Below are 55031 nucleotides of genomic sequence, written 5' to 3' on the forward strand. Positions count from 1 at the left end.
CGCGCCGACGGATCCGGCCGGCACAGCTCGAACAGCAGCTCGACGGCCACCTGGAGTTTGTCCAGCGGGTCGGTCTGGCCGTCGGCGGCGGCGCGCAGCTGGTCGGACGTGCGGCTCAGGGCGTCCTCGAAGAGGGCGAGCAGCAGTTCGTGTTTGCCGTCGAACTGCAGGTAGAAGCTGCGCAGGGACTGCCGTGAGCGGTCCACCACCTCCTGCACCGTGAAGTCCGTGCTGCCCTTCTCGGTGATGATCGCCTGGGCGGCGTCCAGGAACCGCTGCACGCGCTCCTCGGCGCGCAACTTCGCGGTGCGAAGGGAGCGCTCGACGGCGCGCTGCTTCCAGGCCGGTTTCTCGCTCGGGCTGGTCACGGGCGCCTCGGTCCTCGGTCATATGCAGAGAACATGAATGCACTGTATCGGAGAACGGTGTGTCATCGGGTTCTCGAGTCGCCGTGTCCGCCCAGTTGTGAGACTATCCTTTCCTGATACGAGAATAATACTCTCGCAACCGAGTGGCGTACTCGACGCCGCCTGGGTGCGTGCCGCCGAGGACGACGAGGTCGCGGTCATCGTGCTGCGCGGTGCGGGTAAGCACTTCTCCGCAGGGCACGATCTGAAGGACAAATCGTGGCCGGATCCCAGCAAGATCACCCTCGACCGCATCTACGGGCTGGAGTCGCGCCGCTACCTGGAGTATTCGCTGCGCTGGCGCAACGTGCCGAAACCGTCCATCGCCGCCGTCCAGGGCCGGTGCATCGCGGGCGGCCTGCTGCAAATTCAGCAGTTCTCCCCCGATCACCACCGGGATAAGCCATTGCGGGTGGCAGAAATGCGCTTCGCGCGCCCGCTACTTCGCGGCGGTCACGGGCTCGTCAACGCGCGGGACTCGGAGTTCGAGTGTTCAGCTCTCACGCCTTCGAGCCGGGCGCGATCGTTGCGGTCGGCATGAATCGGCGGGAAGCGGGTCATCCGTTGCTCCCACTCGCCGTCGCGTACTTCCATGCGCCAGGTCTTGTTCCAGCCGAATGGCATCATGTGCACGGCGAAGTCATGATCGCGCAGGTGTTCGGCGATCCGGGCGAGCACGGTTCTCGCCGTCGTGGTGTCGCATTCGTGACCGGGCCGGGTGAGATGCGAGAAGCCATTGATGACGATCCAGGTGGTGTCGGTCTTGCGCGCGATGCGGCGGATCGCCTTGGCTGCGGCACGGGCGAACGTCGAGTCTCCGCACTCGACACCGATGAGAAGAAGCAGGCACTCGCCGAATTCGTGCGTCACCCCGCGTATGTCGGGCTCGAGCGGCATCGCGGCGGAACTGGGAGTGGTTACGGCATAGTTGAGTGTTCGACAACGTTGACTCAATATGTTCACGCCGAGTCCTCACCTGGAAACCATCTGATCACCAGCCAACCGTCATCGCCCTTGATGGCCGGCCGCGGTGTGAACTATAAAGGCCGACCATCGCCGCGGCGCCTTCCCTCGGTTGGAGGGCTTGGGCCACCACTCGGACCGAGCACCCGACGGCACGGTCTCCCCGGACCGAATCAGCTGGTCGGATCGGACCGGATCGGATCCTGAGCCCGAGTCGGGGGCGCTTGATTCCCGTACGAGAACTGGCTCTGAACCAGGGTGATGCCTTTGCGATCTCTCCAGCTCGGGGGCTCGCTGCCACAGCGGCGGTACTGTGATCCGCATGTGGGGGTGCATGATCTGCGACAAACACCGTGGGAGCGGACCGCTGGTGGGCCCGGTGGTCCATGCCGATGAACTCGTGCTGGTGACCCACCGGCCTGCCCACGGCGAATGGGCGCGGCCGGGGTACCTGTTCGTCGAGCCTCGCCGCCACGTCGCGGCCCTCGATCTGCTCGACGACGCCGAGACAGTAGCGCTTGCCCGCTCTGTCCGCTCGTCGATCGGCGCCCTGCGCCGGGTCCTCGAACCCGCCCACGTCTTCACCTTCGTCGCCGGCCTGAGCGTGGCCCACGTCCACCAGCACGTCTTCACCCGCCCATCCGACACCGCACGAGATGTGCCGTGGCACAACGCCGATACCCCGGACGCACCTCGGATCCCCGCATCGGAACTCGACGCGCTGTGCGCCGAACTGGCGGCGGCGCTGCCAGGCTGAGGTAGATCAACTCGACCGTCGGTTCGCCAGACTGAACGGCGGGCCGAACGACTCACCATTCTGCGCTCGGTGCTGATTGTGGCTCAGTTGCCGGGATTGGCGTCGCGGTCGTGGCTGGTGGGGTGGCCGTCCTTGTCGTACCACTGGCCGTTCGCGTCGCGGGTCCAGCCTTCGAATTCGGTGCCGATCAAGCTGTCGACTCCCCAACGTTCCCCCAGGCCCAGCGAGGGGGACTGTGCAGGTTCGGGCGGGGCATTGCGGCGTTTCTCCTCGAATGCGGCGAGTAGTTCGTCGGCACGCGCGAGTTCTTCGTCAGACGGGATCAAGCCTCGTGCTTCCGATTCCTCTCGACTGTAGAAAGTGAAGCGACCGACTTTTTCCGAGTTAGATTCAGGCATGGTATTTCTCCTATGGTTCGATGCGTGGGAGAGTAGTGCGACCCGTCGAATCTCCGCGCTCGACACCGACGAGAGGAAACAGGCATTCACCGAATTCGTGCGTCACTCCCAGTACGTCGGGCTCGACTGGTTTCGCAGCGGAACTGGGGGTGGTACGGCATAGTGGAATGTTCGCCACCGTTGACTCGAGGTATTCACGCCGGGTCCTTACCTGGAACCATCTGATCACCAGCCAACCGTCATCGCACTCGATGGCCGGCCGCGGTGTGAACTCTAAAGGCCGACCAGCGCTGCGGCGCCTTCCCTCGGTTGGAGGGCTTGGGCCACCCGGACGGAGGACTCTACCGCAGACGGTCGTGTCGACCACATCGAACACCGTGCGCGCCGACAACGTCGCTGACGCCGATATCTGCGCCCCGGGCCGACATCGCACAGGTCGCCGCTGATCGACCCTGAAGCCGTAGATGAGCCCATGGAGTGTTACGAAATCGGGATGTTCTCGGGCGCTCGATCGTCGGCACTTGCTTCGACCTGCGGATCCCGGAGCCGCCCCCGCGCGGTCCGCCCGTCGGGCGAGGTTCGCCCATCACACTCGGTTTTGGGTCGGAAGATCCGGTGTGAGAGTTTGAGTTTTGGATGGAACCGAATGACTGTCCGGTGCGTCCAACCATTCGAAACCATCCTGTGGGGGGATGAGAGGGCATAGCAGTTGACGTACGACCCTTCCGCCACAACCGCGTTCACCGTGGTTCCTGAAACCGTCTCCGATGCAGGGCGCTATGTGCAACAGACCGCGCAGGCCCTCATCAGCGGGTTGCGTTCGGCCAGTGCCGAAGTCGACGGGCTCATGTCGAGCTGGCGCGGCGCGGCGGCCAGCGCATACGCGGGCGCCTGGGACGAGACCCATAGTGCCGCACTCGAGGTGTTCGAAGCGCTGGCCGACATGGCCGACTTGCTGGGCGTGGTGGTCGACCGCAGCGCGGCCGCCGATACGGAGGCCGCGAACCAGTACAGCTCGTTGAGCTTGCCCCCGATCTGACCGCGATCCAACCGAAACCGCTGGGAGAACCCGTGACCGAGTATCGCGTCGATCTCGCGCACCTGGAATCCGTAACCGCCCGAATAGAGGGCTTGAACGGTTTTGTGGCCGATTCCCTGGTCGAGATAGACGAACGCATAGCCGCTCTGAAAGGAACATGGAACGGTGAAGCCGCCGAAGCTCACGCCCTGGCTCACGCCGAGTGGACCACTGCCGCTGCGAAGATCCGTGACGGGCTCGCGAGGATGAAGTCCGCCGCCGCATCCGCTCGCAAAGAGTACGAAGCTGTCGTGGCGGCCAATCTGGCCGTCCTCGGGCGTGGCGGTAGCGGTGGCGGCGGGGCCCCGCGGTGACCGTGCTCGACGTGTCGGTGCCGGTCTACTACGACACCGCGCAGAAATTAGCCGATGCCGCGTCGCGATTCTGGATGTCCATCGATGACGAGTGGCCGAACATGGCCATGGCTACGAATATGGCGGGTTCGTATTCGGATGCGAAGAAGTGGGGCGAGTCCTACGACAATCGGGCCGCTGCCATTCTGAGCATGGTTTCGAAGATCGCTACCGCCGCGCACGACTACGCCACGATATTGCAGACCCTCGGCTACAACCACGAGCTAGCCGAACACAATGCAACCATCGGTGAGGCAGCGCCACCACCCGCCCAGCCCGCGCCGTTCCTGCCTCCGGTGGTGGTGTGTCGAATTCCGTTGCCCTCGGCCGGCGGTCCCGGAAATGGCTTGGTCGATGAGGGGATCGGGCTCGCCGAGATGATCGGCATCATCGTGCCGGACGGCAACGCCACGACCATCTCCAATGCGGGCGATACGTGGGCGCGGACCGCGGCGGCCGAAGCGGTGGCATCGTTCCCGGCCGCGCTCGAGGCGGCGGCCGTGGCCTTCGATTCGCTCACCGCACCCGAAGTCGCGTTCATCGATGAAGACCTGCGCACGGTCAAGGCTTCCGCCGAATCGGTGATCGCCGCGATGAACGATCTGGCGCAATCCTGCCGCGACCACCGTGTCGCGTTGGATGAGTTACGCGCCAACCTCAAGACCCAACTCGAGGCGATTCGGGATGCGCTGCTGACCGACCTGGCCATCAACGCGGCCATATCGATTGCCTCGAGCTGGATCACCTTCGGTGTGTCCGCAGCTGTCGGTGTAGCCGGTGCCGCTGCGATCTGTGCGCGGTATGCCCGGCCGATCCGGCTCATGATCGAGCAATGGCAGACCGAACGCAGGATCGCGGCCGGGGTGAAGCTGGACGAGGATATCGCCCGGCATGTGCGGGACCTCGAGGCTCTGCCAGGCGGGCGGCTGCCGGTCAAACCCGATCCGGTCGGACCGCCGAAAAAGGACCCGATCGAACTACCCAAGATCGAACATCCCGAAGGCATTCCCAAAGTGGATCTACCGCGGGCGGATATCGACACGATCGGCCGCTACTCCGGCAACAGCGCACCACTCAACACCGCGATCCGATCCGGCGAGCCACTGACAGCAGCACAGATAGCCGAACGCGACGCGATGAACGCTGCATTGGACAAATGCCCTGTCTACGAAGGGCCTGTGACCCGGCGCGTGGACATCTCCCCGGAAGACCTGGCACGATACGAGCCCGGATCAACGGTGACCGAAAAGCCGTTCACCTCGGCGTCCGCCACCTCGGCCGCCGCGAAGGATCTGCCGGTGGAAATGCAAATCTGGTCGGCAGACGGCCGCTACATCGGCCACCATTCCAGCGTTCCCGAAGAGCTGGAAGTCGTGTTCAAGACCGACACCCCGTTTTATGTGGAGAACAAATTTCCCGACCCGGAGACAGGGCGCATCATCGTTCGAATGCGCGAAGTGCCCCGGCCATAGAAAGGACAGAGAACGATGCCGGAAGAGATCAACGGGAAGACGTTTTATGCACCCGGTGAATACCCGCACCCCGTCGACATCTCCGATGAGGAACGGGCGAAGATCGAGGCGGGATGGGCGGCATTCAACGCACGCCGCGACGCTGTACCGGAAAACGAGCGAATCCACTTGCGCGACCGGTTCGGAGACGAAGACAAATTAGGCACCCCGCAGGAAGCCGAGTATCTGGCCGAAGTGGAAGAGCGCAAGAAGCGGGGCGAGTACTGGGGGTAGCCACGGGAGTCCGGTCGGGGCGGATGCTCATCGGGCGGACTGTGATCACCCGACGGCACGGTCTCCCCGGACTTCGTCGCCGGCCTGAGCGTGGCCCACGTCCACCAGCACGTCTTCACCCGCCCATTCGACACCGCACGGGATGTGCCGTGGCACAACGCCGATTCCCCTGACGCGCCTCGGATCCCCGCATCCGAATTCGCGGCCTGGAATGCCCGCCGCGACGCCGTACCACCAGAGAAGCGCAAGCATCTGCGCGACCGGTTCGGCGACGAGGACAAACTGGGCACTGAAGAGGAAGCTGCATACCTGGCCGAAGTGGAAGAGCGGAAAAAGCGCGGCGAGTACTGGGGGTGATCCTGCGAACCCGGTTCGGGGCGTAAACGCGTCGGGTCGCTGGCCTGCTTGTAGGCCGGCGGCCAGGCGCCGCCTCCACATCTGCACCATGTGCGGTCACGTCGTCTACACGCTGCGCGCTTCGCGGACTGCGAGCACCCGACAGCAGGGTCGACGTGAACCGATCAGTTGGTCAGATCAGAGTCGGCGGCTACTTGATGTCGTACGGGAGTGCGACTCAAACCGCGTGACAACAATTTTGGTGCTTTTACTGTCGGCTCGTGGAACTGGCCCTGGCAGGTGCCCGACTGCCGTCTGCCTCTGATCGAATGACGCAACCCTTATGTCGGCTTCGGCACAGAAGGCTGTCTTGAACCGGCCGTCCGGCTCGGAGGCCTACACGAAGACTCCTTCGTGCCACCAGCGATCGGGGTCGCTGAACCAGGGGCCGACCCGGCCCGCGTCGAGGACGCGTAATTCGCTCAGGTCGATATTGTATCGCCGGTAGAGTGCGACGATTTCACACAATCCGCCTTCATCGACGGCTTCGAGATCGATGGTGAGGTACAAGGTACGCACTCGTCCGTAGTACGACTCGACGCAAGCGATCTTGTCGAGCCACCCGAAGAACGCCGCCTCGTCCTCCGGCGAATAGTAGGTGACGCCGGTGGCCTCGATGACCACGGTGCCGGTGTCGCTCACCGTGACTTCCCGTCCGGATACACGTTCGTATAACCACCTTTCTTCACCGTGAACCCTATCGGTGCGACCCGGACATCGTCGAGTTCTGCAACCGAAAGTTTCACCGTGACTTGCTGATCCGGAATACGTGCAGCACGCCGCGCGTTCACCGATGCAGTAGTGCGGACCGCCCCGCGGCGACCACATGCGCCGCACCTACGGCGACGACCTGAAGTCGAAGGGACGGAGTGACCAGCGCGAGATCGACGACGTGGTTCCGATCTTCGAACTGCTGTACATCGACTACACGCAGCGGCGCCGCGCCCACCGGTATATCGGGGGCTTACCGATTGGACTTTCGGAGGGCATCGCCTTCACGATGCTGGAAGCGATTCTCGCCGGACCCGGCTACGACCCCACCTCGGTATACACCCGCAGGTCTACCTGCAAAATGTATTCCCACGCAGCGACGCGTTGAAGTACGAGGCGACGCTTCGCGCAGCATAGGTGCGTCGCCGCGCCGACGGTACATCCGGAGTCGTGCGCGCCCTGGCGGCCCTTCGGCGACTACTCGTCTTGCTCGAACCGATTCCACCGCGCCAGGTGTTGCGTGATCGGGACAGACAGGACTCTCATCCTGCGATATTTCGAATCGCCGCCAGCGCGTCGTTGATCTCGTCTTCGTAAAAGCCGGTTCGGTAGCGCGCTTCCTGGCTGCCCAGAAACTGAAAGGTGAGATCCAACAGGGGTGGCCACACGTCGGCGATGGACGTCGGCAGGTGCCGCACGAAGGCGCCGGTCGAGTCGGCCGCCTCCTCGTCGCCCCCCTCGCCTTCGGAGGCGACCACCCTCACTCGCGTATCCGGGTCCAGTTGGCGGGGCACGGAACGGACGAGTCGCTGCAGGCAGTCCTGGACCCCGGCATCCCAGCCCAAGGGAATCAGGAGGTCTTCCCGAACATTCGATATTTGAAGAGTGAGTTGTCGAACCGCTTCGAACTGTTCGACACTCAGAGGAACCTCTCGTCCAGGCCGAACTGAAGTCATTCCCGGCTCCACTCTGCGTCACTCCAGATCGTCAAAGTACACCTTTCCTTTCCTTGGGAGTGTGTCGCTTCTTGCAGAATGCGGTCACCGCTGATGTGTTCGAGTTGGATGCCGAGCAGGCTGAGGTGCTAAATCAGGTAGTCGTCGGTGACCGGCGCTGTGTCGAGTACGGACTCTCGATTGCCGCGGAGAGGCGTCGGTGAGGTCGTCCTCTGCTGGGCGGGTGAGCAGGTTGCATCGTCACACCGAGTCCGTGAGGTCGCGGACCGGCAGGGCGGAACGGGATCGCGGTGACGATGCTCACCGAGAAGGTGAGCGACCGCGCAGTACTGTGGATCGGTCACCTGCGGTGCGGGTGTCCGGCTGGACGAGAGAACTGACTACCCATGAGCGACGAGCGCCAAATCCTCATACCCGGCGAAACCTGCTGGCAGATCGCACGGGCCGACCGGCTGGCATGCATTGTCGACGCGGCGGACTATTTCCGCTATGCCAAGTCCGCCATGTTGCAGGCCCGTAAACGCATTGTGCTGATCGGCTGGGATTTCGATACCCGGATCAAGTTCGAGCCGCAGGAGAAGACTCTCGAAGGGCCGAATCGGCTGGGTGAATTCCTGTCCTGGCTGCCGAAACAGCGACCGGATCTCGACATCTACCTGCTGAAGTGGAATGTCGGCGCGTTCGCGGCGATCGGCCGTGGGATGACACCGATCTTCGTCGTCAATTGGATGACCGATCGGCGGTTGCACTTGGAAATCGATGGCGCGCACCCGATCGGTTCAGCGCACCATCAGAAGATCGTGGTGATCGACGACGCGCTCGCCTTCTGCGGTGGTATCGACATGACCGTCGATCGCTGGGACACCAGCGACCATCGGGACGATAACCACTACCGAACCGAGCCGAACGGCAACCGGTACGGACCATGGCACGACGCGACCACCGCCGTCGACGGCGACGCGGCGAAAGCGATCGGCGAATTGGCCCGGGCCCGGTGGAAGGCGGCGACGGGAGAGCAGTTGGCGGCGGTCGACGAGATCTCCGGTGACACGCTGTGGCCGGACGGGTTGGAGCCGACGATGCGGTCTGTGGATGTCGGTATCGTGCGGACCTTCCCCGAGCTCGCCGACCGCGCCGAAGTCAGGGAGGTCGAGGCGCTGTATCTGGCGGCGATCGCGGGCGCCACGCGGTCGTTGTACATCGAGAGCCAGTACCTGGCCTCGCGCACTCTCGCCGAGGCGATCGCCGCGCGGCTACGTGAGCCGAATGGTCCGGAGATCGTGCTGGTACTGCCGCGTCACGCCGATGGCTGGCTCGAGCAACAGGCGATGGATGGGGCTCGCCGCCGCTTACTCCATCTGTTATGGAAGGCCGATACCGAAAACCGGTTCGGTGTCTACTACCCCGTCACCGAGGCGGGCGCGCCGATCTACGTCCACGCCAAGGTGCTGGTGGTGGACGATCGGCTGCTGCGGGTGGGATCGTCGAACCTCAACAACCGCTCGATGGGCTTCGACACCGAATGCGACCTGGCCGTCGAGGTCACCCCCGCCACCGAGGAAGGTGACCTGCTGCGGGACACCATCCTCGGTATCCGGCGCCAGCTGATCTGCGAACATCTCGATGCGGAACCCGCGAAGTTCGACGCCACACTCGCCGAGACGTCGTCGCTGCTGCGCACGGTCGAGACCCTGCGCGGCAACGGCCGGACCCTGGTGCGGTTCGAGCCGGGGACCGTCGAGGACGAAGACAGCCCACTGGCGGACAACGAATTGTTGGATCCCGAACGCACGCCACCGCGCCTGCGGGACAACCCGTTGCTGATCCGGGGTATCCGCAGGCTGAAGACAGCGGTGGGTGTGCGCTGACGTACATGGCTTGCCGCAAAGCTGCGTCGGCGGCTCACAACGACCAACCGCGGAACGTCGTTCCAGATGCGGTGACGGCGGTCGGCGGCACGCCTATGACGTTGCGCAGCAATTGAAACCAGCATCGATAGCGTTGGACCGTGAGGTTCAAGCGGTATTCGGCACCAGGAAGGGGAGTGCCCCGATACTTATCGCGAGGGATGGGACGACATGCAGGACGGCGCGATAAAGGCATGGGACGCGCTCACCGACCTGGCCTCGAAGCTCGGCGTCAGTGTGTCGACGCTGCAGAATCAGGACAGCTCCAACGCGGCGCCGATCATATTTTGAACGCACGATAATGCCGATTCCGGGTGATCGGGAGAGTGTGGACGCGATCTCGGCTGCACCGATGATTTTCGGGTGAACCTGTCGTCGATACCTCTGGAGATACCGACAGATAGGAGTCCAGGCATGGGACCGTTTCGGTTGGGCATGACGTCGGTGCGGGCGAACGGTGTGGATCTGGGCATCGAGAGCTTCGGTCGCGAGGACGATCCGCTGGTCCTGCTGGTCGGCGGCACGACGATGTTGTCCTGGCCTGAGGTGCTGTGCGAGCGGCTCGCCTCGGGCGGGCGGCGGGTGGTCCGCTACGACCTGCGTGACTCCGGCGCGTCGACGACCCTCGACCCGGAGAATCCGGCCTACGACCTGCGGGATCTCGCCGCCGACGCGGCCGCGCTGGTCGGGGTGCTCGGCGCCGGGACCGCCCACCTCGGTGGTGTCGGCGTCGGCGGGATGGTCGCTCAGGTCGCCGCGCTGGACCACCCGGACGTGTTCTGCGCACTGACTCTCGTCGGCACCCGGCCGGTGGCGCCGGGCCCGGTCGACGAGGACCTGCCCGACCACGACCGCGCGGTCATCGGCGCGCTGTTCTCGCGCCCACGGCCGGACTGGACCGACCGAGATGCTGTCGCAACGTTCGCCGCCGAGGGCGCCGCGCTGATGGGCAACGATCCGCAGCAGGCGCGGGCGACGGCGGCCCGGATCTGGGATCGGACACCGTCGAGCGATCCCGCGGTGCACCAGGCGAACCAGCTCGGGATGGTGTTCTCCCGGATCGACTGCGCCCCGCGCTGGCGGGAGCGGCTCGGTGAGCTCGACGCGCCCACGCTCGTGGTGCACGGTCGCGCCGACCCGTTCTTCCCGGTCGGCAACGGTGAGGTCCTCGCCGCCGAAATCCCGGGGGCGCGGCTGCTCGTCCTCGACGACATGGGTACCGCTCTGCGCCCAGCGGCGGCCGACCAGGTCGCTGCCGCCATGCTCGCCCTGTAACCCCCCGGCTGGGAGGCATCCTGAGCCAGCGGCACGCACCATTATGCCGCTGATCGAACCGGCCAGGCGTGGCACCTCGGAAGATCAACGAGCAGTAGTGCGTCCGACGCTGGCCGATCGCACCCTCATGCCGAGTACAGGGCGTCCGCAGGAGCGTGTACGCGACCTCGACCGCACCGATGAATTTCGGCGGTGGCTCGCTCGTCGAATGGAGTGTCGAACTCGAGGCGTCGCCTGCTGATGCCGAGCAGAACAAGATGCGCACATGTGGGCTCGCCCTGCGCTCCGGCGCCAGCGTAAGGCGGCGAGTAGCTCGCCTATCCCGTCGGTGCGTGCCATCGCGTCGACAACTGGCATCCCACCGCGAACTCTTCGGCGTCGCGCAGCGCTCTGCCCGCGATGAGGTCCAGTTCGAGCGAGTCGTCGCCGTATCCGGTTGTCGCCGCGATCATCTGGCGGGCGGTGGACCGGATCGCCGACTTGTCGCCGGTCACTGTCCAGCGGTTCACGGCAGGCACGTGGATGAGCCAGCGTGGGCCGCAGCAGTGCACTGTGACGCGGTAGTGGCGCACGGTCACGGCCTTCGCGCGCGGACGGCCCGATGGCGGGTCACTCGGTCCACGACAGCGCTTCGGTGAGGGTCACCGGAGGCGGGGGAGGGGTCGGCACCCCGCCTCCGGGACGTTCGGGTGTGTCGGCCCACTGCCGCAGCGCGTCGGCGTAGCGCTCGAGCACGGGCAGCGGCACGCCCTTGTAGGGGGCGCGAGCCCGTGGGAACGGAACGCGTTGCGGTAGTGCGTTGGTCATGTGTCCTCCCACTGTCCGAGTGGCGGCGAAGGGGGAGTCACGCCGCACCGATCTCGCGGTCAGTGGAGCACCGGATGCGGGCCGTATGGATATTCCCGCGCGAATTCGCGACAGAAAGTGGCGAAAGCCCTGGACACCTTCCAGCGACCCTGCACAATAGCCTCCGGTGGGGCGAAAGACCGCCTTCCACAAGGACTTTCGGAACATTCCAGTCAGTGGGTGTGAATATTCCACGGAAGGGAGCAAACAGCATGGGGGAGAGCGATGCGGGCGCCGGTATTCGGCAGCTCAAAGCCGACATTCGCGGGACGGGAGGCGTTCCACACCGCAGCCTCGGCCGCTGCCTGCGCGGCATGAGGCAGGAGGCGGGATTGTCCATCGAAGTGGCGGCGCGGGCCATCGGGCGCGGAGCGGGGACGCTGCACCGTCTGGAAACCGGTGCGCCGAACGTGGTCGTCCGAGAGGAAGATCTGCGGCGGCTGTGCAGGCTGTATCAGCGGGTGGACATGCTGCCGGTGTTGAAATCGCTCGCTGCACAGGGGAGGACGCCGTCGTGGTTGGACGAGTTTCCCGATCAGGTGAATCCGACGTTCAACGCCTACGTGCAGATGGAGGCGGCAGCGTCTCGTATCACTGTCTATCGCCCCGATATGGTGCCCGGACTGTTTCAGACTCCGGACTACGCGCGGGCGCTGGATCGTGTCTACTTTCCGATGGACACCGCAGAGGAGATCGAGCGTCGCGTCCGAGTGCGGCGTAACAGGCAAGCGTTGATCTGTCGTGACTTCTCGCCGCTGGCAGCTGTGCTCGTGCTGGACGAGGCAGTGGCCAGGCGAGTCGTCGGCAGTCCACGCGTGATGTCGACGCAGCTGCGCCACCTGGCCGGTCTGCCGCCGAATGTTCGCGTGCAGGTGCTTCCTTTCGGGGCAGGCTTCCCGCTGGGAGTCTCGACCGGTCCCTTCACGATCCTGGATTTCGCCGGTGACGGAGGGGGTCGGCCGCTGGAGCCGCCGGTGGTCTATGTCGAGAGCTACACAGGCAACATCTACCTGGAGCGCACCAGCACCGTGCGTCGGTACCGAGCTGGATTCGAGGTAATCCAGCGAGTAGCTTTGGATGTGCCGAATAGCAAACGCCTACTGCGGCAGGTAGCGAAGGAGTTCGACTGTGTCCGTTGATCTATCCGGAGCGCACTGGTTCAAGAGCACCCGTAGTGCTGCTGGAAACGACTGTGTCGAGATCGCGCATCTGGACGGCGGGCGCGTAGGGGTTCGTGACTCGAAGAATCCTCACGGTGGGGCGTTGGTGTTCACGCCCTCGGAGTGGGATGCGTTTCTGTCGGTCGCGCGGGGCGGCGAGTTCGACCGATCTTGAGCTCCGCCTGCTCGATCGCCGGTGTTCATCGAGGACCGCAGTAGGTACGCTTCTGCGGCCAGCAGTACTTCCGAGACCGAGGGCTTCGACGGATATCGTGCGCTACATCGGCTGCGTCGGCGGGTCGGGGGACCTGCCGACCCCCTCGCGCAGCGCACCGCCGATATCAATGATCGACGGTGTCTTCAGCATCGGCACCGCATACATTTCATGACGCGGCGAGACCGAGGAGGCCGATGAGTACACCGATTCCGCCGCGAACGTTGACCGACCTCGAAACCAGTGTCGCCGTGAAGCTGCTGTCGTCGGGCGACCCCGGCGCCTCCGCGTACCAGGCGCAGGTGCCGTATTCGCAGGTCGTCGCCACCTGGGGTATCGGTTCACCCAGCATCGATCTGGCGGTGCGGGCCGGTGCGGTGCGAGCATCCGATTCGCCGGACGGGATCTTCGCCAGCGGAGGGGTCACCGACCGCAACGGATCACCGATCGGCGAGGTCATACTGTGGGTCGAGGACGGCTGGCTCAGCGGAATCGAGTACGCCTGGCATACGGACGAACGCCCCCACGCGCTGCCCGAGCCCGGTCGAATCGAGCTTCTGTAGCGCGAGATGATGATTGGGCCATATTGAGCCGCATGCCGCACACCGAGATCACCGCGGAGTTGGTGCGGGATCTGCTGCGTGACCAGCACCCCGACCTAGCCGACCGCCCTGTGCGGCTCGGCGCGCGTGGCTGGGACAACCAGCTGTGGCGGCTCGGCGACGACCTGGCCGTCCGATTGCCCTGGGCGACAGAGTCCGCCGACGCGTTGCTGCGCAAGGAATACACCTGGCTGCCCGACCTCGCTCCGCGTCTTCCGCTGCCGGTTCCCGTTCCGCAGCGCTTCGGTGAGCCCTCCGAACGGTTTCGGCGGCCGTGGATCATCACGACCTGGGTGCAGGGCGAGCCTGCCGACCGAGCTCCCGTCACCCACGCAGCGGAGTCCGCCACCACCCTGGCCGCCTTCCTGAGGGCACTTCACCAACCTGCCCCCGAGCAGGCGCCCGAAGGCCGCGACCGCGGAGGGTCGCTGGCCGGTTGTTCCGACAGGTTCGCCGAGCAGCTGTCAGCGGTCACCGAGTTGGGGCTGATCGCCGATCCTGATGCCGTCCGCGCGGTCTGGGAAGACGCTGTCGCCGCACCGGATTGGGACGGCCCAGCGCTGTGGCTGCACGGCGATCTGCATCCGGCCAACGTCCTCACCGCGGATGGTGCGATCTGCGGTGTGATCGACTTCGGCGACCTCTTCGCCGGCGATCCGGCTTTCGATCTCGCTGCCGCATGGATTCTGCTGCCCGACGGTGCCACCGACCGCTTTCATCACGCCTATCAGTCGTCCATGGATACGGCGACTCTGCGGCGCGCCCGTGGATGGGCGGTGCTGCGCGCCTTCGCGGGCATCTTCATCGCAGACGCCGGGGTCCACGGCCGCCCTGGCGGCAAGCCGACATGGGGTCCACCCGCCCAGGCCGCACTGCGACGCCTCATCGCTACCCATCGCTGATCGTGCGCGTGCCCCAACGCTTCAGGAGACGGTGACGACCTGCGCAGGGTTCGAAAAGCTACTATCTACCGGTTGTCTCGCCGCTGCGATATCAGTGATGTCCCCGTAGCGGCGGCATGGGCGCCGTTGGCCTATCTATTGAACGCATTGCTTGCTGGCCTTTATGGGGCTTTTGTCCCTAGTACGTGCTCGGTGCGGACAACCGAGCGACATCCGCTCGAAGGTTCACTCGCGACGGTGGGGCCAGTACCGCTTGGATTGAAAGTATTGTGTGGCTTCGGGAGAGTCGTTGTAGTCGAGTAGATTGCCGACCTTCTTGGCCAGTACTCGGCGTACTTCTTCCGGGCTGGCGAAGAAGAACTCCCGGCGGGGGTTCGCGTGGTTCAGTCGCGCCGAAGCGAACTCTTTGTGCAGTTCGCTTTCGAGTGTGACTGCATCGTCGGAGAAGTACACGGCGTGGACGTCGAACGGGAACGGGACGGATGCGCCGCCCAGTTCGCGGACTCGGTCGAGTGGTTCGAGTCGACGAGTCAGCCCGATCTTGACGACGTTGGGGCCGAATGCGCCGATGTTGGAGATGACGTAGACGTAGCCTGCGCGGATGTTCGCTGCACGGTAGTCGTTCTGCGCGATCGCCTCGGTGATGCGGGTGAGCTGATCTTCGATATCCCGAGTGTCTTGTCCGGCGGCAGTGAGCCGTTGCAGTACGGCGCGGTAGTGTGCTTGCTCTTTCTCGAGTCGCTCGCGTTCGGCGGCGAGTTCTTGTTCGACTTTACGTTCCTCCCGCAAGCGCTCGCGTTCCTCGCGGGCGGCTTCTCGTTCTTCCTGCACCTTCATCATGTAGTCGGCGGTGAGTTCAAGTTCTTTTACCCGCAGCGCGTGGTACGCGGTGGAGACGTGCATTTGCATTGCCGCGCCGATTTTTTCGATGTCTTTGGCGGCCTTGTCGAGTCGTCGTTTGGCGGTGTCCAGGTTGCCGGCGCGTATGGTTCGCACGCAGTTTTCCGCCTCTGCGTTGTATGCCCGCAACATGAGCTTGGAAAGGTCAGCGGTCAACCGGCGCCCCTCGGCGAGGGAGTTGTTGAAGCTGAACTTCTTGGCCACCACGATGGCCTCGCTGGTCTTCACGGCTTCTCGCACGTCGGCGCGCAGCTCGGCGAGGGCTTGTTTGTAGCTGTCGGCGTTCTCCAGGGGGTGGTGGTACTCGTAGATTCCCACCTCTTGAAGCACCAGTGCGTCGTCCACGGTGATGAGCCGGGGATCGTTCAGCGGAGGCGGTGCACCGGCTGTGGTCGGGTGGGCTTGCAGTTGTGCGGTGAGATCTTGGATGCGGTCTTGGAGGTCGGCGGACTCGCGTTCCTTGACGATCAGCATCTTGCGCAGTGCGACGATCGCGGCTTGGGGGTCGTTCATCCGCGTACTCCGTGGTTTGCCATGGGCACCAGCCCGTAGGGGTTCTTCGATACCGCGGCCGCGAGGTGAGTCAGAGTTGCTGTCGACTCCACGCGTGCGAGGTCGATCGGCAGGAAATCTGCCCGGTCGGTGGCCAGACGGACGAGATCGATTCGGGTGTCGTGGCCGGTCGCGGCGTCGACGGTGTCGACAGCGACGGTGAGTGCGATGCTGTCGATGATTTCTTCGCGATCGGCTTCGAACACTTCGTGTGCTGTCCGCAGCGCGGTCTGCGCGATCGCTGATGCGTAGCGACGTTTGACTTCAGCCGCAGGCAGCGCAGTTGCGGTGATTTCATCAGTGGTTTTGTTGTAGCGGAACGCTTTTGTTGTCGGGAACGCGTCAGGGTGCGGAGCCAGGACTGTGACGTGCAACTCGCGGTCGCCAGCGTCGAAGGAGTGCTCGTAGGTCACCTCGAACGTCTCGGGATAGACCGAGTTGGCCAGCACGATGCCGACGTATTCGTCCATGGCGTCGGGTCGACGCTCACGTAGTCCGGCGATCAGCCGATCCAGCCGCGCGTTCGATTCTTCGACCTGTCGGCGGCGCTCGGTGCTTGCTTGCTCGAGCCGGCGCCGAGCATCGCCGAGCTCTGCGACACGCGAGGCTTCCTGCTGCCGCCAACGGGCACGTAGTTCTGCGTTCGCGGCGCAGGTTCGGGCGAATGTCAGCTGCCACTGCTGCACGACGTTCAGGTATTCCCGTTGCGCCGCCTCCAGTTGGGTCGCGTGCCTGCGGTTGCCGCCGAGGGCGCCGCTGAGACCTGTTGGCGGCGCGGGTGGGACGAAGATCGGGTGATCCGGCAGCGCGTGGTAGCGGGGAGACGGTGTTGGAGTGAGCAGTTCGGGACGATTGAACGGGAGGTCTGTGGCGTGTTCGCGCAGCGACTCGAGGTCGACCCAGTCATCGACTTCCAGCGTGGCGTCCAGTAAGTGGTCGATCGCGTCGTAGGTGGCGGCGAGCTGCGCGTTCTTCTCTTCGGCCTCTGCCTCACGGGCCGCGATGTGGGCGAGTTTCGCAGCCTTCTCTGCTGCCGCGCGGTCGGCGGCCGAGGCACGCATGGCCGCGGCCGCGGCTCGTTGCTGCTCCCGCGCGAAGCGTTGCGCCTCCCTGACAGCCGTGTTGTGCGCGCGCATCGCTGCCCGTTGCTGCTGCGCCTGCCGCTGCTGTGCCAGCCTCTGCTGGTGTTGCAGTTCCGCGAAAAACCCCCTGCGCCGCGCCACCCGAGCTACACCCCTCTTCCCGATACTCGACATGAACCGGCCGGACAACCCCGGCCCGCAGTTACTGTCCGCGACAGAACCAATCCCGTTACAGACGCCACACTCTGGCTTTTCCAGCTATCAGCGCTCGAGCTTCGGCTCGTGATCCCTTCGGGTCGATGCTGTATCTGCGGTATATGTTGTGCGGCGTAACGACTAGAGGTTGATCACGGATAAGACGTGCAGCCGGGCCGGTGTTCTCGAACTCCCGGTACCGAGGCCCGGCGGCCGTGCATCCGGGCATGTCGATCAGTGTGCAGACTCAGAGGGGAAAGATCATGCGCTCAGTTACCAAATTGGCCACGACCGCCGCTGCCGCCGTAGTGGCCTGCGCCCCGGCGTTCGTCTTCGCCGGTACCGCCTCGGCCGAGGCGGTCAACCTCCCGGTGCTCTACACCACGGCGACGGAAGCGGGCCTGTGCTACGGCACGATTCGCGGGAACGTGGACCAGGACTCTTCCCAGGGACTTCACCTCACCAGCGCCTTCGAGGGCATCGGCACCTGCGCCACCACCGCCTACGTCTCCTGGCACAACATCGACACCGGCGCGCGGGGGAACACCACGATCAAGCTGGTCGGCTCCTGGTACAACTCCGCCACCATCCCCTCCGGCCCCGGCCACGTCGAGTTGTCCGTCACCACAAAGGAGATCTTCCACTCGCCCGATTCGGTTCAGGTGCAGTACGTCATCCCGGGGTGATCGGTAGTGAAGCCGGGCATCACGGCCGCGGCAAGTCGCATTGGCGGCCTCGGGTTCGGCAGGTAACTTCGAGCAAATGGATGCTGGCGTAGCCTACTTCCCGACCCACGACGGCCTCGGGCCCGCGGAGCTCGCTCGAACCGTCGAGGAGCGCGGCCATCGGTGGCTGATGTGGGCCGAGCACACGCACATCCCGGCGGCGCGGAAGACGCCATGGCGCGGCGAGCAGGGCGCGCCGCCGCTGCCGCGAAAATACGCGCACACCTACGACCCCTTCGTGGCGAGCGCCTACGCGTTGAGCGCCACGAAAGCGCTGCGGGTCGGGACCGGTATCGCGCTCGTGGCCCAGCGCGACCCGATCATCACCGCCAAGGAGGTCGCGTCGCTCGATCATCTGTCCGGCGGGCGATTCGACTTCGGCATCGGCGCAGGCTGGAACCGTGAAGAGATGGCGAATCACGGCACCGATCCACGGACCCGGATGAAGCGCATGGGCGAGTACGTCCGAGCGATGAAGGTGATCTGGACACAGCACGAGGCCTCGTTCGACGGCGAATTCATCTCTTTCGACCGGATCTGGAGCGACCCCAAGCCGATCCAGCGGCCGCACCCGCCGATCCTCGTCGGCGGCAGTGGCCCGACGGTGCTGGATCGCGTGCTCGAATACGGCGACGCGTGGATGCCCAATCACGGCCCCGGGATCATCGAGCGGATCACCGAGCTGCGCGAGCGGGCCGATCGCCCGATCGACGTCGTCGTGATGGGTGCCCCCGTCGACGACCTCGAGGCTCTCGAATCCTATGCGGAAGCGGGAGTCGACCGCGTGCTCTTCTGGTTGCCGTCGGCACGCCGGAGCGTCGTCGAGCGCGAACTCGATCGGGTCGAGGCGACGATGGCCGAGTTGCACGACCGCCCGGTGTGAAGTCGGAGGTGGAGTCGCCCCGGTTTCCTCCCGCACCCTTTGCCGGGACGGCCGCCCGCTCGGGGCTGAGCACGGCCCGACAGCCGGTCCGGAAGCGGAGCGATGGCTCCGCGTTGACTACGCTGACGCGGTGTCCCAATCCGTGCCACTGACGAGACTTCTCGATGACGCGGGCTTGCTGTCGCTCGAGCACCGCCTGCACCTCGAGGAGGTGCTCGGCGCACACGTGTTGGAGGCCGATCTGGACGGACGTCGGCTCGAATTCCTCGGTGACGAAGGCTCCTTCGTGTGCACCGACGTCCACCTGCTCGGAACGGCGGATGCCGACACGTGGCTGTGGGGATGGGTCAACCCCTGGGGCTACCCGCCGTCGCTGCTGCGCGCGGCGGAGACCGTGCGCGAGTTCGGGTCCCGCTACCGTGTCGCCGAATTGTGTTCGGCCGAACTGCCCGTGGTCCTCGGTGGCGCGGCGCCGGAGCCTTATCAGGTGGCCGGCTTGATGGCGGATGCCGCGAAGATCGTCTGCGGGCGCTGGAACTCCTACTGTGGTGTCATCGATGGCGCCTGCGTGGCGTTCCTCATCGACCACCCGGCCTTCGAATTGCCCGCGCCCACCCCCTCCGGCCTCGCTCGCGTGCTGGCGCACGGCTTCGGTGCACTGCCACTGACGGATCACCGGCGTGCCGTGTACAGCTACCTCACCCGGCGGGGACTGAACACCGAATTCCTCGACGACTACCGGTTGCTGGAATTCGGCGACGACGGTCTCGCCGGCGAGGTCGAGTTCGACGCTTCGGGCCGGATCGCGAACCTCGATATCCGGATCGTCATGGACGGGATCGACGCGCCCTTCGAATCGCAGCCCCAGCCGGCGTGATCCGCCCGGTCAGCTCGGCGGGAACTGTTGCTCGAACCAGCCGAGAATCTCGGGGACGGCCATCCGGGCCGTTCCGGCGTGGTCCACGTCGCCCAGGTCCCGCAGCGTGGCGTTGCCGCCGCCGAGAGCTTGCGAGCAGTGCTCGGCATTCGGAAACGGCACGGCGCGGTCGCCGCGGGCAGCGTAGAGGTGAACGGGTACTCGCGGCGTCCAGTCGCAGGTGCCGTCGCTCTCGGCGATAGCCGCCGCGGTGGCGCCGGTCGGCTCGGCGGCGGACCGGACGAACCCGGGGGTCAGCAATTGCCCGGGGGTGGGCGCCAGCGAGGTCACGATGGTGATCTCGGTGTGGAAGCCGTCGAAGAGTTCTTCGACTTTGTCGGCGTAGGGCTGCTGGAAGGCCTCGGTCGGGTCGTCGTAGAGGTGGTGGATCCGATTCATGGAAGTGATCCAGTAGGAGAGGAAGAGCACCGCCGCGCCCGGTAGGACCCTCCCGTCCAGTGCGGCGGGCGCCTGGACGTGCCGTAGGTCGTAGGGTCCGCTGATCGGGGCCAAGGCAGCCACCCCGAAACCCGGGATCGCGCCGGAGGCCAGCGCTTTCCCGAGCGCCATCGCGGCGTGGCCGCCCTGGGAGAAGCCGGTCACCAGCACGTCCGGATCGAGCTCTCGGCGCTGCTGGGCCACGAGGGAAGCGGTCGCGCGCAGCAGGTCGGCCGAAGCGCTGACCTCCGAGGGCGCATGGGTGTAGGGATGCGTCCCCGGACCGTTCCCGAGGCCCAAGTAGTCCGGTGCGGTCGCCGCGTAGCCCGCGGCGGCGAAGGCCACCGTACGCAGCCGATCGGGGAGGTTGCGGGTGTCGACCGACGGCGCGTCGCTCTTCAGCGTCATGGTTCCGTGCTCGTAGCTGACCACCCGCAGCCGCCGGGAGTCCGTGCGCGGCAGCGCCACCAGCCCGCTGGCGGTGGTTTGGTCGCCGTGCGGGGTGATCGTCCGGTACTCGATGCGGAAGGCGTCGACGCCGTTGCGCACCGGAGTGGAGATTCCACCGTTGGTCAACAGCGCGGCGGTCTGCTCGGGCGGCAGACTCAGCAGGGGCGTCGTGGAAACGATTTCACCGCGGGCGGGCGGCGGTTCGTGTTCGGTCCCGCATCCAGCGGCTGCCAACAGGACGACCACCGCGACCAGGCAGCGCCTCAGACGGTACATCCGTCGGTCCTCTCGACGATCATCGGCTTCGTTCCATCATCGCGCGTGCGCGTACAGGTCGTCGGGCGGTGCGGCCGGGCCGCCGGGATCTGGGGGTGGTTTCGGGTCTCGTGGAAGGCTCGAAGTTCGCGGCGGGCGGAGGCAAGCCGCTCCGATCGTCGGCATCCCGCGCGTCCGGTGCCTGGTCGTAGCTGATCCGGCCACGCGCAGTTCACCCGACCGTTAAGTAAATGGCTGTTTCAAGCAATATAGGGCTATCTACCAGTCCAGAGTAGCGATATGTTATGAATCATTATCGTCGACTGCGGTAGTTCGGTGTGGTTGCTACCCGGGCGGCGCGAGGTTGTCGACGCTACCCGGCCGACGCCGTCCGGGCGGCGTCGACACCTCATGGCGGCTGATCGAGGGACTACCCGAGGAGTGGGCATGAGCACGCCGACGGCGAGCGCGACTACCGAGATCTACTTTCGCGCGGCGGCCGCGACCCTGGTCGAGGCAGCGACGGTGCTTGCGGACTTCGGATGCTCGCCGGTCGATGTCTCCGGGATACTCGAGCGCTCGCGCCGAGTCGAGCACGCGCTCGGCGTGGTCATCGGCAACTTGACCGCCGCGCTGGAGTCCGAGCCCGTGGCCGCCGACGGCGCGCAATTGTCCGAACTCGGGCGGGCGCTCGGCCGCGTCGTCGAACGGATCCGGGCGGCAGCAGCGCTCGCGGACGCCCGCCTCGTCACGTCGGTGCCGGACGAGGTGCTCGAAGTCGTGATGACGATAGGTCGCTGCGCGCATCTCACCGCTGCGGCAATGGGCGCCTGCGACCAACCGCTGCTCGGGTCATATCGCGCCGAGTTGCTGCGTCTCGCGGTGCACGCCGAGCGGACGTTCACCCGGTGGTCGCTGTCGCGGCCACGGACCGGCGCGAACCCGACGGCGGAACTCGGCAAGGCGCTCGTCTCGGTCCTGCACGCGTTCCTGGCGGTCGGTTACGCGGCCGCGATCGTGATCAGGGCGTGAACGCTATGTGGCCATGCATTCTTTCCAGGCGATCCGAAATCACCAGCGCAAACTGGTCTTTAGTTAGTGGTTGTTCATGTCGTGTGATAGAACTCACTGGCGAAACGAAGGGGACTGTTCGACATGGAACCAACAGCCAAGCAACGCGCGGCGATGAACGTCATCTGCGACACGTTCAACCCCGGCGACGGGTTGACGCTGCCGTCGGCGAGCGCGCTCGGAGCCGTTGACACCGTCTTCCAACTGCTGGGGCGCAATCCGCGCGAGGCGGAGAAGAAGCAACTGGCCACGCTGCTGAACCTGTGGGATTCCCGGCTGACCGGCCTGGTCACCGGCAGCGGTCTCCGGCGCTTCTCCCGCCTGTCGCAGGAGGAGCGGGAACGGGCATTGCTGCGGCTGGCCGATTCGCGTTTCGAATCCGTGCGGGTGATCTTCGGGGCGCTCAAACAAGCGTCGCTGCTGTCCTACAACATCACTCCCGGCCCGACGGGCGTCAATCCGCTGTGGAAAGAGATCGGGTATCCGGCCCCGGCCGGTCCGCTGACCACGGCGCCCGCGCCCGTGTTGACACCGCTGCGCTGCACCGAGACGACCGAATTCGACTGTGACGTAGTGATCGTCGGTTCCGGCGCCGGAGGCGGTGTGGCCGCCGCGGTATTGGCCGAAGCGGGCCTGGACGTCGTGGTGCTGGAACGCGGAAACTACTACGACGACCGCGATTTCGGCGCGGGCGAGCTGGACGGGTTGCAACACCTGTACGCACCGGGGCCGCCGGGCACCGCCGACGGTCAGATCACCCTCGTCGCGGGCACGTGCCTGGGGGGTGGGACGGTCGTCAACTGGAGTACGTCTTTACCGACGCCGGAGGATGTCCGGGTGGAGTGGGCCGCCCTGGGCGCCGCCCAGTTCGCCGAGGACGAATTCGGCGACGCGCTCGACGTGGTGCGGCGGCGGCTCGGTGTCACCGATCGGCGGTCGGTGCTGTCGGCTCGCGACGGCGTTCTCGAGCGCGGCGCCCGCGCGCTCGGCTGGGAGGTGGACACGTTGCCGCGCAACGTGACCGATGCCTGCGACGCCGGTGTGGAGTGCGGCCGGTGCGGTTACGGCTGCCGCCTGGGCGCCAAGCAGTCGGTGACCAAGACCTGGCTCGCCGATGCGGCGGATCGCGGCGCGCGACTGGTCGTGGACGCCGACGTGCGGCGGATCAGTGTGCGAAATGGTCGCGCGGAAGGCGTTTCGGCGGTCACGTCCGACGGCGTGGCGATCGAGGTGCGCGCTCGTGCGGTGGTGGTGGCGGCCGGTGCGATCCAGACTCCGGCGTTGCTGCGGCGCTCCGGGCTGCGCAACCAGAACATCGGCCGCCATCTGCGCCTGCACCCGGCGGCCGCGGTGTTCGGGGTGTTCGAGGAAGAGATCCGGCCGTGGGAGGGCGGCTTGCAGACCCGGATCTGCCGCGAGCACAGCGATTTGGACGGCAACGGCTACGGCGTGATCTACGAAACCGGCCCGATTCATCCCGGTCTCGCCACCGGGTTCATGAGCTGGCGTGGCGCCGAGAACCATCGGACCGCCATGCTCGATTTCGCGCGTTCGAACGCGATCGGCATCATCACGCGCGACCGCGATTCGGGCACCGTGTCCGTCGACCGCGGCGGTGAGCCGATCGTGAACTACCGGTTGTCGGACTATGATGCCGCCCATTTGCACACCGGGTTCGAGGGGGCGGCGAGCATTCTGGAAGCAGCGGGTGCGCAGCGCATCTTCTCCGGGCACCAAGCGGGCGTCTCCTACGAACCGGGCCGCCGCGGCTCGCACGCCGATTTCGCCGCCGCGTGCCGGGCCGCCGGGTACGGACCGGGGCAATGCTCCCTGGGCGCACTGCACATCATGGGTTCGGCGCGGATGGGCGGCTCAGCGGCAACCTCGGCCACCAACCCGGACGGCGCCACATGGGAGGTGGCGAACATCGTCGTCGCCGACGCCTCCAGCTTCCCCACCGCGTCGGGCGTCAACCCCATGGTCTCGATCGAGGCGATCGCCTACATGAACGCGAAAAGGCTTGTCGCGCGGTTGAGCTGAATACCGGCCGGGTCGGGTCAGAGCGCGCGGATGCCGTCGAGCACCGCGCGCAGGAGGCCGAGATCCGATTCCGACCCGGCCGTGGGCTCCGCCGACCGGTAGATCAGCCTGCCGTCGTCGAGCAGATCGCCGATGAGGACCTTCGTCATCGTCAGCGGCAGGTTCAATCGCGCGGACACCTCCGCTACCGACTGCGGGGTGCGGCAAAGCTGCACGATAGCGGCGTATTCCGGTTCGGTGCGCCGCAGTGCGGTGCCCGGCGCGCCATCGACCACCAGAGTGACCAAGTTCAGTTCCGGGCGCACGGCACGACCCCGGCCGCGGGTGATGGCGAAGAGCCGGACCATCGGACCGGCGTCTTCCTCGTACCAGGGATCGTGCTGATAACTCATGGCTGTGTCGAAGCGGGTGGGTGCGGGCGCGTGTCGACCGACAGATGTGTTCCGACTCGCTGCACCGTCTGATTCATTTCGTAGGCCACCATACCCATATCGGCGGTCTCGGACGCCAGCAGTGCCAGGCAGGCGTTGGTTCCGGCCGTGGTGACGAACAGCACGGCGTGGTCGAGTTCCACCACGGTCTGGCAGACGCCACCGGCGTCGAAATGGTGGCCGACGCTGCGGGACAGGCTGTGCAGTGCCGATGCCATCGCGCAGAACCGCTCGGCGTCGGCCTTGTCCAGTTGCGCCGAATGGCCGATCAGCAGCCCGTCGGAAGACAGCAGCACCGCGGATTTCGCTCCGACCAATCCGGTGACCAGCTCGTCGAGCAGCCAACCGAGGCCGGTTCCCTGGGAAGTAGTCATCGTCGCCTTCTGCAAAGGGGGGATTGCGGACTAATCGAAGTCGGGACGCTTCCGGCGTCCCTGGCGGGTGCCGTTCTCGATGGCACTCATCAGATTGCGTGCTTCATCGGCGGTCCGCTGTCGTATCGGGGCGGCGGGCGCCGTCTGCTCCTGCTCCTGCTCCTGGGGAGATTGACGGCGGCGGCGTGGGAGCGGCGGCCTGGCGTCCGCGGCCGGACCGGGATCTGGTGTGGCCGCGGTGTCGAAGCCACGGTCGTCGCTGTGCGGGGTCGGTGCCGGGGCCTGTTGCTCGGAGGCCGGGGTGAACCATGCCGATCGGCCCGGTACCGGCGCCGGTCGAGGCGGGAGGTCGTCCGGCGTCTGCGGCCGCACGGGCTCGATGGGGTCAGCGTCGCTCTGCTCGCGCGGCGAGGTCTCCGACCGCAGGAGTGCGCTCGGAATGAGCACCACCGCCCGCACGCCGCCGTACGCCGACTCGCCCAGACGTACCGAAACACCGTGCCGGTGAGCCAGTTTCGCGACGACGAACAATCCGAGCCTGGTGTCGCTGGACAAGGTCACCACACTGAAATCCGGTGGGTTGGACAGCAGTTCGTTGCGCGCGGCGAAGTCGGCCTCCGACATGCCCAAGCCCTGGTCGATGATCTCGACCGCGACGCCGCGCCCGACCACGACGCCGGACACCTCGACCCGCGCCTGCGGGGGTGAGAATGCTGTCGCGTTATCCATCAGCTCGGCCATCAGGTGGATCAGGTCGGCGACGGCGTTGCTCGACACCTGGAGTTCCGGCAGCCTGCCGGTCTGGATCCTGGCGTAGTCGAGACTTTCGGCGACGGCGGCGCGGACCAGATCGATCAGTGGAACCGGCTTCCGCCAGCGTCTACCCGGCTTCTCTCCGCCGAGGATGATGAGGTTCTCGGCGTTGCGGCGGGCCCGCGTCGCCAGGTGGTCGAGCTGGAACAGCAGCTCGAGCTGGTCGGCGTTCTCCTCCTTGCGTTCGGCTTGGTCGAGCAGCGCCAACTGGCGGTGCACCACGACCTGGCTGCGATGGGCGATGTTGAGGAATACCGCGTTGACGCCCGTTCGGGTCTTCGCCTCGGCGACCGCGGCGGACACGGCCGCGACATGGGCGCGGTTGAAGGCGTCGGCCACCTGGCCCAATTCGTCGGAACCGAAATCCAGTCGGGCCAACTCGGCCTCGGAGTCGATGCTTTCGCCTCGGCCGAGCCTGCCCATGAGATCGGGCAGCTGCTGGTCCGCCAGTTCCAGTGTGTCGCGCCGCAATCGCCGCATTCGCCCGATGAAGCGATTGGCCATGATCAACGCCGCGAGGAAGGCGATGGTCGCGACCAACAGCACCCCCGCGCCACCGAGCATGGACCGCCGCGCGGTTTCATCGCCTCGCTCACGCGCGATCTGGTGCGCGTCGCGGCTCTGGTCGTCCCAAAGCTTCAGCAGGGCCGCCGAGACCTGGCCGGAGGCCTCTTGCCAGGCCGCGACACCCATGGGCAACGACGACGTGGTCCTGGAGGCCGAGCGGCCGCTCTGGGTCCTACCGGTACCGGTGGACTCGTCGGAGTCGGAGCCCGCCTCCACCGGACCGCGCACCAGCACCGCGTCCTGCATCGCGACGAGCTTCTGATAGGCCGGTCCGGCGGTGATCTCCTGGAGCTGGGCGAGTCGCTTGTTCTTCAACACGCGGCCGGAGTAGGCGACCTCACTGCGGAATTCGCCTACCAACCGGCTGAATTCGGTCAATTGCGCGGGAGTGTTCTCGCCGACGGTCAGCGCCACCGCGCCCAGGGTGTCCGCCATCGACAGGGCTTCGGCCGCGCGTAGGGGCTCGACGCCGTAGTTCAGTTCCATGGCGATGTCGGCTTCCGGCGCCACCCGTGCGGCGAGCGTCGACGCGGCGATGATCGTGCCGATGACCCCGCTGAAGACTTCGAAAACCTCGTGCGGCGCGGCCTGCCGGGTGTCGACCCCGCCGCGCAGCGTCGGAACCATCGCGAACAGCTTGTTGTAGCCTTCGATATCGGAGGCGGACCCGCCGGGATTCAGTTTGCGGGCGGCATCGCCTTTCGCCATCACCCCCGCCAGCGCCGCGTCCGAACGCTGGCGTGCGGCGGCGAGCCCGCGGGCGACTTCGGTGTCACCGGCCAGGGACAACAGCGAGAGGCGACGCTCCTCCTGGAACGCCTGGACCATGAGGATGGCCGGTGCCGTCGTGCTGCTGGCCAGCTCCGCCCATTCCTTGGCCGCCTGGGCGGATCGCACCAGATAGCCGGCCGCGCCCACACCGATGATGAGTAGCGTGACGCTCGATATGAGCACGATCGCCAGCAGGCGTACCCGGACACTCACTCGACCACGGACATCACGCCGGCTCGACCGAACCACTCCCATAACGGATTCGCGCAGCTCTGACCACTTGCTCACGGCTGGAAAATGCCTACCCTCTGACACGGCCCCGCCCGACCCGGGCGGCACCTCACCTGTACCCGTTCCGAAGAATAACGAAAGTGTAGCGGTTCGATCGCGAATCCCACGGATTCGCTTGGACCAACAAGTGAATCGAAATTATTCCGAAATTCGAGCACGCGAGCTCGGGCGCGCCGGGCTCCGCGCGTGATCGTCGACCGTAAACGCGCCCGGAAGGATTGCCACTCGGCGGTATAGCGTAGCCGATCCGCAGCTGCGAGAACCAGAGCGAACATCAATCTCTAACTTACCGATGGTTCTGGTCGTATATGGACAGCTCGTTCGATTCCTCAGCTGTCCGCCTGTGCGATATGGGTGATCGGTACCGTGTCATCGGACCAGACACCGAGAAGGGCAGCCCAATGTCCACGGAACCGGGTGATGATATAGCGCCCACTTCGATATCCGATTCCCGCTGCTGGCAATGAATCCGTCACTCGACCGCCACACCGGCACTCGCCGCTGCGACCCGCGCTGTTCGTGCAAGCGTTGCGAAGTCCCGGAGCGCCGCCGAGTGCCCGGCGAACGATTCCAGCGGTGGCGTGGCTCTCGTTACCGGACCGTCGGCGCCGCGCCGGGAGTTCGTGTCATCGCGGTGACCAGGTGGCCCGCAGTTCGAGCGCGGCGATGACGCGATGAAGCGTTTCGACGGGGTCGGGGCCGCATTCGAGATGCAGGCCGCCGGGAACGGTGCCGGTCGTTCGGCACGTGTCGAAGAACGCGCGAATCACGTCGGCGACATCGTCGGCACCGAAGTCGCCGCCGCCGTGCGGCATGCGCGTGGACGGCATCGGATCGCACACCCAGCAGATCGGTGTGTCACACGCGGCGGCCGCGGCGAACAAGGACGGAAGCGTATCGAGGGTACGGGCGACGCCGAGTCGGGGGACCAGTGTGAGCCGCCCCGGCTCTTTCCGCGGATTCAATGTGCGACAGAGGAACTCGATGTCGTCCGGGGTAGTGGCGGAGCCGAGTGCTACCGCGACAGGGTTACCGGCATGGATGGCGACCCGCATTCGGTCGCGGGCGAGAGCCCCCGCCCGATCGTCGAGCCACAAAAGGTGTGCCGAGCGATCCCACCATCGTTCGTCAGGTCCCTGGCCGGGCGGGACGACCGGTTCGCGGGAGATGCGCAGCAGCGGTAGCCAATTGTGCAGTTCACTGGCGCCCGGCGGTGCGATCGCGGCGACCGGCAACAGCCCGCTCACCGCGCGGAGCAGGTCGCGTCGCACCGGATCGTGCGACCGGTCGGCGGCGCGGCGCAAAATGTTCACGCACAGCGTGATCGGCAAGCGGTCGGCGGGCCACTCGTCGAGCGCCGCGGCAGCGCGGAGGTCGCCGCGGTGTCGTCCGGGCGCTCGTTCGATGGTGACCGTCGCTGTTCCCAGCCCATGCGTCATGACCGCGGCCGCCGCGTACGTCAGTGCCCTGCGCGCGGCGACCGTTCTGGTGTCGTCGCCGGCAGAGGCGTCGTCGCGGCCACCGAGGTGCAGGACGAAACCATCTCCCCGCGCTGCCTTCGCCAAATCCGCTGTGAGAACCTCGCATTCGTGGGGTTGTACAGGGCCGGGCCGCGAATGCCGCAGGCGGATGGGTAGCGCTGCGGAGTCCGCACCCCGCTGTACGCTGCCCAGGAATTCGTGCGCCTCGAACAGTCGGCTCGCCACCAGGAACGACCCCGGCCGCGCGGGTTCCGGTTCGTCGGCCCAAGGCGGATCGGCACCGGCCGTGGCGGCGTGGTCGGGTGGAATGACGTCCGGGTTGAACGACTCCCGGATGTAGCAGAGCGGCCGATCCCCGAGCGTCATGACGTATGCCCGTGCCGCGCAGAGGCGACCGTCCGGCCACCGCGCCACGCCGGTCCGCAGGAGATGCCGCCGCTGGGATACGCCACGGGAAATGAAGCCGGTGCCGATCGGCACCCGCACATCGTCCATACCGGAAGCGGCCGCGCCCGCGCGCACCGCGACGACGTAATTGATGGATGCGGTGACCAAGTCGGCGTTGACCAGGCAGGAGCGGCGGACGATGACGCGATCGGAACCGGATACGCCCAAAGCGTCGGTGACCGTGGTCGGCAGCCGGCCGGCCGCGATGTCGTCCTGACGCAATACCCGCACGTGCAGGTCGGTGCGAAGTATCGCCGCCAGCGCGGGGGTGGTGAATCCGTCACTCGCCAGCAGCATCCTGGTCAGCGGGTGGTCGAATCGCCCGATCTCGTCGTGGGTGCGCAATCCCGAACCACCGGGCGGGCGATCACCCGGTGGTTCGGGGCCGATGTGCGTGATCGTCACGACCGGCTCCGTGCAGTGCCTGTCACGAGGAATCCGTGCCGGTACCGGCGCTAAAGGGTGGTGGCAGCCGTCGGTGGGAGAACGGGACGAGCCACGGCGGCGATCTCCGCTTCGGTCCGCGGCCGATCGGTGAGGCCGAGCACCGGCTCGGTCGTGATGCGCAACTGGCCGGTCGTCGTGTCCGCCAACGGGTCGCGCCAGTGATCCCACACGACGGACATGTCGAGGTGGCCCATGTACTCGAGGTTCGCCGACTCCGCGTGCAGGCCTTCGGCCGCGGAGATGATGGTCGCGGTCGCGGCGCGCTGTTGCACGCCCGAGGACTCGTCCATGTCGGTCAGGCCGGCCATGATCTCGGTGAACTGAGCCTGCTTCGTGTCGCCGCTGTGCCCGGTGGTCAAGGTGCCCGCGTGCGCGAAATACTCCTCCGAGCCCACATACTGCTCGTACATCCGCGACACCAGGACGAGGAATCGCGTGTAGGCCCGGCGATAGGCGTCCTCGTAGAAGGCCAGCGCGGCGGACTCGCTCAGTTCGCCGCGCAGGATCGTCGCGATGGCCGCCGCGGCGACCAGGCCGGAGTACGTCGCCAGATGCACGCCGCTGGACAACAGCGGATCGAGGAAGCAGGCCGCGTCGCCGACGACCACCCAGCCCGGACCGCTGAACCGGTCGGAGGTGTAGGAGTAGTCCTGCTCCGCCTTGACCTCCGCGACCTGCCGCGCACCGACGAGCAACTTGCTCATCGCCGCGCTGTCGGCGATGGTCTGTGCGTAGTACGCCTCACGGCCGAGTTCGCGGAGTTTCGGAGCCGCTTTGCGCGCCGAGACGACATAGCCGACGCTGTGGCGGCCGTTCGAGAGCGGAATGTTCCAGAACCAGCCGCCCTCCGGCGTGGAGACGACGTTGATCGCGCCCTCCGGGCTGTCCGGATGTAGGTGTGCGCCTTCCCAATACGACCACACGGCGACGTTGCGGAAGGCGGGATGCTGCTGACGATCGACGACCTGGTGTTTGGCCAGCACGCCCGCGCGGCCGGAGGCGTCGACGAGGAAGTCGATCTCGGTGGTGTGCACTTCGTCGTCACCGTCGACGGTCCATTCCACGGCCGTCGGCCGGTCGCCCTCGAACAGGACGTTGGTGACCGTGGCCTGCTCGATCACCCGCGCACCCTGCTCGGCGGCGTTGCGCAGCAGCAGTTCGTCGAAGACGTCGCGCTGGACCTGCCAGGACCAGGCCTCGGCGTCCACGAGCTTGGACCAGTCCAGCAACCAGTTGTCGTCCTGCCACTGGAAGTGGCCACCTCGTTTGATCTGGAAGCCGTGGGCGGCCACCGCGTCGTAGGCGCCGGAGACGCGCAAGGTCGACAGGACCGAAGCCAACAGGCTCTCGCCGATGTGATAGCGCGGGAACTTATCTCGTTCCAGGAGGGTCACCCGGACCCCCGATTTCGCGAGCAGGGCTGCGGTGGTGGACCCGGCTGGGCCGCCACCGATGACCAGAACATGCGGATTGTCCATAGCGAACTCCCTGGAACTGCCGACAACGGATCGTGCGCACGCCTCAGTGGTGGAAGGACTCCGGGCGAGCCGCGGTCTTCGACGCGTCCGAATCAAGTTTTGCCACTGATTAGCTAAACTAACGGTGCACGGTTTGATTGTAGCAATTGATAGCCAAACATCAATAGATACAAGCTATTTGGCAACCATCGGTCTATCCGCCTGTAGGTTACTGAAGGGTTGCCAAAATGCCCGCAGGAGACCTTGCCGCTGGACTGTCGTCACTGGGCATGAGCTGCGATGCCGAAGCTGGTGGACATCGCATCGTCGGTGGAAACCGTTGCGGGAGGGAGAGTTTCGCCAGCGCTATGCAGTCGCGGCGGGGAATGTGGAGGTCAGGGTAGGCGGCGATGACATAGGTCGTTCGGTCATCACCCCTCTTTCCCAACGGATCCAAGGATACGGCGGACCCTCGCGTCGCACGAGTCGTTCACCAAGAGTTACCGCGCTGGTGACCAGGTCTCCGCTTCGGCCAACTCCCGGCGACGGTCCAGGCGAGCGGATGACATTGTGGCGCGGCGGATTTGCCGACCCTTCTGACCTGCGCGGTAAAGAATTTCGCGGTGTCGGTGGTTGTGACACTCCGGTGGGCGAACTCGGTGGCGTGCGCCGAGCCGTCATCGCGAGGGCGCGAACGGCGACACGGCCGCCAAGTCATCCAGGAGCGGGCGTTCGCGACCACGGAAGTCGGTGTCGCGTCGCGTGAAGGCGGCGGAGTGCCGGGAAATGAGCGAGAAGGGGCGAGTTCAGGCCGGGCCGCGTCCGGCGGCGACCCGGCCCGCGACGGGTCGTACGTCGCGGTGGGATATCAGCCACTCGCCGTCGTATTTCTCGTATCTGTCCTGCACCAGGCCGATGGTGGTCCAGTCCGCGGGGCGGTTGGTGTCGGCGAATTCCCTGGTGGTGAACCAATGCCATACCGTGGCGTAGGCGGTGAGCAGCGGGCCGTCCTCGGTCCACTCGATGGTGGCCTGCCCGGCGACATGCGCCACCATGGTGCGCTGGGATTTCGGCGCGCGGCTCATGTACGCGGTGAACTCGTCGCGTCCGTGGAAGCGCACCACCGGGCCGGGCATGATCCGGTACTCGATCAGCGCGTCCGGTGTGAAACATTCGACGAAACGTTCGCTCTCCCCGGTGTCCGCGAGTCGGAAGAAGTGATAAAACGTGCGGTAGATCGCCCGCTCGGCTTCGATGGTCGCGAGCAGATCTTCGGGTGAGCCGGTCACGTCGGTCCTTTCCCCGGCGACAAGGTATCGCGCGGTGAGTCGTACGGTGTCGAATTCGGCGGCAGAACTTCGCAGGTGCGCTGCGGCTCTCGCCAGGTGCGGCGGACGCGGTACGCTCCTGCGCGTCGACGGTGGAGGCGGTTTCCAAGCGGACGGCCTACGGGCTCAGGGGGTTTTCCGTCGCTTCGTAGGCGCGCAAGAAAGTGTCGACCCCCGTCGTGGCGACCGCGCGCATCTCGGTGGTGGAGACCTTGCGGGTGCCCAGCCGTGAGCGGCCCTCCATCGGGCCGGTGATCAGCGCGAGGAACTGTTCCGCGGCGGTGGCCGGGTCGCACGCGCGCAAGCGGCCGGACAGCGACAGGCGCGCCAGCCGGTCGGCCAGCGCATCGGCCAGTTGGTCGGACGTGCGGCTCACCACGATGTCGATCAAGTCGGGGAACTGGGCGACCTGCCCGTAGGTCAGCCACCGCAGCGACCGGGATCGCTCGGAGCAGCAGACCCGGATCAGCCGGTACGCCAGGTCCTCCAGCGCGGCGCGCAAGTCGGGGCCGGGGTTGCGCAACCGGTCCACGACCGCCAGGTTCTCGGCCAGCACCGCGTCGCCCGCGGCCGCCAGCGTGTGCCGGAACAGGGTTTCCTTGTCGTTGAGGTGGTTGTAGATGGTCGGCTTGGCGACGCCTGCCGCCTCGGCGATCTCCTGCACACACGCCTGCGCGTAACCGCGGCGTGCGAAGACCACGAACGCCGCGTCCAGGATCGCCTGCCGTTTGTCGATCCGCCCGCGCGAAGCCGCCTGTCCGGCTTGCGATGTCACTGCTGCCACTCCCGCAGTCTAGTACGCCCACGAATATTAGATTGAACCGGCTGGTACAAAGCTCCGCATGTTTCGGCCCGAGCCCGTGACCATGAGACCCGGCGCACGGCGGCACCGATGAGTTTCCGGCGGTCACGGCGTCGTTGGTGATGGAGTATCCGCGACCTGATCAAGGAGAATCATGACCGACGACCTGGCTGCCGCCTCCACGGCCGATCCCGAATTGCTCGATGTCCCGGAGGTCGCCACGGCGGTTATCCGTGACCGTGTCCCACCCGCGGGCTTGCGAGACTTCTTCGACCGGTCGTTCCGGATCCTGCCGGAGGTCGTCGCCGGACAAGGCGCGACGATCGAGGGGCAGGCATTCTGCGTGTATCGGGCGGAGTCCGACGCCACGCTGGATCTGGAGGTGGGGTTCGCGGTCGACCGGGACCTGCGCCCGGAGCGCGACGTCAGGGCCGGTTGCCTGCCCGCGGGCCGCGTGGCGAGGATCGTGCACGCCGGTGGATTCGACGGCTTGGCTGCCGCCTGGGAACACCTGCGGGCCTGGATCGATGAGCAGGGACTGGCCGCGGAGCCGCTGCGGTGGGAGGTCTACCTGACCAAGCCCGCTCCGGACATGGACCCCACGGATCTGCGCACCGAGCTGAACTGGCCGGTAGCGCAGCGATGATCGAACCCGCGCCCGCCCGACGGCGCAGCCGACGAACTGTTGGCGGCAGCTTCGGCGGGACGGCGTCGAATCGAAGACCTCGCTTCGAACGCGTAACCAGCGGCGTCCCGGAATCTCACGACGCTGATCCTCGCGTCGGCCCGGCTTGGCGGCTTCACGTATCGGGGTCTTCGTCTCGGTCGGTGTTGGGCCCCGGGCCCGCCAGATTGCCGGAGTTCTCGGAGTGGCCTTCGAGAATGCCCTTTTCCCGCGCGTTCGATGTTTCGTGCGAGTCGTCCTTGTCGGTGGTGTCGTGGGGGTGATTCATGACTGCTTCTCCTCGGGAAAAGTCGACGTGGGTGTCCGGTCCGGGTGGGGCTATCGCGAATCGGCCTACCCCTGGAGCTGCGCGGCAAACCGAGGGGAGCGCCCGGTCCAGCCATATCGGACGCGGCGCTCGACGGGTTCAATCGCGCTGTAAGTCAATTGAATGCGTGATGCACGGCCCTCGCGGTGCGGTGGCGGCGATCAGCAGGGGAAAGAATGACGCAGGTCAGGCGGTGACGGGCTACAGGCCGAGCAGAGTTTCCGCGACCTTTCCCATGGCCTCGCGATACTCCGCACGGCTGGACTCGTCGGCGGTCCGACGCGCGAGGATGCCCGCGGTGAGGGTGTAGCCGATCGTTTCCGCGATCACCCGCGGCGTCGCCACCGGGGTGATGCGGCCCGCGTCGAGTTGACGCTGGAGATACCGGGTGAAGCGGCGGATCGGCCGTTCGGTGATCTCCTCGGACAGCGCCGCAACCTTGGGGTCCACGGACCCGCGCTCATCGATCAGGCGCAGCAGAGGTCCCGCCGCGGCGACCGCTGTGGCGAAGGATTCGATGGTGGCGCGCAACATATTCCGCGGATCTTCGTCCTCGATGCCCGGCTCCTGCGCGGCGAGGAAGTCGTCGCGCACGCGCTCGGCCAGCGCGAGGAAGATCTCCTCCTTGGAGGCGAAGTACACGTACATCGTCGCGCGGGAGACGCCGGCCTCGGCGGTGATGGCGGCGACGGTGGTGTTGTCGTAGCCGCGCTCGGCGAACACGCGGGTCGCGGCGTCGAGCAGGTCGCGGTGCCGGGAGGTGTGCGAGCGCTCCCGCGCGGCGCGCACCGACCAGGTGGACTGGGTCACGCCGATATGGTGACCCATATTGACGTTGACGTCAATGTCAACCAGACTGGGCGGCATGCAGGTCGTCGTGGCGAACAGGGGAGAAGTAGCGGTCCGCGTGTTGCGCACCGCCCGGGAACGGGGTTGGCGAACCCTCGCGGTGCACACCGCCGAGGAACGAGACGCGCTGCACGTCCGGCTGGCCGACGATGCCGTGCCATTGCCCGGCGTGGGAGCCTCCGCCTACCTCGATGTCGCGGCCGTCGTCACGGCGGCGAGGAAGGCGGGCCCCGGCGCGTTGGTGCACCCAGGCTACGGATTCCTCAGCGAGAGCGCCGAATTCGCGAAGGCGTGCGCGGCGGCCGAACTCGTGTTCGTCGGTCCGTCGCCCGAAGCGCTCGACATCTTCGGCGACAAGACCGCGGCACGCGCGGCGGCCGAGCGCGCGGGTGTCCCGGTGATCCCGGCGAGCCCCCGCGGCGCGGACATCGCCGAGGTGCGGGCACTGCTCACCGCGCATCCCGACGGGGTGATGGTGAAGGCCGCGGCGGGCGGTGGCGGGCGCGGTATGCGTGCGGTGCGCGACGCGGCCCGCCTCCCGGAGGTGTTCGAACGCTGCCGCGCGGAGGCGCTGGCCGGATTCGGTGACGACGCGGTCTACGCGGAGGCGCTGATCACCGGCGCGCGGCACATCGAGGTTCAGATCGTCACCGACGGAGCCGTGGCGGCGGCGGTCGGCGACCGCGATTGCAGCGTGCAGCGCAGGCAGCAGAAACTGCTCGAGGTCGCGCCCGCCCCCGAATTGCCGGCCGGGTTGCGCGAGCGGTTGCATCGCTGGGCGGTCCGGCTCGCCGAATCCGTCGGCTGCCGCGGTGTCCTCACCGTCGAATTCCTGGCGCGCGGCGACGAGGCGTGGTTTCTCGAGGTCAACCCGCGGCTGCAGGTCGAGCACACCGTCACCGAAGCGGTGCTGGGAATCGATCTGGTGGCGGTGCAATGCGATCTCGCCCGCGGCGCCACGCTGGCCGATCTCGCGCTCCCCGATCCCGGTTCCGCGCGCGGTTACGCGGTGCAGGCGCGCCTGAACGCCGAAACCGTCACCGCGGGCGGCGACGTGCTGCCCGGCACCGGCACGCTGACCCGGTTCGCGCCACCGACCGGAGTCGGCGTACGGGTCGACACCGCCGCGTTCACCGGTATGCGGCAGGACGCGCGCTTCGACTCGTTACTGGCCAAGGTCATCGCCTGCGGACCGTCCTATCCGGCCGCGCTGCGCCGGTGCGCCGACGCGCTGGCCGAGACCGTCGTGACCGGAGTGGACACCAACATCGCCGTGCTGCGCGCGATCTTGACGGATCTGTCGGAGGGCCGCGTGGTGCCGACCACGTGGTTCGAACGGAACGTCGACGAATTGGTCCGGCGGGCGGATGATTTCGCCGTCGTCGTGCCCGCTGCGCCCGACCGGGAAGAGAGCGCGGCCGCCGAAGTGACGCTGGACGGCGACGAGGAGGCGGTGCGGTCACCCATGGGTGGCACGGTGGTCGCGCTCACCGAGCCCGGCGTCGTGGTCGCGGCGGGCGGCGAGGTCGCGGTGCTGGAAGCGATGAAGATGCAGCACGTGGTGCGCGCCGAGCAGGACCTGCGCGTGTGCCGCCACGTGGCGGCGATCGGCGCGGTCGTCGATTCGCACGCGCCGCTGCTGACCTTCGTCCCCGCCGAGCACGAGGGCGCGGTCGTGGATCACACCGCGGTGGACCTGGATGCGGTGCGCGCCGACCTCGCCGAAGTCCACGCCCGCCGACGGGGAGTGCTCGACGAAGCACGGCCGGAGGCGGTCGCCAAACGCCATCGGCTCGGGCGGCGCACCGCCAGGGAGAACATCACCGACCTCGTCGACGCGGACAGCTTCGTGGAGTACGGCGCGCTCGCGGTGGCCGCCCAGCGCCTGCGTCGCAGTCCGGAGGACCTGATCGCGAACACGCCCGCGGACGGCCTGATCGCGGGCGTGGCCACCGTCGGCGCCGAGCGATTCGGTCCCGGCCGCTCGCGCGCGGTGGTGCTGTCCTACGACTACACGGTGCTGGCGGGCACCCAAGGGATGCGCAACCACGTCAAGACCGACCGCATGCTGGAACTCGCACGCGAACAACGGCTTCCGGTGATCTTCTTCACCGAGGGCGGCGGCGGCAGACCGGGCGACACCGACTATCCCGGCATCTCCGGTCTGGACGTGACCACCTTCCGCGCGATGGGCGCCCTCTCGGGCCGGGTTCCGCTGATCGGCATCGTGTCCGGACGCTGCTTCGCGGGCAACGCGGCGCTGCTCGGCATGTGCGATGTCGTGATCGCCACTCCCGACGCGAATATCGGCATGGGCGGCCCCGCCATGATCGAGGGCGGCGGCCTGGGCGTCTACGCCCCGGAGGACATCGGCCCCGTCGAGGTGCAGCGTCGCAACGGCGTCGTGCACATCGTGGCCGCGGACGAGGCGGAGGCGGTCGCCACCGCGCGGCGCTATCTCGCCTACTTCCAAGGCGACATCGAGGAATGGACCGCGCCGGACCCGCGGCTGGCGCGGCACGTGGTTCCGGAGAATCGGCTGCGTGCGTTCGATATTCGTGCCGCGATCGAGGCCGTCGCGGATGTCGGGTCGGTGCTGGAGCTGCGCCGCGACTGGGCGGCCGGGATCATCACCGCACTGATCCGGGTCGAGGGACGGCCGTTCGGTTTGATCGCCAACGACTGCCATCATCACGGCGGGGCGATCGATGCTCCGGCCGCCGACAAGCTCAGCATGTTCCTACGTCTGTGTGACGAGCACGGCCTGCCGATCGTCTCCTTCTGCGACACACCGGGCTTCATGGTGGGCCCCGACGCGGAGAAGGACGCCACGGTGACGAAGTTCAGCCGCCTGTTCATCGACTCCGCCGCGCTGTCGGTGCCGCTGGGCACCGTCATCGTGCGCAAGGGCTACGGTCTGGGCGCTCAGGCCATGGCGGCGGGCTCGTTCCGCGCTCCCCGGTTCGTCATCGCCTGGCCGACCGGCGAGATCGGCGGCATGGGCCTGGAGGGCGCGGTCCGCCTCGGGTTCGCGAAAGAGCTGGCCGCCATCGAGGATCCGGGCGAGCGGCAGCAGGCGTTCGACAACCTGGTCCAGCTCGCCTACGCCAACGGCAAGGCTCTCACCGCCGCCACCGTTCTGGAAGTCGACGACGTCATCGATCCGGCCGATACGCGCCGCTGGATCCGTACGCTGCGCTGACCGGTACGGCGGCCAGGGATCCGGCGCGACCCGCCACGCGCGCCGGGTCGAGATCATGATCCGCACGCGCGCCCTATCAGGCGCCGTGCCAGGACGGTTCGTGCTCACCACGGGATCGAGGACCGGCGAGCCGGGCAACGCCCGCCGGGGCGCTGCGCGCGTTCGCCGAACCGACCCGGATGCCGGTGGCGACCACGCTGATGGCGCGGTGCGTTTCCCGACAGTCACCCGCAGCACGTGCGCATGCCCGGCATGCACGGCACCGTGGCGGCAGTCGCCGCGCAGCCCGCTGCCGGACCTGTCGCCGTGGTGGGCGCGGCTAGACCGTCTGCGCGCCGACTATCCGCTCGGCTACCGACGGCCCGCCGACGACGCCGCACCCGGTGACCGGGTGGGCCTGCGCGCGTCGCGGCGGAGCGAACGCTCACCGCGCGGTTGCGTGCACGCCGTTCAGCGCGTCGACCAGGTTGCGGGCGCGCAGATCCAGCGCGCCTTCGACGATATGGTTGGTGACGTAGGCGAAGGCGAGACGGCGTTCGGGATCGGCGAACGCGAGACTGCCGCCGCGGCCCGGATGGCCGAACGAGGCGGCTCCGCCCAGTGGCAGTTCCGCGGTGGGCAGCATGTACCCCGAGGCATAACGGCCGGGCAGCATCAGCACGTGATCGGTGCCCGCGACCTGTTCCCGGCTGGCGGCGGCGAGAGTGTCGGCGGTGAGCAGGCGCGTGCCCTCGACCTCGCCGACGAGCGCCGCGTACAGACGCGCCAGGCCGCGAGCCGTGCCGATGCCGTTGCTCGCTGGCAGTTCCGCGGCTTGGACGGCCGGTGAATTGAAGTCGATGTCCGCCGGGTCGGTGATCTGGAAGGCCCGATTGACCAGGGCCTGCGGATCACGCATCGCCGCGAGCAGCGGACGCAGCGACTCGGGAACGGCGTCCTCGGGCACCGCGGTCAAGTCGGGCGCGGGCGCGAACACCAAGCGGCTGACCCGGGCCTGCTCGGACGGTGGCAGGCCGATGAAGAAGTCGATATCGAGCGGACCCGCGATCTCCTCGGCGAGAAACCGGCCGGGCGTGCGACCGGACACGCGGCGGATCACTTCGCCGACCAGCCAGCCGTAGGTGCGCCCGTGATACCCGAACGCGGTGCCGGGGGGCCAATTCGGCGCTTGCGCGGCCAGCGCGTCCACCATCGGCGTCCAGGCCAGTGCGTCACCCAGTTCGACGGGCTTGTCCAGCGCCGCAAGGCCCGCTTGGTGCGTCAGCAGCCAGCGCACCGGGATGTCGGCCTTACCCGCCGCCGCGAATTCCGGCCAGTAGTGCGCCACCGGAGCGTCGAGATCGAGTTCGCCCCGTTGCGCGAGCAGGTGCGCGATGGTGGCGACGACGCCTTTCGTCGCCGAATAGACCAGCTGCAAGGTGTCGCGCTGCCACGGTCGCCCGGTATCGGGATCGGCCGTTCCGCCCCACAGATCGACCACCGGCCGCCCGTCCAGGTACACGCAGACCGCGGCGCCGACGTCGCCCTGCTCGGTGAAATCGGCCGCGAACGCCTCCCGCACGGCCTCGTAGCCGGCGGCGGCCGTTCCCTCGATGATCATGCGGGACAGCATGGCACGACGCGGCCGAGCAGAGCATCCGGCCTGGTGACCACCATCGAGAAGTTTTTTCCACCGCGATGTCCGAGAATGGTCAGCGGCTCCGACGTTCCAGACGAGCGGCGCCACCGGGGCGCCGACGACCCAGAGGAATCGCCATGAAATACATGATCCTGAGCTACGCCTCGCAGCGGGACTATGACGGCATGGTCGGCAAGGACACGGGCAAGCCCGCGTGGACGGCCGAGGAATTCGCGGCACTGACCCAGTTCATGACCGAGCTCAACAAGAAGCTCGAGGAATCGGGCGAACTCGTGGAGACCCGCGGACTGGCGGAGCCGGTGCACACCAGGCGGCTGGGCATCAAGGACGGAAAGCCGTTTGTCACCGACGGCCCCTACGCCGAGACCCAGGAAGTGCTCGCGGGATTCTGGATCGTGGAATGCGAGAGCTTCGACCGCGCCACCGAGATCGCGGCCGAACTCAACAACTGCCCAGCTCCCGCGCACGTACTCCAATCGGTCTACGCCGATGTGCGCCCGATCGCCGAAGCCGCTCCCGAATTCGGCTGACCATGCCCGATCCAGTGGCGACGGACCTGCTGCGCCCGTTGGCGCCGCAGGTCCTCGCCGCGCTCGTGCGCAAGTACGGGCACTTCGACACCGCGGAGGACGCGGTGCAGGAGGCGTTGCTCGCCGCGGCGACGCAGTGGCCCGCCGACGGTGTCCCGGCCAAACCGCTGGCCTGGCTGATCACCGTCGCCTCGCGCAGGCTCACCGATCTGCTGCGGGCCGAGCAGGCCCGCAGGCAACGCGAACAGACCGTGGCCCGCTGGGCGCTGCCGGAGGACTGGCTGACGCCGCCCGCCGACCGGCAGCCCAGCGACGCCGACGACACCCTGATCCTGCTGTTCCTGTGCTGTCACCCCGCGCTGTCGCCGTCCTCCCAGGTCGCGCTCACGCTGCGCGCGGTCGGCGGCCTCACCACCGCGGAGATCGCCCGGTGCTTCCTGGTTCCGGAACCGACCATGGCGAAACGCGTCGGCCGGGCGAAGCGCACTATCGCACGCAGCGGCGTGCCGTTCGCCCCGCCGTCCGCGGCCGACCGCGCCGACCGACTGGCCGCCGTGCTACACGTGCTGTATCTGATCTTCACCGAGGGCTACGCCGCCACCTCCGGCCCGCACCTGCATCGGGTCGAGTTGTCGGCCGAGGCGATCCGGCTCACCCGCCTCGTGCACCGCCTGCTGCCCGAGGACGACGAAGTGGCGGGACTGCTGGCGCTGATGCTGCTCACCGACGCCCGTCGTGCCGCACGCACCGGCCCCGGCGGCGAGCTGATCCCGATGGAGGAGCAGGACCGTAGCCGATGGGACGCGGGCACGATCGCCGAGGGAATCGCACTGATCACCGCCGCACTACCACGGGGGATTCCAGGGCCGTATCAGTTGCAAGCCGCGATCGCCGCATTGCACGACGAGGCGCCCAGCTACGGCGCGACGGACTGGCCGCAGATCGCCCTGCTCTACGAACGCCTGCTGGCGGCGGCCGACAATCCGATCGTCGCGCTGAACCACGCGGTCGCGGTGGCGATGGCAGTGGGACCTGCGGCGGGGCTGAAGCTGGCCGACGATCTCGGCGAGCGTCTCGCCGGCGACCACCGATTGCCCGCCGTGCGCGGACACCTGCTGGAGATGCTCGGCGACATCGCCGGCGCCCGCGGGGCGTATCTGGCCGCCGCGGAGCGGACAACGAGCATTCCGCAGCAGCGCTACCTGCTGTCGCGCGCTGCCCGGCTGGAGCCGAGCGGCGACTGATCTCGATCAGCGGCCGAACTTGTCGTTGCGCACCGGAATACTCGTCGCCGACCGATCTTCGTGACGAACTGGAGGAGTGCATGGCGCGCGAACTCGACGACCTGCCCTACGCGCGGTATCTCACCGCCTTGGACGGGGACCTCGAAGCGGAGGGCGACTACGACTGCGTCCGGGTCGACGGCGGTGCGCTGGACGACATCGATGTGTCGCACGCGCGCTTCAACGAGTCGGCGTTCAGCTCGAACACCTTCACCCGCGGCACGCTGCGCTACAGCCGGTTCACCGATGTGTGGCTGCGCCACGTCCGCTGGGTCGGCACCGAATTGGCCGACACGGCGTGGCTGGACAGTGAGGTGGTGGCGGGCGCGATGTCCGGTGTCGACTTCGCGGGGGCGAATCTGCGGCGGGTGCGATTCGAAGGGTGCAAGTTCGACTCGGTGAACTTTCGCCGGGCCCAATTGCGCGAGGTGACCTTCACCGACTGCGTGCTGCGCGATTGTGACTTCGCCGAGGCCGCGCTGACCGAGATCACGGTGCCCGGTTCGGCGCTCGTCCGGCTCTCGCTGCGCAACGCTCGCGTGGTGAAAGCGGACCTGCGCGGCGCGACGGCACTCGATGTCGCCGACGGGCTCGACAGCCTGCGCGGGGCGACGATCAGCAGTCCGCAGCTGATGGATCTCGCGCCCGCCTTCGCGCGTTCCATCGGCATCACCGTGCGGGATTGATGGCGCCGAACTCACGCGACACCGGACACGGCTACCGTTCCGGCGACGAAAACAGCTGGCTGCCAGCGGCTGCCGTGACGACATTTCGGCGAACCGCCGATGCGCACGACACCCGATTGATACATTGCGCCGATACCGCGCAGTACCGCTTCATCGAGGACGCGAGTCATGGTAGATCCGGATCCCCTCCGCAGCACCGCAGGCGTGCGTGCGCTCGTACGCATCGCCGGAGAGCGGGGCATGGCGCCCGCCGAGTGCCTGGCCGGTACCACGCTGGCGCCCGCCGAACTGGGCGACCCCTCCGCCGAGATCACCGCGCAGGACGAACTGCTGGTGGTGCAGACGGTGCTCGGCCGGTTCGGCGACGAGCCGGGACTCGGTCTCGCGGCGGCGGTCCGGCACGATCTGCGGTCGCGCTGGCCGTGGGGTCTCGCGCTGCTGGGCAGCCGGACGCTGCGTGAGCTGATCGAGGTGGGGTCGCGCTACATCGGTCGCACAGTGCCGTTCGGGCGACTGGCCATCGAGGAAGCCGACGGCGAAGCGCGGCTGGTGTTCGACGACGCCGACATCCCGCCCGAGATGCGGGCGTTCTTCGCCGAAGCGGCCCTGGCCGGATTGCCCGCTTTCGATCGTGAATTGTTCGCCGTTGGCGTCCCGGTGCGGCGGGTCGGTTTCCGGCACGCCGGTCCGCGCGACCTCGAGCGGTACCGCGACGTCTTCGGTGTGGCGCCGGTTTTCGGTGCGCCGACGAGCGCGGTGGTCTTCGACCGCGGTGTGCTGGACCGGCCGCTGCCACCGGCGAACGCCGCCGCGCGGGACAACTGCGGACAACTGTGCCGCGACCTGCTGGACCGGCGCCGGTCACGGACCGGCGTCGCGGCGTCGGTGCGCGACCGCCTCGTTCGCACTCCGGGTGAGATCCCCGATCAGGCGACAGTCGCTCTCGGGCTGTTCATGAGCTCGCGCACCCTGTCGCGGCGGCTGAACGAGGAGGGCACCTCGTTCCGGGCGCTGCTGGACGAGGTACGCCAGACCATGTCGGAGGTGCTGCTCGCGCACACCGACATGACCACCGAACAGGTCGCCGCGCGACTGGGCTATGCGGAGGCGGCGTCCTTCATCCGGGCCTTCCGCCGTTGGCAGGGCTGTCCTCCGCAAACGTTTCGCACGCGGGGGCGGCGGTCGCATCGGTCGCCCGAGCTGGTCTGAGCGACGAGCGGCTGCCCTCGTGCGGATCATCCGGCGCGGGGTGCCATCTCTCGCGGGTGCGGGCAGACCGTCGGCTATCGTGCTGCCGGGCAGCGGGCAGGGAGATCCGGCACCGGGATCCAGACCCGGAACACTCCCGTACTATCGCGATCGGAGTCGGCCTGCCGGGGAGATGAAGGAGGAGGGTGTGGAAGTTCGCACCAGCAATACGCCACTGTGGTTACGGTTGGGCCAACGACTTCCGGAGCATGGCGCGCCCGCCGGCCGCGGCACTGTCGGCAGGGGAGCCGTCCGATGAACGATGAAGGTGCCGACCTACGCTGCGCCGGATGCTCGGCTGTCGGACTCGACGGCCCGCGGTGCGGGTCCTGCGGTCGGGAACTCGGTTATCGATACATAGCGCTGCCCGGTCCCGACGCGACGTCGTGCGCCGATTGCGGAGGCGACCACTTCTACGCCGATGGGCGCTGTGCGCGGTGCGGCCGGTCGCGACCGGTGGCGGATCGCTTCGACACCGATCTGGGCGCGGTGGCGGTGCTCACCGATCGCGGCATCGTCCATGCGCGCAACGAGGACGCCGTCGCGGCCGGGGTGTTGGAAGGCGTGGTGCCGGAAACGGACGCGTCGGTCGTGATCGCGGTCAGTGACGGCGTGTCGACTTCGTCCCGGCCGCAGGTGGCCTCCGGTGCGGCGGTCCGGGCCGGTGTCGGCGCGACCGCCGCCGCGCTCGCGGCAGGACAGCCCGCGACCGAGGCGATCATGGCCGGGTTGGCGGCCGCGGTGCGGGCGGTCCGCGACGTGGACGTTCCCGATGGTCCCGCGCCCTCGTGCACGTACGTGTCCGCCATCGTCGCCCACCACGGCGCGGAAACCGAGATCACCGTGGCGAACGTCGGTGACAGCCGCGCCTATTGGCTGCCGACGCCCCAGCGTGACGAGCAGGCCCAGCGCTTGACCGTCGACGACTCGTGGGCGCAGGCACTGGTCGACGCGGGTGCGATGGACGAGCGCGCGGCGATGGCCGATCCCCGGGCGCACACGCTGATCCGCTGGCTCGGCGCGGACAGCCCGCCGAAGCCGTGGGCGGACAATTGTGTTCGGACGGTGCGCGTCTCGGGACCCGGTGTGCTGCTGCTGTGCTCCGACGGGCTGTGGAACTACTCGCCCGCGCCCGCCACGCTGGCCGACCAGGTGGCAGCGAAGGCGCCCGCGGAGGCTGCCCGCGCGCTCGCGGAGTTCGCGTTGCGTTGCGGTGGCGGCGACAACATCACGGTCGCGCTCGCGCCGGTCCCGTGGGAGAGCCGTTCGCCTGTTCCATAGACAGTGGTGTTCATGGTTGCGTATGGTCATCGACTATGACGAAGTTCGCCGGCAAAACCTGTCTGATCACCGGCGCGGCCAGCGGTCTCGGTCGCAGCACGGCGCTCGCGGCGGCGACCGAAGGCGCTTCGCTCGTGCTGACCGATATCGCCGCTGACGGCCTGGCGCGGACCGCGGCCGACGCGCGCGCCGCGGGCGCGACCGTCCACGTCGCCGAGGCGGCCGATGTCAGTGACTACGACCAGGTCGTGGCGCTGGCGGCCCAGGTGCACGACGTGGTCGGCAGCGTCGACATCGTCATGAACGTGGCCGGTATCGCCACGTGGGGGACCGTGGACCGGCTGACGCACGATCAGTGGCGGCGCACCGTCGACATCGACCTCATGGGCCCGATCCACGTGATCGAAGCGTTCGTCCCGCCGATGATCGCGGCCGGACGCGGCGGTCACGTGGTGAACGTGTCCTCGGCGGCCGGCCTGTTCGGCCTGCCGTGGCACGCGCCGTACAGCGCGGGCAAATTCGGCCTGCGCGGGGTGTCGGAGGTGCTGCGCTTCGACTTGGCACGCCACCGCATCGGCGTGAGCTTGGTGTGTCCGGGCGCCATGGCCACGCCGATGGTCGACAGCGTCGACATCGCGGGCGTCGATCGCACGGCCGAAGCGGTGCAGCGGGGCATGGCGCTGTTCATGCGGCACGCGGTCACCCCGGAGGCGGCGGCGCGCTCGATCGTGCGTGGTGTCGAGCGCAACCGCTACCTCGTGTTCACCTCGCCCGACATTCGCGTGGGCTTGTGGGCGCAGCGGTATTTCCCGCCCGCGTACAACGCCGCGATGCGCGGATTGAATTGGGCGATGAACCGCTATGTCGAGCAGAAGACAGGCGCTCGGGCGAACTGAGCGCGGCGGGGTCGCCGTAGCCGGTCGTGGCGGGGCGCGCCATGATCGTCGTCATGGCATCGGCTGTCTATCTGATCACCGGCATCCAGGCCGCGGGCAAATCCACCGTCGCCCAGGCGCTGGCCGAGCGGCTGCCGCGCTCGGCGCACGTGCGCGGGGACGCCTTCCGCCGGTTCGTGGTGAACGGGCGTGCCGAGATGACCGCGGACCCCTCGCCCGAGGCGCTGGCCCAGTTGCGGCTACGGCACAGCCTGGCCGCGGCGACGGCCGACTCCTATGCCGATGCCGGGTTCACGGCTGTGCTGCAGGATGTCTTCCTCGGTGAATTCCTGCCCTGGACGGCGGATCTGATCGTCACGCGACCGCTGTATGTCGTCGTGCTCGCGCCGCGCACCGAAGTGGTCTTGGCGCGCGAGGCCGGACGCGGAAAAGACGCCTACGACGAATTCACCGTCGCGGGGCTGGACAGGGTGTTGCGCGAGACCACTCCCCGGATCGGGCTCTGGCTGGACACGTCGGATCTCACGGCCGAGCAGACGGTCGATCGAATCCTCGCCGATGCCAGGCCGCTGACGGACTGAGCAGCCCGTCGCCGTTTCACCGGGTGTCGCGCGGCTCGTGCAGGGGAGTGAGCGAGCTGGTGGCCGGGCCCTCGAGCAGCGTGCCGTCCGCGGCGAAACGCGAGCCGTGCAGCGGACAGTCCCAAGTGCGTTCGGCGTCGTTCCAGTTGACGATGCCGTAGAGATGCGGGCACACCGCCGAGACCCGGTTGGTGACGCCGTCCACCGTGCACACCGCCGTCGGGTGCAGGCCCTCGCGCAGGACCATGCCGCAGTCTTCGGCTGGAGCGTCGCCGTCGTGGTGGGTCGCGACCCGCAGCCAGCCCGCGGAGAGTTTCTGTGCCACGGCGCCGTTGATCTTCGTCGCCGCGGGCAGTGCCTTGAGCTCGTCCGGACGCCAGCTCGCCAGCGCGCCCGCCCATCGAGGTGCCGCCCCGGTGAACCGTCCGGCCAGCGCGATCGCCGCGGCGACCCCGTTGGTCAAACCCCACTTGGCGTAGCCGGTGGCCAGCTGAATGTCGTTCTGCCCCGGCAGCAACGGACCCACATAGGGAAGCTCTCCGATGGGGGAGTAGTCCTGAGCCGACCAGCGGTGCGTCAGCTCGGCGCCCGGGAACCAGGTGTGCGCCCAGTTCACCAGATCCTCCACTTTCTCCCGAGTCGATCCGCCGCGGCCGACGACATGACCGTTGCCGCCGACCAGCAGAAGTTCGCCGTCCGGTCCCTGCGCGCGGCGCAGGGAGCGAGTCGGGCTGCCCGCGCTGATGTACATATCGCGCGGAGCCGGTCGGTCCAGGCGGAAGGCCGTCAGATAGGAGCGTTGCGGAGTGAGGCGGGCGAAGAATCCGCCACGATCGAGGATGGGCGTCCCCGTGGCCAGCACCACCCGGCCCGCGCCGAGGTCGCCGTGTTCGGTGGAGACGACGAGATCACCGCCGCCACCGTGATGTACGCCGCGCACGAGGGTGGATTCGTAGATCGGCGCGCCGTGTGACTCCACGTCGGCCGCGAGCGCGGCCAACAGGGCCATCGGATCGAGTTGGGCCTGATCGGCCAAGCGCACCGCGCCGCGCGCGGGAAAGTCGACGTCCAGCTCGCGCAACAGCTCGGTGGGCAGGCCCGCCTTCTGCGTCGCGGCGTATTCCGCTCGCACGGCCGACATTTCGTCGTCGTTCTGCGCGTAGGTCAAGGCTGCTGCCCGCTCGACGGTCACGCCGTGCGCGGCACAGTACTCCAAGAGCCATTCCTGCCCTTCGCGATTGGCCGCCACATAGTCGCGCAGGACGTTGTCGGAATGGTGCCGGGCGATCTGCTGCGCACGCGTCCCCTGCAGCAGGCTGACCTTCCCCGTGGTGGCCCCGGTGGTGCCCGCACCGACGCGTCTTCCTTCGACCACGGCCACTTCCACGCCGTTCTCGACCAGCAGCAGGGCGGTCACCAGTCCGGTGAGCCCGCCGCCGATCACCACCGTGTCGAAGCGCGATCCCGGCGTCAACCGCAACCGCGCCGGAACCTGCGCGCCGTGCAACCATAGGGACGTCATATGCCCGAGATAGCCGGTCTCGACGGGGCGAAACGCCCGTGCGGATTCCTTCTCATACTCGCACGTGCCCGCTGAGCTGCCGATCGGCGGCGGCGAGCACCTCGGCGGCGCTGATCATCGCCAATCCGGGCGCGGGTGTGTCCGCCCGCGGGTCGCCGGGGTGCCCGGCCCACAACGCGACATGCGCCGCCCGTTCCGGTGGCGGCCCCCAGACCGCGGGCGAGTCGGGACCGAAGATCAGCACCGACGGTGTGCCGAACGCCGTGGCCAGATGCCCGACGCCGGTGTCGCCGCTGAGCACGAGGGACGCGTCGGCCACCGTCGCGGCGAGTTGGCGCAGCGTGAGTTCGCCTGCCAGGACGTCGTTTTCGGGCAAGCCCGCCTGGGCCGCGACGCTGAGGGCGAGCGGACGGTCCGCGGCACTGCCGACGATACGTACCGGACATCCCCACTCGCGCAGGCCGGCGGCCACCGTCGCGAAACGGTCGGCGGGCCAGCGACGCGCCGGGGCTCCACCCGGATAGACGACGATGGAGCGCCGCTCTCCGGTGCACTCCGGTGGTGGCGTGATGTCCAGTCGGGCCGAATCGGCCGGGATGCCCGCCCAATCCAGTAGCCGGCACCACCGCACGGTGTCCGGCAGGCCTGGCTCGTACAGCGGACCCGGCACCTGTGGAAAGTCCTTGTGGCGGTGGGTGATCATCCGTTCCGGATCGGTCGCGAGCAGCGCGCGTATGCTCTCGGCCCCGCAGTCGTTCAGATTGACCGCGAAGGTCGGCGCCGCGGCGTTCCAGCGCAATCCGGCCGCCATCGGCGTCGCGTGGAGTTCGTCGACGCACGCGGCCAGTTCCACCACCGGGCGCAGCCATCCCGGCGCGGCCAGTACGAGCCGGTGTCGCGGGCGGGCGTCGTGCAACGCGCGCAGGGCGGGAACCGCGGTCAGCAGCTCCCGCAACCCGTGCGCGCGCATCGCGAGCAAGACGGTCATTTCGGCACGAAGACGCCGGTGAGGTCGGCCTTGCGGATCGGGGTGTCCGGATTGGCCTGCGCCGCGCACATCAACTTGATCGCCGTGATCGCCGCGTCGACGGTTCTGGCGTCGGGCGTCTCGTGACCCTCGCGCTCCTCTTCGAGGAACTTCTCGGTGGTGACGCGCTGCTTGTCGGGATCCTGGGCGACGTATTCGTTGCACGGTGTGTCACCGCCCTTGTTCACGATCTTCTCCGGCTCGTTGCCGCACCCCGCCGCGCACACCGCCAGCGCGGCAAGGACGGCGACGCCCATCCGGCGCGCGGCGCTCATCGGCCGAACCCCGCCAGCGCCGAGGCCAGGTCCGGTACGCCGAGCGCCTGCACCGCCTGTTCGCGCACGTCGGGGCAGGTCTGCGTAGTGACGGCGTCGACCGTGTCGCGGTGGGTGACGACGACGTCGTTGAGCCCGCCGTTACGGGCCGCCCAGTTGTGCACGGTGCCGTTGAACGTCACTTTGGCCACCGTGGCGCTCTGGCCACGCCAGGTGTCGATGTCCGCGCCCATCATGTCGCACAGCTGCTTCGCCGCTTCCGCCGTGATCTGGTCAGTGTTCGGCACCTGGCGGCTGCTCGGGCCCGGCATGGTGATCGAGACGGTCGCGGGCTGGGGCGTATCCGCGGCCGGATCGCCGCCGTCGACCGAACATGCCGTGAGCGCCGATCCCGCCGCCACAGCGCCGATGAGCAGGGCGAAGCGGCCCAAAGGCCGATTGGGCTGGTGTGTCATTCCTTCTCCTGGAGTTCGAAGCCGCATCCCCGCGGGCGGCACGCGATCGGGCGAGGATCAGTGACCGGCGGCGTCCCGCAGCCGCTTGCCTTCTCGCGCCTTGATCCGGCGGTGCTCGGCGACGATCACCAAGACGCCCGCGATGATGCAGACGCCGCTGACGATGCCCGCCACCACCGCCCACCCCGCGAATCCGTACCCGGCGGCGGTGAGCGTCAGGGCCATGGCCACGATGCCCACCGCGACCAGGATGATGCCCGGCCAGTTCCGGGCGTCCTCGATGGATTCTCCGGCGTGTGTCCGAATGGTGCGGGTGTCGTCCGGAAACGCGTGGGTCCGGGGTGCGTCTCCGGCACCGGATCCCGCGGTCGGCTCGTTCGGTGCTGGCAGCATCGGATGTCCTTTCTGCTGAGCGGCAACGATTTCGGTGCGCGGACAACCCGCGGCCCGCGGCGTTGCGAGCGGGCCGTCCTGGGCGGCCATACCGGTCGGATGCCCGCGTTAAGGGATCCGAAACGGGGGTAGGACGTCAGCGAGCGACCCTGTTCCGGGCCGCTCGTACCCGCGAGAAGTTCAGGAGGATCCCGATGACAACAGCACGGGACATCATGACCCCGAACGTGGAGTGTGTCCGCTCCAGCGACACGGTGGTTGCGGCCGCGCAGCGCATGGCGGAGTTGAACGTCGGCGCCTTACCCATTTGCGGTGAGGACGACAAGCTGAAAGGAATGCTCACCGATCGCGACATCGTCGTGAAGGTGATCGCCCAGCGTAAGGACCCGCTCGGCGTCGACGCGGGCGAACTCGGGGGCGAGGAATTGGTCACCGTCGAAGCCGACGACGACGTACGCAAGGTGATGTCGGTGATGTCGCAGCATCAGGTGCGCCGCGTGCCGGTACTGGAGAAAGGCAAGCTGGTCGGAATCATCGCGCAGGCCGACGTGGCCACCACCGTCGAGAACACCCAGTCGGGCAGCACCGTGGAGGCGATCTCGACCGACTTCTGAGTCCGGCCCTACTCAGACCGCGGCCGGGTGCATGTCGTAGACCGCGTACGCCGCTCGGATCACCGGCTGGGCGACATTGCGCACCCGGATGCCGCCCGGAGTGGTGCCGCGCTCGGTGCCCGCGTGCGCATGGCCGTGCAACGCCAGGTCGGCGCCGTGTTCATCGATCGCCTCGCCGAGCAGGTAGGAGCCGAGGAACGGATAGATCTCCCTCGGCTCGCCGTGCAGGGTGTCGCTGATCGGGGAGTAGTGCGTGAGCGCGACGGTGACGTCGGTGTGCAGATTCGCCAGCGCATCGCCGAGTGCGGCGGCCACGTCCACGGTGTGCCCGGCGAATTCGCGCATCAGGGGTTCACCGAAGACGCTTGCGCACTTGCCCGCGAAGCCGCCGCCGAAGCCTTTCGTGCCCGCGACCCCGAGCGTGCTCCCGTCGAGGTGCAACGTCACCGAAGTGCCTTCCAGCACCGTGATGCCGTGGTCGGCCAGCACGGCGCTGATCTCCTGATCGGCGTCGCTGTGATAGTCGTGGTTGCCCAGGACGGCGACGACCGGCACGCCCAGGTCGGCGAACTCCTCCGCGACCACCCGGCCTTCGTCGACGGCGCCGTGGCGCGTCAGGTCGCCCGCCAGCAGGAGCACATCCGCTCGCGCGGACAGTCCGTCCAGTGCCTCCCGCCATTGGCCGCGCGAATCCACGCCGAGATGTACGTCACCGACCGCGGCTATCCGCATGCCGCTCAACTCCTTTCGGATCCGTCCGGCTCCAGCGTCTCGGTTTCGACGGGCGCCGTGGGACGGGTGACATGGACGTCGTTGTGGATCCGAGCGTGCGGAAGCTGTTCGCGCACGACGGTTTCCATCTGCTGTTTGCAGTTCTCGCTGCTCACCTCGCCGCACAGCACCACGACGTCGCCGCGAATGGTCACCTGCACACCGAGTTCGGCGGTGCGGGGATCCTCGGCCAGCGCCCGGCGCAATCGTGCGACCAGGTATTGCGGCTGCTCCATCTACTCCACCTTTCCGGTGCGGGTGATGCCGAGATCGTCCAGCAGGCCCAGGAAGGCCCGCGCGTAGGGCGAGGCCTTGGTCTGCTCGCGCACCACCTCCCAGTCGACCTGTTCGCGCAGGTCGCGCGCGATGTGCAGAATCGGGCTGAGATCAAGGCGGTGCGCGTCGAAGACGAGCATCTTGTCGATCATCAGGTCGGTACCGCTGATCACCGGGGCCTTGGCGGGCCCGATCCGCATCTCGGTGGCCCGGTCGAGCAGTTCGTCGGTCACCTCGCGATCGTTCGGGCGGTGGATGACGTCCACCAGGATGTCGTCGGCGTAGACCTTGCGTAGCCAGTTCTCCGGCGGGTCGCACACCCGCAGCCCCGCACGGGCCAGCGTTTGGATCGCCCGCCCGCTGTCGGCCGGTTTGACGAAGATGTCCACGTCGTGCTGGGAGGTGGGGCCGCCACGGGCGTAGACCGCGCAGCCGCCCGCCACCGCGAATCGGATGTCTGTCGCCGCCAAGGCGTTCACCGTGCGGGTGAGCGCATGCAGCAGCTGATCGGTGGTAACGGCCATGCAGCGGTGGTACCCGGCGGACACCGGGTTAATCGACGTTTCACCGGGTATGCGTCCGGATATCCGGAGGGCCCGATGCGGCCCGGCACCGGGCTTTCGGACCACTTCGGACCAACCTCGCGAGCAGGGAAGGAGCGACACATGCCCAAGACGACAGCGCGCGGCGATGTGAAGAAGTCCGAGTTGCCGAGCACGCTGAAGCGGTCGGAGGAGAAGGCGCAGCGCACCTTCGCCGAGGCGCACGACGCCGCGCTGGAGCAGTACGACGGGAACGAACAGCGCGCCCACCGCGTCGCCTATGCCGCGCTGAAGCACAGCTACGAGAAAGTCGGCGACCACTGGGAGCCCAAGGCGCACCGCGGTCCCTCGGACGAACGCGCCAAGCAACACGGGCCGGACGCGCGAGGTGAGACGGCCGAAGGCGTCGATGCCAACGCGTCGAAACAACACCTGCTGGAGGTCGCCCGGCGACTCGAGGTCACCGGGCGCTCGCGGATGAGCAAGGACGAACTCGTCGAGGCGATCAAGAAACGCAACCGCCGGGAGGCCGCGCGTGCCCGAGGGTGAGGACGACGACTGGGCCCGCCGTGCGCGCGGCGAGACCGAGCTGGAACGACTGGACCGGAACTGGGCGAGCCTGATCCAAGAGTTGCGCGTTGTCCAGACCGGTGTGCAATTCCTGTTCGGGGCGTTGCTGGTGCTGCCGTTCCAGGCGTCGTTCGGCACGCTGGCGCCGGGCTTGCGAGCGCTGTACCTCGCCACTTTGGCTGCTGTGCTGGGGGCGACGGTGTTCCTGATCGCGCCGGTGTCCTGGCATCGGATCCTGTTCCGCAGGCACCGGCTGGGCAATGTCGTCTGGGCGGCGCACCGGTGCGCGATGGCCGGCGTCGCACTGCTGGGTCTCGCGTTGATCGGCGCGGTGGTTCTCGTGGTCGACTATGTGACGGGCACGGCAGCGGCGGTGGTGACCGGTATCGCCGCCGTCGCGTTGTTCGTGTCGACATGGCTCGTCGCCCCCTGGCGCTGGCGCAGCGCGTCCGAGGACGTCCGCGCCGAGCACTACTGATTCACCGCGCCCAGGAGACGACCTCGCCCGCGTGAGCGGGGGCGCCGCGGTGGTAGGCGCTGAGCGTCTCGACCGCGACCCGATCCCAGGAATTGCGGCTCGCCGCCCGCTGATAGGCTGCCGCGCCCCAGGTTTCGCGCAACGTCGAGTCCGCCAGGAGCGGGCGCACCGCCCGCACGATGGCAGCGGGTTCGGGCGGAGCGACGAATCGTCCCGTGACGCCGTCGACCACGGTATCCAGCAGGCCGCCGACAGCCGTGGCGATCACCGGCTTCCCGCAGGCCATAGCCTCCAGCGCCACCCGGCCGAACGGCTCGTACCAGGGCGTGCAGAGCACGACGTCGGCGGAGCGGTACAGCCGGGGCAGGGTCGGCCGCGTGACCGGTCCGGTCAATCGAAGCCGTTCTCGCACACCATGATCCGATGCGATGCGGCGCAGCCTGCGGCCTTCGGCGTCGTCCTCGTCGTCGGCGGCGGGGCCGCCGACGATCACCAGCTCGGTGTCCGGCAGCTCCGCCAGCGCTCCGATAAGGGGGTCGAATCCGCTGCGGCGCACCAACTCTCCGGCCGCGAGCAGTCGGTGCGTGGCATGCCGATCGGCGGCCGCGCCCTCCGGGGTGAACCTCGTGAGGTCGACCCCGTGCGGCACGATCGAGGTACGGAAGCGCGGCACGCCCATCCTGGCCAGCTCCCCGACCTCGTCGGAGCAGGTCGCCACCACATGCGCCGCCCGCGTCGCGATGAGCCGCTCGAACCGGATCCGCGAGCGTGGGCTCGGGTCGGCGAGACCTTCGCAGCGCCGCTGCACGGTGCCGAGCCCGTGGAAGGTCAGCACCACCGGGATGCCGTGGGCGCGGGAGGCCAGTTCGGCGGCGAGCCCGGACTTCCAGTAGTGCGCGTGCACGATGTCGGGCCGATCGGCACCCCAGTGCCGTCGCAGAACGGTGCCGAAGTCACCGAGGTAGGGCAGGGTGCGGTCGCTCGGCAAGGGGTTGGGCGGTCCGGCCGCGACGTGCACCACGCGATAGCCGCCGTCGGCGAGCAACTCGGCCGGGGCGTGCGGACTGATACGTCGGGTATAAACCGTCACGTCGTGGCCCCGGCGGGCATAGGCGGCCGACAACTCCGCTACATAGGCGCCGCGGCCGCCCCCGTCGGCGGGGCTGCCTTCGGCGAGCGGGCTGGCATCTTCGGAAACCATGGCAATCTTCACCGGGTGCTCCGTTCTCGTCGCGGGCGGCATCCGGACGCGCGGATACGCGCGGTTGCCCTACGACCGGCATCGCGTGACGTTCGGGAATATGTTCGGTATATGCCCGCGGCCGGCCCGATGAAACCCCACGTCAGCGGTCACATTCCCAGCCGAACGGTCGGTTCGTCCCGGTCGCGGGCCCTCCGGCGGCGGGTCACGTTCTCCTACCGAACGCTGTCGGGAAGGGGTCGGCCGTGCCACACTGTAGGGAGGTTGAGATCACAGCCGACCCCGGTTCGACGCATTCGGCGCAGCCGGTCGATGGGACGGCACGGCAACCGAT

At 67.7% G+C, this 55031-nt stretch carries 59 protein-coding genes and 1 pseudogene (1 of these 60 running past the window's edge); 31 read left to right on the forward strand and 29 right to left on the reverse strand.

The genetic code is table 11. From position 1 onward, the window contains the following. Nucleotides 1-368, reverse strand: partial view of a TetR/AcrR family transcriptional regulator gene (locus ABZ824_RS25145; protein WP_356965632.1) — the 5' portion only. The gene continues 286 nt to the left of window position 1, outside the view; the window shows 368 of its 654 coding nt (coding positions 1-368); the start codon lies at nt 366-368; the stop codon falls past the left edge of the window. A 151-nt stretch (nt 369-519) separates the two neighbouring features. On the opposite strand from ABZ824_RS25145, the pseudogene ABZ824_RS25150 reads away from it, so the two are divergent. Then, nucleotides 520-771, forward strand: a pseudogene (locus ABZ824_RS25150) (enoyl-CoA hydratase-related protein); the annotation flags it as partial. A gap of 89 nt (nt 772-860) precedes the next feature. Here the strand turns inward: ABZ824_RS25150 and ABZ824_RS25155 are convergent. After that, a complete protein-coding gene (locus ABZ824_RS25155) occupies nt 861-1304 on the reverse strand; it encodes a threonyl-tRNA synthetase editing domain-containing protein (RefSeq protein WP_356965633.1) in 444 nt (147 codons plus the stop codon). 445 nt (nt 1305-1749) lie between these two features. Between ABZ824_RS25155 and ABZ824_RS25160 the strand changes: the two genes are divergently transcribed. Next, complete coding sequence (locus ABZ824_RS25160; protein WP_356965634.1) at nt 1750-2127, forward strand: HIT domain-containing protein; 378 nt, start codon at nt 1750-1752, stop codon at nt 2125-2127. 83 nt (nt 2128-2210) lie between these two features. Here ABZ824_RS25160 and ABZ824_RS25165 read toward each other — a convergent pair whose 3' ends face one another. Beyond that, complete coding sequence (locus tag ABZ824_RS25165) at nt 2211-2525, reverse strand: hypothetical protein (RefSeq protein WP_356965635.1); 315 nt, start codon at nt 2523-2525, stop codon at nt 2211-2213. A 745-nt stretch (nt 2526-3270) separates the two neighbouring features. Here ABZ824_RS25165 and ABZ824_RS25170 point away from each other — a divergent pair. The 5 genes from ABZ824_RS25170 to ABZ824_RS25190 all read left to right on the forward strand — a co-directional run bounded on the left by ABZ824_RS25170 (nt 3271) and on the right by ABZ824_RS25190 (nt 6058). Beyond that, nucleotides 3271-3564, forward strand: a complete 294-nt coding sequence (locus ABZ824_RS25170; protein ID WP_356965636.1) for a WXG100 family type VII secretion target — start codon at nt 3271-3273, stop codon at nt 3562-3564. 32 nt (nt 3565-3596) lie between these two features. Then, nucleotides 3597-3917 (forward strand): WXG100 family type VII secretion target, encoded by a 321-nt coding sequence (locus tag ABZ824_RS25175; protein ID WP_356965637.1) that lies wholly within the window; start codon nt 3597-3599, stop codon nt 3915-3917. Nucleotides 3918-4333: 416 nt separating this feature from the next. Then, nucleotides 4334-5428, forward strand: coding sequence for a hypothetical protein (locus ABZ824_RS25180; RefSeq protein ID WP_356965638.1), 1095 nt, complete (start codon nt 4334-4336; stop codon nt 5426-5428). A gap of 15 nt (nt 5429-5443) precedes the next feature. Further along, nucleotides 5444-5701: a hypothetical protein gene (locus ABZ824_RS25185; RefSeq protein ID WP_355075164.1), complete on the forward strand. Its 258-nt coding sequence runs from the start codon at nt 5444-5446 to the stop codon at nt 5699-5701. Nucleotides 5702-5791: 90 nt separating this feature from the next. Continuing rightward, on the forward strand, nt 5792-6058 hold the full coding sequence (locus ABZ824_RS25190; RefSeq protein WP_356965639.1) for a hypothetical protein: 267 nt from the start codon (nt 5792-5794) through the stop codon (nt 6056-6058). A 375-nt stretch (nt 6059-6433) separates the two neighbouring features. Here the strand turns inward: ABZ824_RS25190 and ABZ824_RS25195 are convergent, their stop codons facing one another. After that, nucleotides 6434-6739, reverse strand: a complete 306-nt coding sequence (locus tag ABZ824_RS25195; RefSeq protein ID WP_356965640.1) for a hypothetical protein — start codon at nt 6737-6739, stop codon at nt 6434-6436. Between the two features lie 184 nt (nt 6740-6923). Here ABZ824_RS25195 and ABZ824_RS25200 point away from each other — a divergent pair, with 184 nt between their 5' ends. Beyond that, nucleotides 6924-7196 carry a hypothetical protein gene (locus tag ABZ824_RS25200; protein ID WP_356965641.1) on the forward strand — a complete coding sequence of 91 codons (273 nt, stop codon included), beginning with the start codon at nt 6924-6926 and terminating at the stop codon, nt 7194-7196. A 154-nt stretch (nt 7197-7350) separates the two neighbouring features. On the opposite strand, the gene ABZ824_RS25205 is transcribed toward ABZ824_RS25200, so the two are convergent. Next, nucleotides 7351-7566, reverse strand: a complete 216-nt coding sequence (locus ABZ824_RS25205) for a hypothetical protein (protein WP_356965642.1) — start codon at nt 7564-7566, stop codon at nt 7351-7353. Nucleotides 7567-8150: 584 nt separating this feature from the next. On the opposite strand from ABZ824_RS25205, the gene ABZ824_RS25210 reads away from it, so the two are divergent. Then, on the forward strand, nt 8151-9632 hold the full coding sequence (locus ABZ824_RS25210; protein WP_356965643.1) for a phospholipase D-like domain-containing protein: 1482 nt from the start codon (nt 8151-8153) through the stop codon (nt 9630-9632). A 474-nt stretch (nt 9633-10106) separates the two neighbouring features. After that, nucleotides 10107-10946 carry an alpha/beta hydrolase gene (locus tag ABZ824_RS25215; protein ID WP_356965947.1) on the forward strand — a complete coding sequence of 280 codons (840 nt, stop codon included), beginning with the start codon at nt 10107-10109 and terminating at the stop codon, nt 10944-10946. A 317-nt stretch (nt 10947-11263) separates the two neighbouring features. Here the strand turns inward: ABZ824_RS25215 and ABZ824_RS25220 are convergent, their stop codons facing one another. After that, a complete protein-coding gene (locus ABZ824_RS25220; protein ID WP_355075174.1) occupies nt 11264-11455 on the reverse strand; it encodes a hypothetical protein in 192 nt (63 codons plus the stop codon). A 100-nt stretch (nt 11456-11555) separates the two neighbouring features. Then, nucleotides 11556-11753, reverse strand: coding sequence for a hypothetical protein (locus ABZ824_RS25225; RefSeq protein WP_062977773.1), 198 nt, complete (start codon nt 11751-11753; stop codon nt 11556-11558). Between the two features lie 74 nt (nt 11754-11827). On the opposite strand from ABZ824_RS25225, the gene ABZ824_RS25230 reads away from it, so the two are divergent. The 4 genes from ABZ824_RS25230 to ABZ824_RS25245 all read left to right on the forward strand — a co-directional run bounded on the left by ABZ824_RS25230 (nt 11828) and on the right by ABZ824_RS25245 (nt 14670). Continuing rightward, a complete protein-coding gene (locus ABZ824_RS25230; RefSeq protein WP_356965644.1) occupies nt 11828-12931 on the forward strand; it encodes a helix-turn-helix transcriptional regulator in 1104 nt (367 codons plus the stop codon). After that, entirely contained in the window at nt 12921-13127 is a 207-nt protein-coding gene (locus ABZ824_RS25235; protein ID WP_355075176.1) for a DUF397 domain-containing protein, read from the forward strand. The genes ABZ824_RS25230 and ABZ824_RS25235 overlap by 11 nt, the downstream gene beginning before the upstream one ends. Before the next feature lie 236 nt (nt 13128-13363). Further along, nucleotides 13364-13729 (forward strand): hypothetical protein, encoded by a 366-nt coding sequence (locus tag ABZ824_RS25240; RefSeq protein WP_356965645.1) that lies wholly within the window; start codon nt 13364-13366, stop codon nt 13727-13729. Between the two features lie 32 nt (nt 13730-13761). Continuing rightward, nucleotides 13762-14670 (forward strand): aminoglycoside phosphotransferase family protein, encoded by a 909-nt coding sequence (locus tag ABZ824_RS25245; RefSeq protein ID WP_356965646.1) that lies wholly within the window; start codon nt 13762-13764, stop codon nt 14668-14670. 225 nt (nt 14671-14895) lie between these two features. Here ABZ824_RS25245 and ABZ824_RS25250 read toward each other — a convergent pair whose 3' ends face one another. Together ABZ824_RS25250 and ABZ824_RS25255 are read right to left on the reverse strand one after the other, a co-directional pair. After that, a complete protein-coding gene (locus ABZ824_RS25250) occupies nt 14896-16044 on the reverse strand; it encodes a DUF4041 domain-containing protein (protein WP_356965647.1) in 1149 nt (382 codons plus the stop codon). A gap of 35 nt (nt 16045-16079) precedes the next feature. Then, the gene (locus tag ABZ824_RS25255) at nt 16080-17345 is read right to left on the reverse strand and encodes a hypothetical protein (protein ID WP_356965648.1); all 1266 of its coding nucleotides are present in this window, start codon (nt 17343-17345) and stop codon (nt 16080-16082) included. A gap of 317 nt (nt 17346-17662) precedes the next feature. Between ABZ824_RS25255 and ABZ824_RS25260 the strand changes: the two genes are divergently transcribed. The 3 genes from ABZ824_RS25260 (at nt 17663) to ABZ824_RS25270 (ending at nt 19884) form a co-directional block, all read left to right on the forward strand. Continuing rightward, nucleotides 17663-18085 (forward strand): hypothetical protein, encoded by a 423-nt coding sequence (locus tag ABZ824_RS25260; protein ID WP_157170822.1) that lies wholly within the window; start codon nt 17663-17665, stop codon nt 18083-18085. Between the two features lie 76 nt (nt 18086-18161). Next, nucleotides 18162-19007, forward strand: a complete 846-nt coding sequence (locus ABZ824_RS25265) for an LLM class F420-dependent oxidoreductase (protein WP_356965649.1) — start codon at nt 18162-18164, stop codon at nt 19005-19007. Nucleotides 19008-19137: 130 nt separating this feature from the next. Then, entirely contained in the window at nt 19138-19884 is a 747-nt protein-coding gene (locus ABZ824_RS25270) for a DUF6882 domain-containing protein (RefSeq protein WP_355075187.1), read from the forward strand. Nucleotides 19885-19893: 9 nt separating this feature from the next. Here the strand turns inward: ABZ824_RS25270 and ABZ824_RS25275 are convergent, their stop codons facing one another. Beyond that, nucleotides 19894-21087 carry a lipase family protein gene (locus tag ABZ824_RS25275; RefSeq protein WP_356965650.1) on the reverse strand — a complete coding sequence of 398 codons (1194 nt, stop codon included), beginning with the start codon at nt 21085-21087 and terminating at the stop codon, nt 19894-19896. Between the two features lie 426 nt (nt 21088-21513). Here ABZ824_RS25275 and ABZ824_RS25280 point away from each other — a divergent pair, with 426 nt between their 5' ends. Both ABZ824_RS25280 and ABZ824_RS25285 read left to right on the forward strand, forming a co-directional pair. Further along, entirely contained in the window at nt 21514-22098 is a 585-nt protein-coding gene (locus ABZ824_RS25280; RefSeq protein WP_356965651.1) for a hypothetical protein, read from the forward strand. A gap of 123 nt (nt 22099-22221) precedes the next feature. Next, entirely contained in the window at nt 22222-24177 is a 1956-nt protein-coding gene (locus ABZ824_RS25285) for a GMC family oxidoreductase N-terminal domain-containing protein (RefSeq protein ID WP_356965653.1), read from the forward strand. Between the two features lie 17 nt (nt 24178-24194). Here the strand turns inward: ABZ824_RS25285 and ABZ824_RS25290 are convergent, their stop codons facing one another. The 7 genes from ABZ824_RS25290 to ABZ824_RS25320 form a co-directional block, all read right to left on the reverse strand. Next, nucleotides 24195-24569, reverse strand: a complete 375-nt coding sequence (locus ABZ824_RS25290; RefSeq protein WP_356965655.1) for a DUF742 domain-containing protein — start codon at nt 24567-24569, stop codon at nt 24195-24197. Continuing rightward, nucleotides 24566-24982 (reverse strand): roadblock/LC7 domain-containing protein, encoded by a 417-nt coding sequence (locus ABZ824_RS25295; RefSeq protein WP_355075196.1) that lies wholly within the window; start codon nt 24980-24982, stop codon nt 24566-24568. The genes ABZ824_RS25290 and ABZ824_RS25295 overlap by 4 nt, the downstream gene beginning before the upstream one ends. Nucleotides 24983-25012: 30 nt before the next feature. Continuing rightward, nucleotides 25013-27346 (reverse strand): nitrate- and nitrite sensing domain-containing protein, encoded by a 2334-nt coding sequence (locus tag ABZ824_RS25300; protein ID WP_356965656.1) that lies wholly within the window; start codon nt 27344-27346, stop codon nt 25013-25015. 704 nt (nt 27347-28050) lie between these two features. Further along, nucleotides 28051-29757, reverse strand: a complete 1707-nt coding sequence (locus ABZ824_RS25305) for a 3-deoxy-7-phosphoheptulonate synthase (protein WP_356965658.1) — start codon at nt 29755-29757, stop codon at nt 28051-28053. Nucleotides 29758-29807: 50 nt separating this feature from the next. Further along, a complete protein-coding gene (locus ABZ824_RS25310) occupies nt 29808-31277 on the reverse strand; it encodes an NAD(P)/FAD-dependent oxidoreductase (RefSeq protein WP_356965660.1) in 1470 nt (489 codons plus the stop codon). 785 nt (nt 31278-32062) lie between these two features. Continuing rightward, complete coding sequence (locus ABZ824_RS25315) at nt 32063-32545, reverse strand: nuclear transport factor 2 family protein (protein ID WP_356965662.1); 483 nt, start codon at nt 32543-32545, stop codon at nt 32063-32065. A gap of 157 nt (nt 32546-32702) precedes the next feature. After that, complete coding sequence (locus tag ABZ824_RS25320; RefSeq protein WP_356965664.1) at nt 32703-33368, reverse strand: TetR/AcrR family transcriptional regulator; 666 nt, start codon at nt 33366-33368, stop codon at nt 32703-32705. A gap of 172 nt (nt 33369-33540) precedes the next feature. Between ABZ824_RS25320 and ABZ824_RS25325 the strand changes: the two genes are divergently transcribed. Further along, nucleotides 33541-34032, forward strand: coding sequence for a GyrI-like domain-containing protein (locus ABZ824_RS25325; RefSeq protein WP_356965666.1), 492 nt, complete (start codon nt 33541-33543; stop codon nt 34030-34032). A 154-nt stretch (nt 34033-34186) separates the two neighbouring features. Here the strand turns inward: ABZ824_RS25325 and ABZ824_RS25330 are convergent, their stop codons facing one another. Then, the gene (locus tag ABZ824_RS25330) at nt 34187-34339 is read right to left on the reverse strand and encodes a hypothetical protein (RefSeq protein WP_356965668.1); all 153 of its coding nucleotides are present in this window, start codon (nt 34337-34339) and stop codon (nt 34187-34189) included. Between the two features lie 240 nt (nt 34340-34579). Next, a complete protein-coding gene (locus ABZ824_RS25335) occupies nt 34580-35188 on the reverse strand; it encodes a helix-turn-helix domain-containing protein (RefSeq protein ID WP_355075211.1) in 609 nt (202 codons plus the stop codon). A 55-nt stretch (nt 35189-35243) separates the two neighbouring features. Here ABZ824_RS25335 and ABZ824_RS25340 point away from each other — a divergent pair, with 55 nt between their 5' ends. Further along, complete coding sequence (locus ABZ824_RS25340) at nt 35244-38429, forward strand: carboxyl transferase domain-containing protein (RefSeq protein WP_356965949.1); 3186 nt, start codon at nt 35244-35246, stop codon at nt 38427-38429. A 424-nt stretch (nt 38430-38853) separates the two neighbouring features. On the opposite strand, the gene ABZ824_RS25345 is transcribed toward ABZ824_RS25340, so the two are convergent. Beyond that, nucleotides 38854-40029, reverse strand: a complete 1176-nt coding sequence (locus ABZ824_RS25345; protein ID WP_356965670.1) for a serine hydrolase domain-containing protein — start codon at nt 40027-40029, stop codon at nt 38854-38856. Between the two features lie 155 nt (nt 40030-40184). On the opposite strand from ABZ824_RS25345, the gene ABZ824_RS25350 reads away from it, so the two are divergent. From ABZ824_RS25350 to ABZ824_RS25380, 7 genes are all read left to right on the forward strand, one after another. Further along, entirely contained in the window at nt 40185-40598 is a 414-nt protein-coding gene (locus tag ABZ824_RS25350; RefSeq protein WP_356965672.1) for a YciI family protein, read from the forward strand. Between the two features lie 2 nt (nt 40599-40600). Further along, nucleotides 40601-41842, forward strand: coding sequence for a DUF6596 domain-containing protein (locus tag ABZ824_RS25355; protein ID WP_356965674.1), 1242 nt, complete (start codon nt 40601-40603; stop codon nt 41840-41842). Between the two features lie 80 nt (nt 41843-41922). Continuing rightward, complete coding sequence (locus ABZ824_RS25360; protein ID WP_356965676.1) at nt 41923-42567, forward strand: pentapeptide repeat-containing protein; 645 nt, start codon at nt 41923-41925, stop codon at nt 42565-42567. A 168-nt stretch (nt 42568-42735) separates the two neighbouring features. Further along, nucleotides 42736-43776, forward strand: coding sequence for an AraC family transcriptional regulator (locus tag ABZ824_RS25365; protein ID WP_356965678.1), 1041 nt, complete (start codon nt 42736-42738; stop codon nt 43774-43776). A gap of 495 nt (nt 43777-44271) precedes the next feature. Continuing rightward, nucleotides 44272-45096 (forward strand): protein phosphatase 2C domain-containing protein, encoded by an 825-nt coding sequence (locus tag ABZ824_RS25370; protein WP_356965680.1) that lies wholly within the window; start codon nt 44272-44274, stop codon nt 45094-45096. A gap of 35 nt (nt 45097-45131) precedes the next feature. Continuing rightward, on the forward strand, nt 45132-45992 hold the full coding sequence (locus tag ABZ824_RS25375; protein WP_356965682.1) for an SDR family oxidoreductase: 861 nt from the start codon (nt 45132-45134) through the stop codon (nt 45990-45992). A gap of 53 nt (nt 45993-46045) precedes the next feature. Then, entirely contained in the window at nt 46046-46573 is a 528-nt protein-coding gene (locus ABZ824_RS25380; RefSeq protein WP_356965684.1) for an AAA family ATPase, read from the forward strand. 16 nt (nt 46574-46589) lie between these two features. Here ABZ824_RS25380 and ABZ824_RS25385 read toward each other — a convergent pair whose 3' ends face one another. The 5 genes from ABZ824_RS25385 to ABZ824_RS25405 are packed head-to-tail and all read right to left on the reverse strand — an operon-like array spanning nt 46590 to nt 50245. Further along, nucleotides 46590-48095 (reverse strand): FAD-dependent oxidoreductase, encoded by a 1506-nt coding sequence (locus ABZ824_RS25385; protein WP_356965686.1) that lies wholly within the window; start codon nt 48093-48095, stop codon nt 46590-46592. Between the two features lie 52 nt (nt 48096-48147). Next, on the reverse strand, nt 48148-49083 hold the full coding sequence (locus ABZ824_RS25390) for a glycosyltransferase family 9 protein (RefSeq protein WP_356965688.1): 936 nt from the start codon (nt 49081-49083) through the stop codon (nt 48148-48150). Continuing rightward, nucleotides 49080-49397: a hypothetical protein gene (locus ABZ824_RS25395; protein WP_356965690.1), complete on the reverse strand. Its 318-nt coding sequence runs from the start codon at nt 49395-49397 to the stop codon at nt 49080-49082. The genes ABZ824_RS25390 and ABZ824_RS25395 overlap by 4 nt, the downstream gene beginning before the upstream one ends. Then, nucleotides 49394-49852, reverse strand: coding sequence for a hypothetical protein (locus ABZ824_RS25400; protein ID WP_356965692.1), 459 nt, complete (start codon nt 49850-49852; stop codon nt 49394-49396). Before ABZ824_RS25400 ends, ABZ824_RS25395 begins: the two co-directional genes overlap by 4 nt. Nucleotides 49853-49909: 57 nt before the next feature. Continuing rightward, the gene (locus ABZ824_RS25405; protein WP_356965693.1) at nt 49910-50245 is read right to left on the reverse strand and encodes a hypothetical protein; all 336 of its coding nucleotides are present in this window, start codon (nt 50243-50245) and stop codon (nt 49910-49912) included. A gap of 194 nt (nt 50246-50439) precedes the next feature. On the opposite strand from ABZ824_RS25405, the gene ABZ824_RS25410 reads away from it, so the two are divergent. Continuing rightward, entirely contained in the window at nt 50440-50859 is a 420-nt protein-coding gene (locus ABZ824_RS25410) for a CBS domain-containing protein (protein ID WP_355075241.1), read from the forward strand. A gap of 12 nt (nt 50860-50871) precedes the next feature. On the opposite strand, the gene ABZ824_RS25415 is transcribed toward ABZ824_RS25410, so the two are convergent. From ABZ824_RS25415 to ABZ824_RS25425, 3 genes are read right to left on the reverse strand one after another with little or no spacing between them, the layout of a single operon-like run. Further along, nucleotides 50872-51591, reverse strand: coding sequence for a metallophosphoesterase (locus ABZ824_RS25415; protein ID WP_356965695.1), 720 nt, complete (start codon nt 51589-51591; stop codon nt 50872-50874). A 5-nt stretch (nt 51592-51596) separates the two neighbouring features. Further along, nucleotides 51597-51866, reverse strand: a complete 270-nt coding sequence (locus ABZ824_RS25420) for a BON domain-containing protein (protein ID WP_355075244.1) — start codon at nt 51864-51866, stop codon at nt 51597-51599. Further along, on the reverse strand, nt 51867-52430 hold the full coding sequence (locus ABZ824_RS25425) for a nucleotidyltransferase family protein (RefSeq protein WP_355075246.1): 564 nt from the start codon (nt 52428-52430) through the stop codon (nt 51867-51869). It lies immediately after the preceding gene. A 141-nt stretch (nt 52431-52571) separates the two neighbouring features. Here ABZ824_RS25425 and ABZ824_RS25430 point away from each other — a divergent pair, with 141 nt between their 5' ends. Together ABZ824_RS25430 and ABZ824_RS25435 are read left to right on the forward strand one after the other, a co-directional pair. Beyond that, nucleotides 52572-52997 (forward strand): ChaB family protein, encoded by a 426-nt coding sequence (locus ABZ824_RS25430; RefSeq protein ID WP_355075248.1) that lies wholly within the window; start codon nt 52572-52574, stop codon nt 52995-52997. Continuing rightward, nucleotides 52984-53496 carry a DUF6328 family protein gene (locus ABZ824_RS25435; RefSeq protein ID WP_355075250.1) on the forward strand — a complete coding sequence of 171 codons (513 nt, stop codon included), beginning with the start codon at nt 52984-52986 and terminating at the stop codon, nt 53494-53496. Before ABZ824_RS25430 ends, ABZ824_RS25435 begins: the two co-directional genes overlap by 14 nt. 1 nt (nt 53497) lies before the next feature. Here the strand turns inward: ABZ824_RS25435 and ABZ824_RS25440 are convergent, their stop codons facing one another. Then, nucleotides 53498-54697: a glycosyltransferase gene (locus ABZ824_RS25440; protein ID WP_356965698.1), complete on the reverse strand. Its 1200-nt coding sequence runs from the start codon at nt 54695-54697 to the stop codon at nt 53498-53500. Nucleotides 54698-55031: the final 334 nt, after the last annotated feature.

This window comes from Nocardia sp. NPDC047038, assembly GCF_040644075.1.
GTDB classification, from domain to species: domain Bacteria; phylum Actinomycetota; class Actinomycetes; order Mycobacteriales; family Mycobacteriaceae; genus Nocardia; species Nocardia sichangensis.

Coding starts and splice junctions, on each gene's coding strand:
- ABZ824_RS25155 (WP_356965633.1), bottom strand. CDS start 1,304: ATGCCGCTCGAGCCCGACATACGCGGGGTGACGCACGAATTCGGCGAG.
- ABZ824_RS25165 (WP_356965635.1), bottom strand. CDS start 2,525: ATGCCTGAATCTAACTCGGAAAAAGTCGGTCGCTTCACTTTCTACAGT.
- ABZ824_RS25180 (WP_356965638.1), top strand. CDS start 4,334: ATGATCGGCATCATCGTGCCGGACGGCAACGCCACGACCATCTCCAAT.
- ABZ824_RS25185 (WP_355075164.1), top strand. CDS start 5,444: ATGCCGGAAGAGATCAACGGGAAGACGTTTTATGCACCCGGTGAATAC.
- ABZ824_RS25200 (WP_356965641.1), top strand. CDS start 6,924: ATGCGCCGCACCTACGGCGACGACCTGAAGTCGAAGGGACGGAGTGAC.
- ABZ824_RS25210 (WP_356965643.1), top strand. CDS start 8,151: ATGAGCGACGAGCGCCAAATCCTCATACCCGGCGAAACCTGCTGGCAG.
- ABZ824_RS25215 (WP_356965947.1), top strand. CDS start 10,107: ATGACGTCGGTGCGGGCGAACGGTGTGGATCTGGGCATCGAGAGCTTC.
- ABZ824_RS25225 (WP_062977773.1), bottom strand. CDS start 11,753: ATGACCAACGCACTACCGCAACGCGTTCCGTTCCCACGGGCTCGCGCC.
- ABZ824_RS25230 (WP_356965644.1), top strand. CDS start 11,828: ATGCGGGCCGTATGGATATTCCCGCGCGAATTCGCGACAGAAAGTGGC.
- ABZ824_RS25240 (WP_356965645.1), top strand. CDS start 13,364: ATGAGTACACCGATTCCGCCGCGAACGTTGACCGACCTCGAAACCAGT.
- ABZ824_RS25245 (WP_356965646.1), top strand. CDS start 13,762: ATGCCGCACACCGAGATCACCGCGGAGTTGGTGCGGGATCTGCTGCGT.
- ABZ824_RS25250 (WP_356965647.1), bottom strand. CDS start 16,044: ATGCTGATCGTCAAGGAACGCGAGTCCGCCGACCTCCAAGACCGCATC.
- ABZ824_RS25260 (WP_157170822.1), top strand. CDS start 17,663: ATGCGCTCAGTTACCAAATTGGCCACGACCGCCGCTGCCGCCGTAGTG.
- ABZ824_RS25265 (WP_356965649.1), top strand. CDS start 18,162: ATGGATGCTGGCGTAGCCTACTTCCCGACCCACGACGGCCTCGGGCCC.
- ABZ824_RS25275 (WP_356965650.1), bottom strand. CDS start 21,087: ATGTACCGTCTGAGGCGCTGCCTGGTCGCGGTGGTCGTCCTGTTGGCA.
- ABZ824_RS25280 (WP_356965651.1), top strand. CDS start 21,514: ATGAGCACGCCGACGGCGAGCGCGACTACCGAGATCTACTTTCGCGCG.
- ABZ824_RS25285 (WP_356965653.1), top strand. CDS start 22,222: ATGGAACCAACAGCCAAGCAACGCGCGGCGATGAACGTCATCTGCGAC.
- ABZ824_RS25290 (WP_356965655.1), bottom strand. CDS start 24,569: ATGAGTTATCAGCACGATCCCTGGTACGAGGAAGACGCCGGTCCGATG.
- ABZ824_RS25295 (WP_355075196.1), bottom strand. CDS start 24,982: ATGACTACTTCCCAGGGAACCGGCCTCGGTTGGCTGCTCGACGAGCTG.
- ABZ824_RS25310 (WP_356965660.1), bottom strand. CDS start 31,277: ATGGACAATCCGCATGTTCTGGTCATCGGTGGCGGCCCAGCCGGGTCC.
- ABZ824_RS25325 (WP_356965666.1), top strand. CDS start 33,541: ATGACCGACGACCTGGCTGCCGCCTCCACGGCCGATCCCGAATTGCTC.
- ABZ824_RS25330 (WP_356965668.1), bottom strand. CDS start 34,339: ATGAATCACCCCCACGACACCACCGACAAGGACGACTCGCACGAAACA.
- ABZ824_RS25340 (WP_356965949.1), top strand. CDS start 35,244: ATGCAGGTCGTCGTGGCGAACAGGGGAGAAGTAGCGGTCCGCGTGTTG.
- ABZ824_RS25345 (WP_356965670.1), bottom strand. CDS start 40,029: ATGATCATCGAGGGAACGGCCGCCGCCGGCTACGAGGCCGTGCGGGAG.
- ABZ824_RS25350 (WP_356965672.1), top strand. CDS start 40,185: ATGAAATACATGATCCTGAGCTACGCCTCGCAGCGGGACTATGACGGC.
- ABZ824_RS25355 (WP_356965674.1), top strand. CDS start 40,601: ATGCCCGATCCAGTGGCGACGGACCTGCTGCGCCCGTTGGCGCCGCAG.
- ABZ824_RS25360 (WP_356965676.1), top strand. CDS start 41,923: ATGGCGCGCGAACTCGACGACCTGCCCTACGCGCGGTATCTCACCGCC.
- ABZ824_RS25365 (WP_356965678.1), top strand. CDS start 42,736: ATGGTAGATCCGGATCCCCTCCGCAGCACCGCAGGCGTGCGTGCGCTC.
- ABZ824_RS25375 (WP_356965682.1), top strand. CDS start 45,132: ATGACGAAGTTCGCCGGCAAAACCTGTCTGATCACCGGCGCGGCCAGC.
- ABZ824_RS25380 (WP_356965684.1), top strand. CDS start 46,046: ATGGCATCGGCTGTCTATCTGATCACCGGCATCCAGGCCGCGGGCAAA.
- ABZ824_RS25385 (WP_356965686.1), bottom strand. CDS start 48,095: ATGACGTCCCTATGGTTGCACGGCGCGCAGGTTCCGGCGCGGTTGCGG.
- ABZ824_RS25390 (WP_356965688.1), bottom strand. CDS start 49,083: ATGACCGTCTTGCTCGCGATGCGCGCGCACGGGTTGCGGGAGCTGCTG.
- ABZ824_RS25395 (WP_356965690.1), bottom strand. CDS start 49,397: ATGAGCGCCGCGCGCCGGATGGGCGTCGCCGTCCTTGCCGCGCTGGCG.
- ABZ824_RS25400 (WP_356965692.1), bottom strand. CDS start 49,852: ATGACACACCAGCCCAATCGGCCTTTGGGCCGCTTCGCCCTGCTCATC.
- ABZ824_RS25405 (WP_356965693.1), bottom strand. CDS start 50,245: ATGCTGCCAGCACCGAACGAGCCGACCGCGGGATCCGGTGCCGGAGAC.
- ABZ824_RS25410 (WP_355075241.1), top strand. CDS start 50,440: ATGACAACAGCACGGGACATCATGACCCCGAACGTGGAGTGTGTCCGC.
- ABZ824_RS25415 (WP_356965695.1), bottom strand. CDS start 51,591: ATGCGGATAGCCGCGGTCGGTGACGTACATCTCGGCGTGGATTCGCGC.
- ABZ824_RS25420 (WP_355075244.1), bottom strand. CDS start 51,866: ATGGAGCAGCCGCAATACCTGGTCGCACGATTGCGCCGGGCGCTGGCC.
- ABZ824_RS25425 (WP_355075246.1), bottom strand. CDS start 52,430: ATGGCCGTTACCACCGATCAGCTGCTGCATGCGCTCACCCGCACGGTG.
- ABZ824_RS25430 (WP_355075248.1), top strand. CDS start 52,572: ATGCCCAAGACGACAGCGCGCGGCGATGTGAAGAAGTCCGAGTTGCCG.
- ABZ824_RS25440 (WP_356965698.1), bottom strand. CDS start 54,697: ATGGTTTCCGAAGATGCCAGCCCGCTCGCCGAAGGCAGCCCCGCCGAC.